The sequence below is a fragment of the Shewanella hafniensis genome, from assembly GCF_019655335.1.
GTDB lineage: Bacteria > Pseudomonadota > Gammaproteobacteria > Enterobacterales > Shewanellaceae > Shewanella > Shewanella hafniensis.
In genome coordinates, this window is record NZ_BPFD01000002.1 from 115,343 (window position 1) to 160,298 (window position 44,956).

The following is a 44,956-nucleotide window of genomic DNA, read 5'->3' on the forward strand; positions in this document are numbered from 1 at the left end:
AGCCATTGTTCAGGCATCTGCGCCAGCGGTTCTTCCACATACTGCACTTTATCCAAACCAAGTGCTTTATCCAAACCATGCAAAAGTGCCTGAGTACACGCCGCCAACGCCGCTAAGCAAGCCTTGCATTTGGGATTATGCGGATTTAGTCGAGTACGCCGAAGGTGATATTGCTAAGGTTTTTGGCCCAGATTACGCCATTATTGACAGCTACTCGCGCCGTGTACGCCTGCCAACCACGGACTATTTGCTGGTGTCTCGGGTAACGAAATTAAACGCCCAGATGAACCGATATGAGCCTTGCACTATGACCACGGAATACGACATTCCTGTGGACGCGCCGTATTTGGTCGATGGCCAAATTCCTTGGGCCGTAGCGGTTGAATCGGGTCAATGCGACTTAATGCTGATCAGCTACTTAGGTATCGATTTTGAAAACAAGGGCGAGCGCGTTTATCGCCTGCTCGATTGCACTCTGACCTTCCTTGGCGACTTACCGCGCGGTGGCGACACCCTGCGCTACGATATTTCCATCAACAACTTTGCCCGTAATGGCGATACCTTGTTGTTCTTCTTCTCCTACGAATGTTTTGTGGGCGATAAGCTGATCCTGAAAATGGATGGCGGCTGCGCCGGCTTCTTCACCGACAAGGAACTCGCCGACGGCAAGGGCGTTATTAGCACCGAAGCCGAAATCAAAGCCCGTAACCTTGCGCTCAATAATCCCAATAAGCCGCGCTTTACTCCGCTACTTAACTGCGCACAAAACCAATTTGATTACAGTCAAATCCATAAACTGCTCAGCGCCGATATCGGTGGCTGTTTTGGCGGTGCCCATGCGGCGCATCAAGCCCAATATGGGCTGCAGCCCTCTTTATGTTTTGCTTCTGAAAAATTCCTGATGATTGAACAGGTCAGCAATCTTGAGGTGCATGGCGGTGCGTGGGGCTTAGGTTCAGTTGAAGGCCATAAGCAGCTCGAAGCCGACCATTGGTATTTCCCGTGTCATTTCAAGGGCGACCAAGTGATGGCGGGATCATTAATGGCCGAAGGTTGTGGCCAATTACTGCAATTCTTTATGCTGCATATTGGTATGCACGCCAGCACAGAAGAAGGAGGAGTAAAAAACGGTCGTTTCCAACCGCTCGAAAACGCCTCTCAAAAAGTGCGCTGTCGCGGTCAAGTGTTGCCGCAATCTGGCCTGCTCACCTATCGCATGGAAATCACCGAAATAGGCATGAGCCCGCGCCCCTATGCTAAAGCGAATATCGATATTCTGCTCAATGGCAAAGTGGTGGTGGATTTCCAAAACCTTGGGGTGATGATCAAAGAAGAAGCCGAATGTACCCGCTACCTTGCGGATAACGATGCCAACACAGCTAATAAGAATGCGCAGCTTACCTCGACAACACCAACATCCTTAGCTGCGCCGCTAATGGCCCAGCAGCCCGATTTAACTGCGCCAACCAACAAAGGCGTAGTGCCGCTTAAGCATGTGAGCGCGCCGATTGCGCCAGCGGATTCTAAGTATGCTAACCGCGTGCCCGACACCCTGCCGTTCACGCCGTATCATATGTTCGAATTTGCCACGGGCGACATCGAAAACTGCTTCGGCCCTGATTTCAGTATCTATCGCGGCCTAATTCCACCGCGCACGCCCTGCGGTGATTTACAGCTCACCACCCGCGTGGTTGCCATTGATGGCAAACGCGGCGAGCTGAAAAAGCCGTCATCATGCATCGCCGAATATGAAGTGCCAGCAAACGCTTGGTATTACGCTAAAAACAGCCATCAAGCTGTGATGCCCTATTCTGTGCTGATGGAAATATCACTGCAGCCAAATGGCTTTATCTCAGGCTATATGGGCACCACCTTGGGTTTCCCCGGCCAAGAGCTGTTTTTCCGTAACTTAGACGGTAGTGGTAAGTTGCTGCGTCACGTGGATTTACGCGGCAAAACCATAGTAAACGACTCACGTCTGTTATCGACTGTGATTGCCGGCAGCAACATCATTCAGAATTTCAGTTTTGAATTAAGCTGCGATGGCGAGCCTTTCTACCAAGGTAAAGCGGTATTTGGTTACTTCAAGGGCGATGCGCTGAAAAACCAACTTGGGATAGACAACGGCAAGACAACTCAACCTTGGCATGTGCAAAATGGTATAGCCGCCGATAGCCAAATCAATCTGTTAGATAAACAGCATCGCAGCTTTAACGCCCCACAAGGTCAGCCACATTACCGTTTAGCGGGCGGTCAGCTTAACTTTATCGACAAGGCTGAAATCGTGAAAGCCGGCGGTAAAGCGGGCCTTGGCTATTTATACGCCGAGCGCACGATTGACCCGAGTGATTGGTTCTTCCAATTCCATTTCCATCAAGATCCGGTAATGCCAGGCTCATTAGGGGTTGAAGCCATTATCGAGCTGATGCAAACCTATGCGATTGACCAAGACCTTGGTGCGGGCTTTAAAAATCCAAAATTTGGCCAGATATTGTCGGATATCAAATGGAAGTATCGTGGCCAAATTAACCCATTAAACAAGCAGATGTCGCTGGATGTTCACATTACCAGCGTGACAGACGACAATGGTAAACGCATCATTATGGGCGATGCCAACTTGAGTAAAGACGGCCTGCGGATTTATGAAGTTAAAGATATCGCCATCTGTATTGAAGAAGCTTAATCACCTTGCTCATTTAGAAAGACGCTAATTACAAATAATGTGTCGCCTTGGCCAGAGTGCCTAAGGCGGCAATAAAAAGAGAATACCTATGACAAGCCATACTCTCGATCAATTTAATAGTAATAACGAAAAACTCAGCCCTTGGCCGTGGCAAGTCAACGATGCAGCGCTGAGCTTTGATATCGACTCATTAGGCAAAAAACTCAAAGATTTAAGCCAAGCCTGTTACTTAGTCAATCACAGTGAAAAAGGCTTAGGCATAGCGCAAACGGCCGAAGTGACCACAAGTGACAGCCAAGCGCCATTGGGCTCACACCCTGTCAGCGCCTTTGCCCCTGCCCTTGGCACCCAAAGTTTAGGCGACAGTAATTTCCGCCGCGTCCACGGCGTCAAATACGCTTACTACGCCGGCGCTATGGCTAACGGTATTGCCTCGGAAGAACTGGTTATCGCCCTTGGCCAAGCGGGTATTTTATGCTCATTTGGCGCGGCGGGGTTAATTCCATCCCGTGTTGAAGCGGCCATTACTCGCATTCAAGCGGCGCTGCCCAATGGTCCCTACGCCTTTAACTTAATTCACAGCCCAAGCGAGCCCGCATTAGAGCGCGGCAGCGTTGAACTGTTTTTAAAACATAGAGTGCGCACGGTCGAAGCCTCGGCATTTTTAGGTTTAACGCCACAAATCGTCTATTACCGCGCAGCAGGTTTGAGCCGCGACGCACATGGCGACATAGTCATTGGCAACAAAGTCATCGCAAAAATCAGCCGCACCGAAGTCGCAACTAAGTTTATGGAGCCGGCGCCGGCCAAAATCCTGCAGCAATTAGTGAGTGATGGTCTTATCAGCCAAGACCAAATGGCAATGGCGCAACTTGTGCCCATGGCGGATGACATCACGGCCGAAGCCGACTCAGGTGGCCATACCGACAATCGTCCATTGGTCACGCTATTGCCGACGATTTTGGCGCTCAAAGATGAAATCCAAGCTAAGTATCAATACAAGACACCCATCCGTGTGGGTGCAGGCGGCGGCGTCGGCACTCCCGATGCAGCATTAGCCACCTTCAACATGGGCGCGGCCTTTATCGTCACAGGTTCAATCAACCAAGCGTGTGTGGAGGCGGGCGCGAGCGAACACACCCGTAAGTTACTCGCCACCACAGAAATGGCCGATGTGACTATGGCACCCGCCGCCGATATGTTCGAAATGGGCGTGAAATTACAAGTGGTTAAGCGCGGTACTTTGTTCCCTATGCGCGCCAATAAGCTATATGAAATCTATACTCGTTACGATTCGATTGATGCCATCCCTGCGGACGAGCGTAAAAAGCTCGAAGAGCAGATATTCCGCGCATCACTCGATGATATTTGGGCGGGCACTGTCGCCCACTTTAACGAGCGCGACCCTAAGCAAATCGAGCGCGCACTGGATAACCCCAAACGTAAGATGGCGTTGATTTTCCGCTGGTATTTGGGTCTGTCTAGCCGCTGGTCGAACACAGGTGAAGTCGGCCGCGAAATGGATTACCAAATTTGGGCAGGCCCAGCGCTCGGCGCATTTAATGCTTGGGCAAAAGGCAGTTATTTAGATGACTATAAAGCCCGTAATGCGGTCGATTTAGCCAAACATTTAATGGTGGGCGCGGCCTATCAATCCCGGATTAACTTGCTGTTATCCCAAGGGGTTAGCATTCCAGTTAGCCTGCAACGCTGGAAACCGCTAAATCGTTTTTAACCCCTAACGGACTATCGAGACATCAAGTAGGGACTCAACTCCCTACTTGATGCAATCTTCTTCACTACCTCGTTAAATCGAAGCCGCCGACCTTATTACCAATCTAATCCCTTGAGTTATTGACTCTGTTTGTGCCAATGCCGCTAAGCACTGGCACTCCAGTGGCACGCCGTAAACCCATCTTTGGGGGCTCAACGGAAAAGTCCCTTTTCCGATGGCCACTGCCGCGACAATGCACGCCAGCAACCAATCGAATACATGCTGCCTAATTTAAGAATGGGCTGCGAGGCAAACTTTGATAGGACATATCCCTTCCCCAAAACTCTACATATACCACATGATTTGTGAATAAAGTTTTTTGTCATTCAAAAGTATCGTTTTTTTGCTGTGCTCCTCTATTTTCTGACTGCAACTCTTACCGAAGCTTAGGTAAAAATTGCCTATTCCACGCTTCGCACATTCGTATCCGCTTAAAACTAATTCTTTAAATTTTATTTAAAATCAAGGTTTTAGTTAAAATAAACAAAGTTGGCATTATGTTCGCAAGTTAGAAATAACCATTAGCCGTTACCTTACAAATGACACAAACGGTCATGCGAAGGATTAAGACAAGGGCAGGAGGTTATTATGTTAGGTTGGACATTAGTATTTCTAGTTGTCGCTGTTATTGCCGGACTGTTTGGATTTACGGGTATCGCTGGCGCGGCAGCGGGAATCGCAAAAATTATTTTCTTCTTATTTATTGTGTTACTCGTAATTTCACTGCTGATTAATGCCCTCAAGGGCAAGTCACCGCGACTTTAATTTTTTTAGAAAAGGAGATGTATATGAAACCATTTACTCTGATGACAAGCGCTTCACTGGCATTACTGCTCGCTTTAGGTTTAACCGCCTGTAGTGATAACAAAGCCGAAGATGCCGGCGAAAAAATTGATGAAGTGATGACTGATGCAGGTAATGCCATTGAAGATGCCTGTGAAGAAGTGAAAGAAGGCGTTAAGGCTAAAGATACTAAGTGCTAATCTGACACTTTAACCTAACTTGAGGGTGGCAATAGACATATCTACTGCCACCCTTTTGATCTAATGTTAACAACGCGATTCACCGATTCAGTCAGCCGTTCAACATGCAGCGGTTAAATCAAAAAACAGCATTGGAGGGCGCGTATGCTAAGCAAAATCCACATCAAATATTTCTACTTTATGGGTGCCGTGTTACTCGCCTATTTTGCAGTAACGGGCACGTCTCCCCTGCTCACCTTTATTTGGGCTTGGACAAGCCTGTCGCTATTTTTAGTCGGTTCAGCCTACTGGTTTAATCTCGCCAGCATTTTTAGAAAGCGCCAAGATGGCACTATCCCTTGGTATATTCGCTGGGGCTTTATTCCGTTTTTATTGGGCAGTCGGCTGTATAATCATTGGGCCAGAAAACGCGACTCTGTGCCGTCGATGCAAAAGATAGATGAGCAGTTGTATCTCGGCTGCCGATTATTTTCTGCGGATCTGCAGAAAATCAAAGCCAATAAGATTACCGCCATTCTTGATGTGACCGCCGAGTTTGATGGCTTAGATTGGTCGCAGTTTGAAGATCATATCGAGTATTTGAACATTCCCATCCTCGACCATAGCGTGCCGACCAGTGCCCAGCTCAATCAAGCCGTTAACTGGTTGCATCGCCAAGTGCGCGCCAATAAACAGGTGCTGATCCACTGTGCTATGGGGCGCGGCCGCTCAGTACTGGTGCTCGCCGCCTATTTAGTCTGTAAAGATAAACAGCGCAACTTCGCCGAAGTACTGCAACAAATAAAGCAAGTTCGCAAAACTGCGGGCTTAAACAAATGGCAATTACGCGCCCTTGAACACATGCTTAAGCAAGGCAAAATCAACATCCACAAAGTGGCGTGGATTATCGCCAACCCAGTCTCCGGCGGCGGCAAATGGCAAGAATATGGCGAGCAAATCCAAGACGAACTAAAAGCCTATTTTGACCTAACGATAAAACTCACCAGCGAAAATGTCAGCGCAAACACCTTCGCCAAAAAAGCCCGCAGTAGCGGTGCAGATATCATCATCGCCTGCGGCGGCGATGGCACAGTGACAGAGGTGGCATCGGAAATAGTGAACACCGACATCGCCTTAGGGATCATTCCCTTAGGCACCACTAACGCCCTCAGCCACGCGCTATTTGGTTTAGGCAGTAAGCTTATTCCTGTCTCTCAGGCTTTAGATAATATTATCCAAGGACATTATCAAGCTATCGATACTGCCCGCTGTAATCAACATTTAGTCTTGCTACTTGTGGGGATTGGCTTTGAACAGCAGATGATCGAATCTGCGAGCCGTGAACGTAAAAATGCCCTCGGCCAGTTTGCCTACCTCGATGGCTTATGGCGCGCCGTGAATGCCGATATCACTTTAACCATACAGCTCAGCTTAGATGATGCCGAGCCCACAACATTGACCACCCATAGCCTTATTGTTGCCAATGCCGCGCCGTTTACCAGCGTATTAGCGCAGGGCGATGGCGAGCCTAATATGACAGATGGCCTGCTCGATATTACCTGGCTAGATGCCGGCAGTGAGCCGACAGACAAGCTCCTTAGCCTAGCCGAATTAGCCATTGCAGGATGGGTAAAAGAAGGCAATAAAGACACACAGTCAAAGCCACCTAACGTGCCATCTAGCACAACCAAGGTTCACCACGCCCACGCAAAAAAAGTGCGTATTAGCAGTGAGCCCAAGTGTAAATATGTGATTGATGGCGAAATTTTTGAGCCCGCGGATCTCACCATTGAAGTTCAACCCGCATCTCTCAAGGTATTTGTGCCTTATCAAGAATCGACTGAAAATGCTATCGACCCAAAAATCACGTAAATGACACTATCGCGATGTTTATTAAGATAAAAACAGCAAGCGCAATAAGCACTCGCATAAAATTAAATTCACTCACTTTGGGGTGGGATTTTTGAGGACTATTGCTAAAATCCTGAAACTTACAGCCTATCGCTTGCGCGCATTGCTGCAAAACTTGCTGTAATTCCTGCTTGTCAGTGCTGTTAGCCAATTTCAGTTGACTCCCTTTAGGCTGCTGCACTTGTAAATAGGCGAGATAGTGATCGACCGTATCTTCCGCTTGGCGGTTACGGTCAAGCTGGTGCCAATGGGTTGTTTGTAGCAGATAGAGTTGCACAGCATTAATATCTGAAAAGGCATAGGCGCGCCAACGCCACAATCCAGGCAACTTCCCATTCAATACACCTTTACCGAGCCACAATTGCTGTCGCTCGGTATCTAACCAAGATTGTTGCCGAACTAACGCTAGCGGCAGTACAGGGAACAACAGAAAAAATGCCACCCAACCAAGCACAAGCCGTAACACGGGCTCGGGTTGTAACCAGGCCGCCCTCGCACAAAGCAATCCAAGCACTAACAAGGCAATGGCAAAAAACCACAGTAGAGGTCGGTACTGGGTACTCAACACCTTGAGATAAAGCGCACTCTTAGGAGGTTGATTAAGTATCACTGAACTTGTTCCTTGTTCCTTGTTCCTTGTTCCTTGTTCCAAAAATTATCTCACCATCCCAAATTGACCTGTACTAGTAACAATATGAGGCATTGATAGTTTACACAATCAACACCTAACTTATTTTTAGATCCTTTCGAGTTAAACCAACGACTGACATCCATGGAAATAACCGTTGCGATATCGCTCATATTGCAACGAAAAGCTGCAACTTTGCAGTTGCAGCTAAGGTGTTATTGACCCGCAGCGGTATCCTCACCGGTCCAGAGTCGCATGATGCGATAAGGTGGTTTGGCTGTTTCAGCTTCGCCATTAAAGGCTTTTGCTTTATGCAATTGATTCACTGAAATATATAACCAGCCCGTTTCACCAAATTGCACACTATCGGGAAAATCCAGCAATGGAGAACTGACCACTGTTGATAGCGTACCTTTGTTATCTAGCATAGATATGGCATTGTGGTTCAAATTGGTGAAGTAATGATTACCTTGTTTGGACGTTGCAGCGCCATCTGACACTGGCTTAGCTCCGACTAATTTTACAGTCGCGATAATTTTATCATTATTGCCTGTTTGTAAAGCCGCAGTCGATAACTGATACCAGTGAGTGCCATTCATTGCACCATAATAGAGTGTACTTCCATCGGCAGATAAACTGATGGGATTGACCGCGACACTAGCAACCTTGCCATTAAACAATGTTGTTTTGTTATCTATGTTCATTACTGCATCCGCTTCGGCCTGCAGCGAACTATGACCTGAAAAACGTACGGTATGACCATCGTCGATACGCACTGCTAAGAGGCCTGGGTTGGCGATATCGGCTAAATAAATCCAGCCTTTTTGTGAATCGACAACCAGATCCTGCATAAAGCTGCCTTTGGGCGCGAGTGCTTGGGGTAGGACAATTTGTTTATATAGACTGCCATCCTTAATGTTGAATCCCCAAATCCTCGTCTGACCTAATTCTAACCCCATATCTGCGGTCCAGAGGTGTCCAGCCTTGTCCTGAGCAATACCTAATAAGGTATCAAATTGAGCAGTATTGGCAGTCGAAGCTTTTTGCAAATCCATTGAAGGCCAAGCTTTATAAGCGTTGGTCTCACGATTAACTTCAATCAATTGCAAACCTGATGGTGTATCAAATGGATGTACTGTGGCAAAAATCCGACCTTGTGCAGTGACGCTGACATTGCCAGGTCGTATTGGCAATTCAGCGACTGTTTCAAGACTTCCTACTGCTGGGGTGGCGTTTACAAAACTACTGGCAGTCAAAGAAAGCCATAGTGCTGTAGTAAATAAGTGTTTCATATTCTATCTCCGCTTTTCTGTTTAAGGGCTGTAGAATAGGAGTTATTATTTACAAAAAAAATAGTGTAAAAATCGGTTCTGTTTCAATATTAATTTGATAATCAGCACTATTCCGCCGTCGGCTCACCCGCTTCGACTTGTTGCTCGTACTTGCTGAGCTTGTTGTAGAGGGTTTTTACACTGATCCCCAGTTGCTCGGCAGTGTCAGTTTTATTGCCTTGAGTGGTTTCTAATGCTTGATAAATGGCGATTTTTTCTAAGTCTTCTAAACGCATGCCCTGCGGAATAACCACTTGGTCATCGGCAGATGCCCCCATTTCACTCGCCTGTGGCAGTTGTAAGTGACTGGGTAAAATCTCTTGATCTGCCAAAATATAGGCTCGCTCAATGGCATGTTTTAATTCACGCACATTCCCTGGCCAAGGATATGCCGCAATCATCTGCGCACTGTCTTCAGCGAGGCTTTTATTCTGCTTTTCGGCCACATTACGATAGGCAAGAAAATGCTGCGCTAGCCCGAGAATATCATCGCCACGTTCCCTTAATGGCGGAACGCGGATAGGGAACTGGGCCAAACGGAAATACAAATCTTCGCGAAATTGCCCAGCCTCAATCGCCACTATGGGATCACGATTAGTTGCCGCCACAATCCGCACATTGGCATGCTGCACTTTGGCACCGCCAACGGGACGATATTCGCTATTTTCAAGCACTCTGAGTAACTTCACTTGATGCTCAATCGGCATTTCGGTGACTTCATCAAGAAATAAGGTTCCACCTTCTGCCTGCTCAAATACGCCTTTGTGATCGCGATTCGCACCAGTGAAAGCGCCTTTGACATGACCAAACAGCTCACTATCGACCAACTCAGGGCTTAATGCACCGCAGTTAATTGCAATAAAAGGCTCGTTCAATCTAGGGCTGGCAAGATGTATGGTATTGGCAACAAGCTCTTTCCCTGCGCCACTCTCTCCAATAATCAGCACATTACTGTCGGTCGCAGAAACGCGACGTATCGTACGATACAGCTTGTGCATAGCTGCAGAGGAACCGACAAGCAAACCATATTGGTCTAGCTCGCTGGAAAAAGGCCGAGGCCGGATTGGTGATGAGACTAAATACTGGGCAAAATCGGCGAAGATGTCACTGATCAACGTCATATCGTAGGGTTTACGAAAATGATAACAGGCAAAATTCGACATTAACTGATCAAGATTGGGGTTCGGCTGACCGTCGGAGAGAAATATAAACTCGATATTAGACAAGGCCGTATTGTCCAGCAGCCCAAGATAATCCTCGTGGCTAAGGCTAGACAGCTCAATGATGGCAACATCAACGTGGTTCGCCTCAAGCTGCTCTATCCAAGGTAAATCATCGACACTGCGTAGCTTATTAAAGTCGGCTGCGCCGGCGAGTTCAATGATAGCTTGCTCGGCGTTTACATCCTGCAGGTGATAAAAAAGTGTCAATCGAGCCATGCTATCCCACTCCCTGTGTATGAAGGGCTACTGTATGTCAATCGTGAAATTTTAACAACAGCAACGGTAATAGTTGCCGATATTCTAAGAGGATGGCGCAAGGAACCGAGAATATCAGCCTAAAAATCAGCCTGTTAACATACCATTAAAAATGAGAACAAAATATGCATGGTAGCTGAACGAAACGCAATTAGTTAATCCAAACCGTTAAACAGGACTGTGCCGAACACTGGCATTTGGAGGCATTCATGAAGTCTAATGTTGTGCAACATCAGACTGATATCCGCGCCGATATCAGTTTGATTGATGAAATAATAAAGCTCAATCAAGAAGGGCTAACATTCTACAATCAGGCAATGACGTACGTCGAAGACTATAACCTTAAGCGTATTTTTTCGACCAAAGCGAATATCCACCAACGAATGTTGACGCGTTTTGAACAGCTGCGCCCTCTAACTGGTGAGCCTATTCATGGTCTAAGTCATGCAATACCAGTGACTTACACTCAAGTGACCAAATTGCTGCAACAATGCCATATGGCACAAGCGATGGCCGCACTTGTCGCCATTGAACAACAAGTGTTAATCCAGATGAAACAAGCGGTAAGGCAAGCACATCAGCCACAGCTTGCCAATCAGCTCGCAGAAGGTGCCGCTTGGTTGCAAATCAGTTGCGATGGTATGAGTTCACTCAACCCCAGTTAATCCTTGTAGCTGTTAGCATCAGTGCACATCAATATGATGTCTCTGTACTAATACGGCTTGCTACTGCATACGCGAAACCTTAAACACTCAACCGCACTTATTGGTGCGGTTTTTTTATGCTCTAAAGATGGCTTTGCTTACCAGCAAAAATTACATTTTGTCGGTAAAAAAGACCGACTTAGGGGAAATCGCTGAGACATGAAAATATCAAAATCATCAACTAAAATCATTTAAGTCAATAACTTAATAAAACTGGCACGATTCACGCATTATCTAACATCGAGAAAACAACGGAGGATATGATTATGAAAACCACAACAGCATCAGTACTAGCGACCTTACTTGTCGGTTCAATCAGTTTAAATGTCGCCGCAGCTCAAGATTGGAAGGACGGGGCAAAGGATGCGTGGATCGATGGTAAAGCTGAAACCACTTTACTGCTCAACACTAACCTCAATTCCTTTGACATTATCACCGATGTGAAAGACGGAAACGTCACATTAACAGGTAAAGTGGAAAGCAGTGTCGACAAAGCCCTCGCCTCTGAACTGATCAAAAGTTTAGACGGGGTAAAAGATGTCGATAACCAACTCACTGTAATGAATGAGAAAGAAGGCACCAGTGACGTTGTCGCGTCGTTGACCGATTCTAAGGTTGCCACAGTCGTCAAAACCCGTTTACTGTTTTCAACCGATGTTTCTGGCACCCAGATTAATGTGGATGTCGCCAATGGTATCGTCACCTTAAAAGGTGAAGTTGCTAGCGATGCCGAACGTCAGTTAGCGCTGAAAATTGCTGAGAATACCGACGACGTAAAAAAGGTTGTCGATAAAATCAAAGTCGTAAAAAACATGTCTTAATGCAAGCAGTTAGTCTTGACTCAACGATTTGATCTAATTGGTTATAAAAGTGAGTCATAACAAAGCGTCACAAAAAACCAGCCTAGGCTGGTTTTTTTATGTCTATTATCAGATTTAATCAAGCTAGGTTTTCTATCTCGACTAAGGAAGACTAAATTGCGAGAACAAAAATCGAAGTGGGAAAATAAAAGCTGCGCTAAAATGCGGGCTCAGCGCTGGCTTCAAAGCCAAACTGGAACTCATAAAAATGCTGACCATTTTCGATACTGATGGCCATAGTGCCCGTTAAGCCCTGCAACTCGCCCGCGCCAGAATGGGGAACCACTTCTAAGATCAAACGGTTTTGCCCATCGGTCATAATGCCAAAATGTTGCAGCACGAAACTGCCCTGCTTACCGCATACATTGCCAACCACTTGTTCAATCGCCACATAGCCAGCCGAGCCTTTGACTGACGTCATCGCACTGAGCATTTCACCTTGACTGCGGCCCTCAAGCTCACCATAAAAGGTTTTATCTAAGCCCATACGCCCTAACGTCACGCCGCCAACCCCTGTAGCATAGGGGCTATCTGGGGTGAGCTTAACATCAAATTTCCCCGTAATTTTGCTAACTTGCATGACACTCTCCTTGTCAAAACCTTATGCCAAGTCTATCTACCCGAGATTGCTTGCCGCTGCGGCAAGCATGATTCACGGAACGAAAAATAACTTAGCACAAGCCTGCGCAGATCCATAATCGCATTTACACACTTACCTTACACACGCCCCTTGCACACGCCAACTGACTACTGAGTTAAGTGACTGATGCCAGTTTCACTCACTGCCACTTCTGTGGTTTTGACGATTTCAGGGCTCTCAGACATAGGTTGGTCAGGCGCTCTATCACGATAAGTCACAGCAATTTTAAATGGGGCTTCAAAAGGATAAACAGGTTCAATACTATCCACCTCGATTCGATCGCCAAGCATGACACTGCCTAAGTGTTTCAAGCTATTGTGTTTAAAATCCAGATTAAACAATCCAAGATACCAAAATACGCCCGAACCTTGAGTCGTCACAATAAAGGGCGCCACAAAGGGCATAGTTTGCATTTTAGGATCATCTTGAATCGGTGCGTCACTTTGGGTGTCCGGCTCTAGAGCGGGATCGAAATTTAACGGGGTAATGCGTAAATAATCCAGTAATGCTCGGCCTTTTACGTCACCGTCTTGATAATCCCCCATTGCAAATTCCGTTTGCTTGATCTTAATGAAATGGGTTAAGGCAACGGACTTGCCGCCCTCAGGCAGCGTTATTTCAACAGGATTGGCGGTATTTAAGCTAAAGAGTTTAAGCATCACTTCCGATGCATTCGCCACAGGCTTTACCTCAAAAGGTGTCACAGTTTCGATCTCATTCGCCTGAGCCTGAGTTTTTTCATGCGCCATGGCTTCATCGTATTGCATGACCTTACCATCTTCCATCACCATATAAATATCATCATTGGTCATGTTGAAACGGTAAATACCCGCGGCAAGTATGGCGAATATCACTAAGGTGCCCGCTAGGGTTAACTTTACAAACGTACTCATTTTCTCTCCCCAATCGCGCGCTTTGTGCGCTGCTTTTCTAACACTGATCAACTTCAAATCAATGTCGGAGCAGTATTACAGATACTGAGTTAAAGCGGAGTGGGTAAAGTGCAAAAAAGTGACGCTATTTTGAAATTTGTCAGGCTAAGTTCAGCAACATGTCCTTTACTCAGTGAATATTATGGGCCGAGTAAATACTCAGCCCAACACTTAGCTACTTCTCGTTTTTCCACAAGGCTGGGGTTTGACTCGGTTGCCAATTACTTTGGGAGAAATGGGCTTGCACTAAGGAATAGATTTTATCTTGATACGAGACAAAATCAGGCTGCTGATAATCATGCTGATCCTGCCAAGCAGGAGCATAGTTATCTAGCGTGTCGAAACGGTATCCTTGGCGCTGCGCTTCTTCAACAAAACGCTTAATTTTAGGCAAATTGATGGTCGCACCTTGACCACGGTGCGCATTCTCAAACAGGAAGTCGTGGGTCAAGATCACCACTTTACCGTCGTGCAAACCATCGCTGCAGTCTAAGTTCTGCGTGCGACTGTTGAGAGGGTTCATTGTGGTGCCCGCACAGGTGTTGATCACTTGATTGATTTTATCCACCAGCTCAACCCCATCGGCCATGGATTCAGCGGGAAAAGCCACGCCCCAATCCTCTGGCCCCCAATCAAAGTCCCAACCAAATATTTTATAGTCACTCTCGGCGAGCATGTTTTGAATTTGCACCGCAACTTGCGAACTGTTGGTAGAGGTTTCGGCGGTACAAGCAAAAGCTGGGTCCCAAGGCGGCACAGTATCTGAGGTTGCACACAAGCCGTCACCTTTAAGTTTACTGGTCACGCGCCAGCCATTGGTATAGGGCAAACGAGCCAACTTTGTCATCTTGTTGTTAGGATAACTGGCGGCATTAGGGATAAACTCAACCACTTTGGCGGTGTTCGTCACAAAGTAGGTAAAGTCGGTGGCCGCATCTTGATAGGATTTCACCGGCCATAGACCCACTTGATTGCAATAAACCGCCCCCGATTGAACACCATCGGTGCAGTTATGCAGCATATGATCGTAACTGTGGTTTGCCAGAATATGACCATCGTCTAATAAACGTTGCAGGGCGACAGCCGCTAACGCTTCGTTTTCATCCCCTTCGCCATACATATGAAATGCATTGATAAAGAAGGTCGCCTTGATATTGGCATCCTTTAGCGCATCCAATACCCCTAAAGTCGCGTCAATTGGACCATCATCAAAGGTGAGGTAAATGGTTTTATCGCTGGCGTGGGCAAGACTTACGCTCGCTATACAGAGTCCAACTGCGGCGGCTATCGATTTCAGTTTCATGATCTCATCCTATAGATAATGTTTGAGGCTAATGATTAAAAAGCAATGAGTTAACGCCAATGCATCTCTATTCGCACACAGTCTCGCACTCATTCGCTCGGCTTATCTATAGTGAGTAATCTAGCCAGCGTTAGTTATACCATCCTAGCAACAAGCCATACTTTTCTACGCTAAGTCGTTAAATCGTCCATCAGCATTCAAGTTGAAATCACCGCCGCCCTCGCGTTAAACACAATAGAAAAATACCAATCCTAGTGTGAAAAGTACCGCATCAACAATTCGATAACAGGTAAGTTAACTGGAGAAAAAAACAACACTAAAGCACTACAGGGACGCTATAACATGTCAGAAGGTCAACTATTTAAGAGCTCTTTGCTCGCATTGTGTATCGCTAACGTCTTATTCGGGATGAGCTCAACCGCAGTCGCGGCGGAGCAACAAGAGGCAACGGCAGAAAATATGGAGGTGATCCAAGTCCGCGGCATACGTCGCTCGATTGAAGCCTCGATGAATACCAAACGCTTCGCCGACTCCACGGTCGATGCCATCACCTCGGAAGACATAGGTAAGTTTCCCGATAAAAACATCGGTGATGCGCTGCAGCGAATTTCAGGAGTCACAGTCGATAGGCAATACGGCGAAGTAAGCGGTGTCACTATTCGCGGCACAGCGCCAGAGCAGAGCCGTATTTTGCTGAACGGTCAAACCGTTGCCAGTACTTCTTGGTATGACCTTGGTCCTGCCACGCGGACCTTCAATATGGAATTGTTGTCGGCAGAGCAAGTGAGTGCGGTTGAAGTGCACAAAACCCCGACCGCGAGACTTGAAGAAGGTGCGCTGGGCGGTACTGTTGATCTCAAAACCCGCAAGCCCTTAGATCTTGATGCCCACACTTATCAAGTGGCTGGCGAGCTGAGCCAAAGCAGTCTTTACGATGAAACGGACCCGAGCGGCTCTTTCCTCGGGAGCTGGAAAAATGACGACGAAAAGTTCGGTATTTTAGGCGCCTATTCAGTAGAAAAAATTACCAGTGGCCGCCAAGTGCTGGAATCACTCAGCGGTTATTATGAATACTTCGCTGCCGATCCCGCGCAAAATCAAGAATCTACCGTAGGTGCATGGGGCATTGGCTCGCAGGCATTTAGGGCAGAACGTGAACGGACCAGTGCCCAAGTCACATTGCAATTTGCACCGACTGAAAAAACAGAGTTCACCTTAGATTACTTTAATTTTGAACTCGATATCCCCCACGTAAACCATAACTTCTTAACCGTTGGCGCCCGCGGTTCGGGCTCAACCAACGTAGTAAATAACGCCCAAGGCGGCACAGCATCGGCAACAATTCTGCCAGCGTATGCGTCGATTATTTATAACCCTGTGGTACGCCACGCGGTCAATATGAAATCTGACGTACTCAACTTAACCGGAAAATACGTCGGAGACAGTTTTACGGTAAGTGGCGTCATTGGCCAATCGACCTCAGATGGCGGCACCCAAGGCGGCTCATCTTCTTGGTGGATCCCTGCGACGGACCAAGGCGGCAAAATTGGCGATCCCGCCTTCCCTAACGGTCAAGGCAGTGTCGATGGCGGCTTTAGTTACGATGCCACCGGTCCCTACCAAGTGGTGCTGACGAGTTTAGATGCCAACGATGCCAGCCAGTTCAAGCATGCGCAGGAAGCCAACTACGAAACCACAGTGCAAGATCATAAAGTGACCTACGCGCAGTCTGACTTCGAATATCAACTCGATCATGATTTTATTAACAAAATTGCGGTCGGGATTAAGTACAACACCAGTGATTTCGAGCGTAATGCTTTCAACCGTAACCCCGCAGAAATCCTAGGTTTCGTGCCCAATGGCAACCTTGCCAACTGGAGCGATGGTGTACTGTCTGGGCTACATTCCCAGAGCGGTGGCAATGTGCTCGACTCCTATGCCAAGTTAGATGAAGACAAATGGTGGGCCTTTATCAGTGAGAAATACGCCAATGGCGAGTTAGTGGAAGTCGCCGATCTCGGTAACACCTTCACTGTCGAAGAGGATATGTTGGCCCTGTACGCCCAAGCGGATTTCAGCGGCGAATTCTACCGTGGTAACTTTGGCGTGCGTTACGTTAACACAGACCAAACCTCAACCGGTTTTGCCGATGGCAAGCCCTACAATGAATCCGTCAATTACGATAATTGGCTACCGAGTATCAACGTCGCCTTCGATCTGCAGGAAGATTTAATCCTACGTGCTTCGGCCTCTTCAGTAATGGCACGTAACAACTACAGCGATCTAAAACCTGGCCTAGCCATAGCAAAAAACTTTGGTACTGCGAGCGGCGGTAATCCCAATTTAAAACCCTATAAGGCGAACCAAGCCGACCTTGGCATCGAATGGTACTTCACTGAATCTTCTATGCTGTCGGCGGCCTTGTTCTACAAAGATATTGACAACGTAGTGTTTGTCACCGAGTCGACTCAGTACATTGAAGGTTGCGGCGCGTCAGAATCTGAGTGGGATAAATGCCGCGTCACAGCCCCAGCCAACGGCGGCAGCGGCTCAGTGACTGGGCTTGAAATCCAGCTGCAACATAACTTTGAAAGCGGTTTTGGCTTCTTGACCAACTACACCTATGTTGACAGTAAGAGCACGCGCCCCGATGGCACAGAGCAGATGATTGAAGGTGTGTCAGAAAACTCCTTCAACGGCTCACTCTTCTACGAAGATGATCTGTTCAGCGCCCGTATCGCCTATAACTGGCGTTCAGAATACTTAGGCGTGGGTAATATTCAAAACGTGTTAAACGACAGCTATCAACAAGTCGATGCCTCGATTATTTGGCATGCGATGGAGAACTTAGATGTTTCACTGGAAGGGGTAAACTTAACCAACGAAGTAGTGCAATCCTATGATGTTAAATACGGATTAACCCAAAACACCATCGAATTTGGTTCACGCTATTTCGTCGGTGCCAGCTACAAATTTTAAACTTAAGTCACACCATAGCCGACCTTAGGGTCGGCTTTTTGCGTTGATAATGCAGCGGGGATAAGCCATGAAAGTAAAGCAAGCAATCAGAAAAATCATTATCTTAGGTGGCGGCACCGCAGGTTGGATGGCAGCGGCCGCCCTCGCGAATAACCCCGTATTTGCCGCCATTGAACTCTGTCTAGTGGAATCTGACAACATAGGCACCATTGGCGTTGGCGAAGGCTCGACGCCACACCTAAAACGCTTTATGGACAACTTAGGCATCAGCGAAAAAGATTGGATGGAGCCATGCCACGCCAGCTATAAAACCGGCATCGACTTTATCAATTGGAATGGTGATGGGCAGCAATACTTCCACCCTTTCTATTTTCAAATGGATGTAAAACCCGCCGAAGTTTTCTTTATCAACGCCAATGCGAGGCGCCGCGGGCATGGCAATGCCGTTAGACCCGATGCGTTTTTCTCCAGCGGCGTACTGGCCAAACACAATCTCAGCCCAAAGCCGAATAAAGCACTGCCCTACACCAACGAATACGGCTATCACTTCGATGCGACTGAGCTAGCCAATTACTTAAAAGATTACGCCTGCCAACGCGGCGTACGGCAGATCATTGCTGATGTGGTTGAGGTGTCAACCTCCCCAAACCAGCAGATTGAGACGCTGATCCTGGCAAATGGTGAACGACTTAACGCCGATTTTTTTATCGATGCCAGCGGCTTTAGCGCTAAGTTAATTCATAAAGCCCTAGGTGTACCCTTTCAATCCTTCGCTGAGGAGTTACTCAACGACAGCGCCGTTACTGTACCCGTATTAATGGACTCCATTCAGACCCAAGCACAGCAGGTCAAGTATCATACCCGCGCCACGGCGCTCAGTGCGGGCTGGCTATGGCAAATCCCCCTCACCCACAGGCTTGGCAATGGTTATGTGTATAGCAGTCGCTACCTCAGTGCCAATGCCGCGGCCAAGGAATTGTTGCACAGTATTAATCTGCCTGAATCGACCCAAGTGCGGTTTCTCAAGCTGCGGGTTGGCGTCAGTGACAAGGCTTGGCACAACAATGTACTGGCGATAGGGCTTGCGCAAAGTTTTATCGAACCGCTCGAAGCCACGTCGATCATGATGACCCAATTCACCCTTGAAAGATTTATGTCGCTATTCGAGCGTTATCAGTTAAATAAGCAGGCAGAAACCTTAAGTCGACAAACACTCAATCAGGCAGTCATGCAGTTAGTGCTCGGCATAAAGGATTACATTCAGGCCCATTATGTCACCAGCCAGCGCAGCGAAGCCTATTGGGTCGCAGCGAGAAAAGTCGCCATTTCCCAAAGGCTGACGCAACTGTTGCAAGCTTGGTATCAAGGGGATGACTTTGATTTACTGCTTTACCAATACGATCAGCAGCTCGCCTACTTTCGCCCCTCTTGGTATGCACTGTTAGCGGGAATGGATTACCGCGACCCAAAACTCAAGCGCCCATTTGAGCCGATTTCAGCGGAGATCACGGCGCAAGCGATAAGCTACTGCCAGACCTTAGTGGAGCAGTATTTTCAGCCTAAGTATTCGTGATAGTAAGGGGTTAAATCGCCCTTTGTTTACTGCTAAAGCGCTGACGAAAACGACTCGGCGTGACGCCTTTAAATTGAATAAAACGCCGATTAAAATTAGATAAATTATTGAAACCACATTGATCGCTGATGGTTGAAATCGGGCTCTGGTTCGAGAGTAATAACTTGCACGCCTTAGCGATCCTGAGTTGATTGATAAACTCAGTTAAGGTTTTCTCGGTGCGTTTTTTAAAGAAGCGATGGAAATGATTGGTGCTCATGTGCGCCAACTTTGCCAAATCCTGTGCCGACAAGGCCTGAGTGTAATTGTCATAAATATGCTCAATCACTTTATCGAGTTTTTTCACGGTAAAGTCGAGCTTACTGCCGTGGGTGAACAAGGTGCTCGATAAGAGTTCTTGCTGACTATCCTGTTGTAATAACGCTAATAATTCCAATAACAAAATATAGCGTTTAAAGGGATTGGCCGTCTCCATCGCGATAAACACGCTATGGGCCTTGCGCGCCGTTTCCTCACTAAACAGTACGCCCCGTTTGGCATGGGTCAACAACGAATGCAAGGACGCTAACTCGCGTTGCTCATTCACAATTTGGTGCAGCCAGGCCGCAGGAATTTGCGCCACATAGACGACTTCCTGCACCCTCGTATTCGAAGTGCCGTCTTTTAGCGCGTTGCCATTTGATATCTCGTCAGTTGAAACACCAAGGTTCGCCTCGGATTGCCAGCCGTGGGGCATATCTGGGCCTATGATCACTAAATCATAATCGCCATAACGGGCAATATGATCGCCCACATAACGCATTCCATAACTGTTGAGGGTTAAGCAGATTTCATACTCGGGGTGATAATGCCAGTTGAGATCCATGTGCTCCCATTCATAACGAAAGTAACGCCAAGAGCTATTTTCATCGGGGATCACTTTTTCACACAGAGGTTTCATCCATTAAACTCCAATTGCTCATTCCTTTACCTAAGCTTCAATCAGCTCTTATAGTTCAACGCCATTCACTCAAGCTAGCCGTTATGCCAACCTGTTAAATTATTCAATTACTTAGACCTTATTTTTAATACCAGCTTTGACCTATCAGCGCGGCGAAATCGCTGTGCCTTCGCGCACTATTGTCTATAGCAAGCCAGCCTTGCAGTGATACTAAAATCTGCCACTTTGATACTATTCTATCCAATGTTAATTAAAGGTAACTATTTTACAAGTACACAGGTTATCAGCAGCAGCGATGTACTGCTTGCAACACACTATCTAGCGCCCGTATTAACTGCACCTGAAGTCAATCAGCACAAACACAATTTGACTATGTGAGAATAGTATCGACAGAGGCGCCATTCGTATCACCACCAAAGCGAGCGTCAAGCCACAATGAATTTCACTTAATTCAATTGGCTAAGCACATGAAACACAAACTCATCATTCTGTTTGTCCTCTGCACTTTCTTTGTGATTTCCTTGATGACCAACAGCATGGGGCCGATTTTCCCTGCGTTAATTGACAGTTATGCTATCGGCCTGACGTTGGCGGGGTTATTTCCCTTTGCGTTTTTTATCGCCTACGGCGTGACATCGATTCCTGCAGGGATTTTGGTGGACAAGTACGGTGAAAAGCGGGTGATCATCTTAGCCTTTAGCCTAGCGTTTATCGGCGCCGTCACTTTTGTGTGTCTGCCCACCTTTAGCATCGCCATGTTTAGCCTGTTTTGTATCGGCACTGGCATGAGTTTATTGCAAGTAGCAGTCAATCCCTTATTGCGCCAAGCCGCGGGGCCTGAGCATTTTGCCTTTTTCTCTGTACTAGCCCAACTCGCCTTTGGCGGCGCCGCGACCTTAGCGCCGCTGGTGTATCAGCATTTTGTCGCCTTAGATCAAGCCAGTGTTGCATCAGCCAACTATGTGCAACAGCTATTGCCCGAGAACATGAGTTGGCTCGCCATGTATTGGTTATTCGCCGTAGTCGCGCTCGCCATGGTGCTCTTTGCCAGCCTAGTGAATATGCCCAAAGTGAATAAACTGGCAGATGAGTCGGCGGGTGCCCTCGAGACCCATTTACGCCTTTTCAAAGATAAAACCGTTTTGAAATTCTTCTTCGCTATCGCCGCCTACGTTGCGCTTGAGCAAGGGCTTGCTAACAGTATCTCAGTCTTTTTGCTTCAATATCATGGTCTTGATACCTTAAGTGTCGGCGCCAATGTGGTTAGCGATTTTTGGTTTTACATGACGCTCGGCTGCCTACTCGGTTTGCTGCTACTTAAACTTATCGACAGTCAGATCTTGCTGCTCAGTTTTTCCCTTAGTTCACTGGTTTGTTTTCTGGTGGCGATTTGGGGACCGAGCCAACTAACATTAATTTGTTTCCCATTGGTTGGCTTTTTCATTTCTATCATGTGGTCGGTCATCTTCTCGCTAGCGCTCAATTCTCGCGTTCAAGATCATGGATCATTCGCCGGCATTCTCTGTACTGGCATTATCGGCGGCGCATTTATCTCACCGATCATTGGCGTTATCAGTGAACTGTCCGGCGAATTACGGCTCGGGATGCTAGTGCTGTTAGTCCCGATGACTTACATCGGCTATGTGGCTCTAACGGCTCGCCCCTTAATTAAAAACACCACATTATTTTCAACAAAAGCGGCCTCAAAGAATGACGAGCCGATGGCAACAAACAACACGAGAGGCAACAAGCTATTATGAGCGTCCTATGTTTAGATCTTGGGGGAACTAAACTGATGTTGGCACAGGTGGAAGGTAAAACCTTACTCGACACTTGGCGGTATCCCGTTCCCGCCGATGGCAATTTCGAACAGTTATTCGATTTCCTCGTGACCTGTATCCACAGCCACCTCACGCCTGAAACCTATGGTATTTCCATCGGGATACCCGGCATGGTGGATATGCACAGCGGCACCTTACTCGAAGTGCTCAACATCCCTGCATTAACGGCAACGCAGTTAGCTCAGCAGCTTAAAAATACCTTTGAAATGGATGTGGTTATAAATAACGATGCGAACCTCTTTGCCCTTGGCGAAGCTGTGCTCAATCACAATCAAGACATGCTCGGGATTACCTTAGGCACAGGCGTAGGCGCTGGGGTGATTTTTAATGGTCAGCTGTATTCGGGTAAACATTGCGCCGCAGGTGAAATCGGCAGTTTGAGCTATCGCGATGGCATTATTGAGCACTACTGCTCGGGGCAATACTTCACCGTTCACCATCACATGAGTGGCGAGCATTTGTACCAAAAAGCCTGTGAAGGTGACAGCCAAGCGCTGCAAGCCTTCGTCCATTTTGGTGAACACTTGGCGCACATGATCGCCCAAACCTTACTGGTATACGATCCTAAAGATATCGTCCTTGGCGGCTCAGTCAGCCAAAGCTTTCCCTTTTTTATTGAAGCGCTTAAACAAAAATTGCAGAGCTTAGTCTATGGCCCGCAACTGGCGGACTTGACGATTTCAGCCAGTCAACATCACAATGCGGCACTCATAGGTGCCGCGCAGTGGTTTTTACAACAACAGAAATCAAGCAAGTTCAACTAACATCACAATGCTCCAGCAATTCATTGGCGCGGCGCAATGGTTTTTACAACAAAAGGACTCAGTTAAGTGAAAGGACTAATTAAAGGGAAAAGGAAGATAAAGTGGCAGAGGATTAAGACGGCCTTAGTCAGCGGCGTCATGGCCGTGCTTCCCTTGACGCCAGTGCTTTCAGTACTTGCTATGCCATCGGTACAGGCCGCCAACGCCGTGCAGGAGGCAAATCATGTCGCGCTGAATCAATTGGCCGATAAACTTCAATTAAGTTATCAGTTAACAGCCAGTTACCTTGAAACCTGTCCCGCTAAAGAAGCCCAATGCTATCGCTCCGCCATTGAGTTAACCTTGCCCACTCAGCTATCCAACGACAAGCTATCCAGTGAAGAGCTAAATCATGGCGACTGGCAAATTTATTTCAGCCAGCTATCGCCCGTTTATTTTGTCGATGCGGGTGACTTTAACATTGAACATATCAATGGCGATTTACACAAAATCACTGCTAAAGCCAGCTTTAAGGGCTTCGTCGCCAATCAAGTTTATCGTATTGAGTTTTATAGCAAAGGCAGCCAAATCACCCGTTCCGAGTTTATGCCAAACTTCTTTGTCGCTATGGGCGATACGGCGCAGGTCATTAAGAGCACTCAAACAAGGCGCGATCCAGAAACAGGCTTAACCCAGCAAGACTACCTGGCGCCTTTTAATGCTGAAAAACAATTTTTACTGGCAAAAAACGATGCAACCCCCTTTGCCGATGGCCAGTATTTAGCCGAGCAATATCAAGCCTTAGCCGCAGACAAAGCACCCGACATTAGCGGCAAACTCATCCCCACGCCACTTCATAGCCAAAGCCTAAACTCGGCGCCTTTATCCCTTGCTAAAGGTTATCGACTCGCGGCTGCAACTGTCGATTTTAAGGGCCGGCAGACGGCGTTGGATTACCTCGATTCTTTAGGCTTTTCGGCCAAGGACAAAGGCACGCCGCTATTATTGCAACTCGATACTCAAGCTCCTAAAGTCGCCAGCACTGAAGCCCATGATAGTGAAATTAAAAACAGCGAAGCCTATCGGTTAACCATAACGGCCGAGCAAATCAGTATTCGAGCGGGCAGTGAAGCGGGACTCTTCTATGGCCTACAGAGCCTAGCTGGGCTGATCAGTTTAAGTGACGATCAACTGGTCGCCATCGAGATCCAAGACCAGCCTCGCTACGCTTTTCGCGGCCTACATATCGATTTAGCCCGTAACTTCCACTCGCTCGATTTTATCAAACGCATTATTCCACAGCTCGCCGCCTATAAAATCAATAAGCTGCATTTGCACTTAGCCGACGATGAAGGCTGGCGTTTAGCCATACCCGGCTTACCCGAACTGACCGATGTGGGTGCAAAACGTTGTTTCGATTTAACCGAGCAAAGCTGTTTATTGCCACAACTGGGCAGCGGCATAGCGGACGTAAACCCCGTCGATGGCTACTTAACCGTGGCGCAATACCAAGCAATATTACAACTGGCTGATGCTCACCATATCGAAGTGATCCCTTCACTGGACATGCCGGGGCATTCACGCGCCGCGATAAAATCCATGGAAGCGCGTTATCACAATTACCTCGCCAAGGGAGACAAAGCTAAGGCGGAGGAGTTTTTACTGACTGAATTTGCAGATAAAACCCAATATTCGTCGATTCAGTATTATCACGACAATACACTCAATGTGTGCTTGGCGAGCACCTACCACTTTATCGATACTGTGATTGATGAAGTTAAAAAGATGCACCAAGCCGTAGGCGTTCCCTTAGTGCATTACCACATAGGTGCCGATGAAACCGCGGGCGCTTGGGTCGACTCTCCAGCGTGTATCGCAATGAAGCAACAAAAAACCGATGAGTTAGCCGGACTGCATTCGCTCAATGGTTACTTTATCGAGCGCGTCGCTAACATGTTGGCAGAAAAAGGGATTATTGCCGCAGGTTGGAATGATGGCATGGGTGAAGTTCGCCCCGAAAACATGCCCGCCCAAGTGCAATCTAATGCTTGGTCGCTGATTTCGGATAACGGTCATCAAATCGCCCATAAGCAAGCCAATTTAGGCTGGAAGGTGGTGATCTCAACGCCGGAAGTCACCTATTTTGATTTCCCCTATGCTAGCCATCCAGATGAGCGCGGCAATCATTGGGCCTCGAGGGGGATTGACAGTTTTAAGGTGTTTAGCTTTATGCCAGACAACCTGCCCGCCCACGCCGAGCGCTGGCGCAACACGCTTAATCAGCCCTTTACCTCAGATGATACTCAAAGCCAATTGCATGCTGGCCACGGTTTTTATGGCCTACAGGGGCATCTTTGGAGCGAAATGGTGCAATCGGATGAGCAAGCAGAGTACATGTTATTCCCGCGTATGATAGCCCTCGCCGAACGGGCATGGCATAGGGCGCCATGGGAATTAGCCTATGATTATCAAGGTAAAATCTATAGTCAGCAAACTCAACATTTTGCCCGCCAACTCAATGGCCAAGCCGAGCAAGTGCTCAAACAGGATTGGCAAACCTTCGCCGCGGTTTACGCCAATAAAGTACAACCTAAGTTAGCAAAAGCGGGGATTTTCTACCGCATAGCACCGCCTGGAATACGTGTTGAACATCAGCAGTTAGTGCTCAATAGCTTGTATCCCAATGCCGAGCTGGAATACCAACTCGACTCAGGACCTTGGCTAAGCTACCGCCATGCTTTCAAGCTTAATGATGTCAAACACATCCGCGCCAGAGTCAAAGATGGCACGCGTTATTCTCGCTCATCGACTTGGCAAAATCCCCGCGAATGATTCATCGCAAAAAAGTCGGCCATCACAAGTGATGGCCGATACATTAATTAGCTATTTAATTAATGCCGCTGGTCGATAGGTTAAGTCTAAGCTTAACGCTCTTAAATTGAGGCTTTTCAATCACAACGCAACTCAGGCTATAATCTCAGTATTCGCGAGCACACTGTACCAGTGCAACACGCTGCCTGTGCAATGCGCTTTATCGGTGACTGTTCACCATAAAATTTTATCTAACCTAAGGATCCACCTGCCGATGACAACTGCTTCGACTAGCCCCTTTGCCGTGTTAAATCAAACCACTGCAACCTCGTTTAATGAGCAGAAAAATCTGATTAAACGGGTATTTAAAGGTAAGCCAGTGCAATGTCCCAGCTGTAAACAGACACTTAAAGTCATATTGCCAGAGCAGGCAAAAGCCGAACAAGCCGCAGGAATATACTGTGCCAAGGGCTGTACTGATATCGAGCTGGATATGGAAGCCGTCGCGGGACTCTAGCAAATTAGAATCAACACTTTTGACTTAAAACTTTGTAATTAACACTACGGCGGTATCAAAAATAACTCGCCGTAGCAGCACTAATTGCTTAGCTATTTATTGACATTGTTCGTACGAAATTCAATCTTTTCAAGACTCAATTCTTGATAATCAAGACACTTGCCATTGCCATTCAAGCAAAGGTTCAGCACTCGCTTGCAAACCCCGGCTCAGCGTCACGTTGAATACACTTTTAGCGGGAATACTTCCCACGCCCTTGGGCGTGCCTGTCATCACAATATCGCCGTCATCGAGACTGATAAAGGCTTGCAGCTCAGATAAAATAGTCTGAGGTTTGTAGATCATTAAATCGATATATCCCTCTTGCACCAAGTTGTCGTTGATACTCAAGGTAAAATGCAGCGGCGCCTCGGCATCATCAATCGCCACAAAGGGACTGAATAATGCCGCACCATCGAAGGCCTTTGCCCGTTCCCAAGGTAGTCCCTTGACTTTTAACTTGCTTTGTAAATCACGTTTAGTGAGATCTAAGCCAATGGCAACGCTGCTAAAACGGCCATCTTGAAACATAAAACACAGCTCGGTTTCATAGTGCAAGGTTTCACCTTGATGCTCAGCAAGCAGTACAGTCGAAATCGCCGAATTGGGCTTTAAAAACACCACCATGTCATCGGGTATGTCATTGCCTAACTCATGGATATGGTCGACATAATTACGTCCAATGCAGACAATTTTTGTCGGTACGATACGCTTTTCACCCAACACGACTGATTTCATTTTCAATCCTTTTAAGATACGGTCGAGATTATTTTTAAATAATCAAACCAAGAAGTTAACCTTAACTAGCGCTAAACTCTCAATAGAAAAATTCACTTTACTTGTGACGAACTCTGCTACACTTGAATTAATATTTCAATAAAAACAGCGATCTAATCATTATTAAACCCATTTTACAGGGACAGTCCTAGAAGAGGTTTTCGCACTATGTTGACGCTTACCATAAAACAAAAAATCATATTTAGCTTTAGTGCCATCGGCGCGCTGCTCATCGCTGGCAGTAGCTTCTTCTATTATTCACTCTCACAAGTACAAACCGCCTATCAAAATATCGAAACCTTAGCCGTACCCGTGCAAAAGCAGAGTAATAGCTTACAACTGGTGCTGTTAAAAATGTCACGCCTTGCCACCTTGGCCCACAGCCAGCAAGACACAGCCGCCTTAACCAAAAGCCAGCAAGCATTTACGGCGCTGCAGAAGAAATATCAAAGTATCGAAAATGAGTTAATTGAACGAGTCGCTGATCAGCCTAAAATGCAGACTTCTCTAGATGAAGCAAAAGCAAGATACCAAGCCTATTTGCAACAAAGCCAGGCCATGTTTAGCGCGAAACTCGCCAATGAACATGCAAAGCAGCAATACCAACAACTCTTTAAGCGCTTTAACGATGCCAAGACCAACGCCAGTAATGCGATGATCGATCTCGAAACCCTGTCCATCCCCGATAATCCCACTCTGCTCGAAGAGATTGTCGGTACAGGCACGCGTATCGACGACATGTTGTATACGCTAACCAACACTATGGGAGAGCTGATCCACACTCAAAGTTTGGAGGTGATCCAATCGCACCAGCAAGATGTCGGTATTTTACTGGGGAACCTCACCACTAACTTTACTTTTTTAAAACAACAAACTGATGGGCTTGATACCTTAGGCTTGCTGCAAACCTTCGAACAGCAATATGCGATTATCAATACCTTACTCGCGGCGCCTGCCGAGCTTTATAAAGCACAAGAAGCCGTGGTTGAAGCACTGCGACAATCAGAGCAGCATTACCTCGATGCCGATAAAGAATTTAACGCCAGTAACCTCGCTTTAGACAAGTTAATCACCTTAGCCGACCGCCGATTTAGCAGCCTGCAAAACATTGCCAGCGATGCCATTGAGCAAGGGCAAACCTTAGCGATAGTGCTCGCCATAATGTTTATCCTTATGGTGAGTTTTATTTCCTTCTTTACCTCCAAGGCCATGCTCAATCCATTAGCCTTAGTGAATGGCGCGCTGGCGAGCATCGCCCGTGGGGATTTATCTAAACGCATTCATAAACGCCATGACGATGAATTTGGCACCCTAATTGATAACATGAATACCTTGAGTGACGACCTTGCCAAGCTACTCACCAATATCAGCCAAAATGCCCATTCACTGGACAGCTCTGCCACCCAAACCAACGAGCAAGGCCAGCGTATCGCCAATGCAGCAACTGCGCAAATCAGCCGTGTCGATGAAACAAAAGCCTTAGCAGAACAGATGTTTACCAGTTCAAGTTTAGTGACCGAACAGGCCAGTGAATCGGCTAAACAAATCAGCCAAGCCTCTAAATACGGTAATCAAGTGAAGCAAATTGCCGATGATAATCGCACCAAAATTGCTGAGCTGAGTGCCCGTTTAAGTAGTTCGGTTGAGGTCATGTCTCGCTTAAGCATTCAAAGCGATAATATTGGCAGCATTTTAACCACCATTAGCAGCATTGCCGAGCAAACCAATTTGTTGGCTCTGAACGCCGCCATTGAAGCCGCCAGAGCAGGGGAACATGGGCGGGGTTTTGCCGTCGTGGCCGATGAAGTGCGATCCCTTGCCTCACGCACCCAAGCCGCCACCGCTGAAATTCAAACCATGATCACGGCCCTGCAAAAAGAAACCTCAATGGCAGCGAATGCGATTACCACAGGCCAAAATCAAGCAAACGAGTGTGTCGGACAAAGCCAAAATCTGCAGGATGCTATCGCCCACATAGAAAGCACTTTGCATACACTCAATGACATGAGTCTAGAAATCACCCACGCCGCCCACGAGCAGTTAGATTACAGTCAACGTATTGAATCGAGCATGAGCGAGGCGGCGCAAGCAGCGGATCAAAATGCCAATGAAGCCATGGACATGGCCAAACGCAGCAACGAAGTCACCACGCTTGCCCATTCACTCACCAGCTCAGTGGAACGGTTTAAACTCTAGTGAGTTTAGATATTTGGGCATGTCGAAAATGGCATTCGTAGGATGACTAGGCAGAAGTTAGCGAAGTAAAAATAAGCACTTAAAAAGGATCACTGAAGTCGCAAAACCATCTTAGCGACTTCTGTGGCTGTATATCCAATGCCAACAAGTTTGCGGTTAAGCATATTCCATCAAAAATTCATCGAGCTGTTCATTGGCCATTTCAATTTCGTCGCCTTCAAACTGGGCGATATGGAACATGCCCTCGCCTTCGTTAGTAACGGGAATATTGCTGATCCCTATGATGATGCCGTCGGTTGGTGCACGAATCGCCACACTATCACCGCCGTGGGGGCTGACGATATGGGCGATAATATAACCCTTAGTCACCCGCTGGCCGAGCTTAAGCTTCATATTCACTAAACCATCGGACTCACTGCGCACCCAGTAACTGCGAATAGCGCTGACACTCGACCCCTTATTAGTCACCCGCCCTTTTAACATGCCTAAACTGCGCATCACATTGAGCACGCCCTTAAGGCCAGATTTTATCGACAATTCACTGAAACGTAGCGCCTCGCCCGCCTCGTACAAAATACACGGAATGCCCTGCTGATTAGCATAACCCCGCATGGAAACACTGCGCGCTTTTGAATGCATAATCAGCGGTGCACCAAAGGCATTCGCCATAGCCAGCATAGTCTCATCGCTGGTATCACAGCGAATTTGCGGCAAGTTGTCTCTGTGAATCGCGCCCGTATGTAAATCAATCACATGGGTTGCATGGACTAATAACTGAGTGGCAAACAGGTTGGCTAACCGGCTTGCTAGTGCCCCTTTACTGGAACCTGGGAAGCAACGGTTGAGATCGCGTCTATCGGGTAAATAACGGGATTGTTGAATAAAACCAAACACATTCACAATCGGCACCACAATCAAGGTGCCCGTCAGATTCTTGGGATTGACTCTGGCTAATAGTCGCCGACAAATCTCGATACCATTGAGTTCATCCCCATGAATGGCGGCGCAAACCAGTAAAGTTGGGCCAGGTTTGGCCCCGTGAAACACTTCTACATGAATATCGAGTTGCGTATCGGTATACAACTTAGCGGCGGCCAGCTTGATCCCCAATTGAGTCCCTGCTGTGACTCGTTTACCTGCTAATTCAAATGCTTCACGTCTTTTTACCATGGCAACTCCCTTGTACTATCGAATGTTGTCCCGCGCGGCTGACTCATATTGGCTAATAGCGCTCGGCTATCGCTTATCGCCAGATGTCTAACACTAGAAACTAAAACTCACGTGAAGTTTAAACGATTTATTGCGGCTCAAATTGGTTCAACCAAGATTTTAAAATCTGCAACAACATAGGCCTATCTTCTACGCTCACGCCCGCTAACAGCGCACTCTGACATTGAATATGCTGCGGCAATGCCTTATCAATGAGCGCCTTACCCTCAGCAGTTAACGAGACATGGACGGCGCGGCGATCTTCCTTACTGTGCTCCCGCTCAATCAGCCCCTTATTTTCGAGTCTGTCTAAACGACTGGTCATAGCGCCAGAACTTAGCATCATGCTCTGATAAAGTTGCGAAGGCGAGAGGGTAAACGGCTCTCCCGATCGCCTTAACGTCGCGAGCACATCGAACTCGCCCTGACCTAAGCCAAATTCGCCATGGCATTGCAGCAACACCACTTCGATATATTTCGTTAAACGCGCGATTCGCCCAAGCACAGCCATAGGGATCAAATCCTCAGTCACCCCTTGTTGCTGCCATTGGCCAACAATATTATCCAAACCATCTTGTCTATCCAGGCCATCTGCTTTGGTGTTCGAAGCCGCTTGGTCTTTATTCGAAGGACTCGCGTTTTTATCCGCTGAACTCGCGTTAGTACCCGAAGGACTCGCATTAGTAACCGCAGGATTCGTGTGAGTGAGTGTCATTTTCGCTGTCATAGCTTTATCTCAATATAAAGATTCTTTACATCATTCTTTACATCTTAGTCATTTTCTCGCAGAATTAAAATATCTTTATATCGAGATACATCTGAAAGAGATTCTTTTTAAATTGTAGTGGTGTAGTTTCAACCTACTGTTGTTGAAAGGAAATCATCATAAGTATGCTAAATGCTGCTACAAATCACTTTTTCAGCAAATCAAACTCAGCTTATTTTTGGAGACAATCCATGCGATCCCCCCTGACAGAGAAAGCGAATTTATTGCTGCTCGGACTCGCGTTCATCCTTATTGGTCTAAATCTACGACCCATTCTCGCCTCCGTTGGGCCTTTACTACCCAGCATACAAAAGGATATCAGTTTAAGTTTTACCTTAGCGTCTATGCTGACATTGCTGCCCGTGCTTGCTATGGGACTGGGTTGTTTTGCAGGCTTTAGTATCGCCAAACGCTTAGGATTCAATACCGTAATGACAGGATCATTGCTACTGCTGATCGCCGCTACTGCAATGCGCTTCTGGGCGATAGATGCCAATTGGCTTATCTGCTCGGCATTACTGGCAGGGGTCGCAATCGCCCTCATTCAAACCATAATGCCCGCCATGATTAAGCTTAATTTCGGTGAACGGGTCCCCTTAATGATGGGGCTTTACGTCACCGCCATTATGGGCGGCGCCGCATTAGCGGCGAGCAGTGCGCCTTTTATCGGGATGAACTTAGGTTGGCGAGCGGGTCTAGGTCATTGGACTTGGTTAGGCATATTCGCACTCGTGCTGTGGCTCCTGATTAAACATAAAGCCGCATTACCGAGCCAAGCAAAAGAGCAAGCTTTGCAACTTAACTTTTGGCGTTTTCGTCGCAGTTGGTTATTGGCGATATTTTTTGCTTTAGGTACAAGCTGTTATGTCTGCGTGCTTGCATGGTTAGCCCCCTACGCGGTCGAGCTAGGTTATAGCCAGACTCAATCTGGATTAGTGTTAGGTTTCTTAACCAGCATGGAAGTGATCGCGGGCTTAGTATTTCCTTGGCTTGCCAGCAAGTCGACGGACAGACGCGCTATAATAGCCCTACTGTGCTTGCTGCAACTCATCGGTTTTATGGGACTGGCACTCGCCCCTCAAGTGTCGCTATTTTTATGGGCGGGACTGGCAGGATTAGGCATAAGCGGGATTTTTCCACTCGGATTAATTGTGACTATGGATCATCAACAAAATCCGATGTTAGCGGGTAAATTAACCGCCTTTGTACAAGGTGTGGGATATACGATTGCCGCCATTTCGCCTTGGATTGCCGGATTAATTCGCGATAATTTCAACAGCTTTAACAGTGCTTGGTTATTACTCGGTGGCATCAGCCTGATGGCGTGGATACTATCTTGGCAATTTAATCCGCAGGGTTATGCACGCCAATATCAAGTCGCGCGCTGCGTATCTTAAGTACCTAATCGGGTGGAATGGCGCAGCAGTTTACGGGAATAATGTCGGCATAAAAAAACCGCCATGTCGATTAACGAGCATGGCGGCTTTTTATGGTGTGCGGCTCGATAAATCGAGCCCACACTAGGTTGAACTTAAGACTTTTTAACGAAGCACGTCAGGATCACAATACGAGTCCCGTTAACACGGCCTTCGATATGCTCTGGGTTGTTAGTCAAAGCAATGTTACGCACCGCTGTGCCGCGCTTAGCCACAAAGCTCGTGCCTTTCACGTTTAAGTCCTTGATGATGACCACAGTATCGCCAGCGTTAAGCACGGCACCATTGCTGTCTAGCGTTGGAGTCGTGTCGTCACCTGCTGCGGCAACTTCGGCATCACCCCACGCTTTTAAATCGTCTTCAAGGTAAAGCATATCCAGTAAATCTTGCGCCCAGCTTTCGCCATTTAAGCGCTTAAGCATACGATATGACATCACTTGAACTGCCGGAACCGGGCTCCACATGCTGTCGTTCAGACAACGCCAGTGGTTCATGTCCATGGTATCCGGTGCCGCAATTTGGCCACTGCAGGTTTCACAAATCATGATCTCATTGTCACGGCCATCGGAGGCTGGCAGATCATAAATAGAGAGTTCAAGCTCGCTGCCACACAGTTCACACTTGCCGCCACAGCGACTTAGCAATTCATTTTCAGTCATTTTTCTGTTCTATATGCCTAGTAAAAAGCGGATTATGCCATAAACTGGCTTTTTTCGGCAGGGGGCTTAAGCAATATAACCCTATTTTTTATAAGTTTTATAAACCGCGCCCACACTGACTTGGTGATTAATCTTTAAAATTCATAGGCTAAACTCAAGCGAACATCGCGCCCCGCAGCGGGTATCCCATCGGAGAGAAACGGCACCACTTGCAGATTGGTGAGGTTTTTCACCATCAAACGCACGCTTAAGCCCTTTAAACTGGCTTGAGGTTCATAGGCGAGATACACATTCTGCAGGAAGTAATTCTCGCTCGGCGATTCGGCATTAAAGATATCGCCGTGGGGAACATTGGTTTGCGCATCATACCAAGCGCCCTGCCAAGCGATAGAAATGTCATCTGTGATATACATGCCCAAACGCAGACGAATATCGAGCGGGGCTATGTTAGCTAAATATTCATCGTCATCTTGGCTATCTCTGAGTGACCCATTGTGTTGCCCTTGCAGCCATGAAACCGCCAGATCACTGAACACATCTTGATAGCGATATTGGGCTTCAAAATCGGCACCATAAATATTATAACCATCAAGATTGGTGTAACCACTTTGAATTAACTGGGTTTTATCAGACTTAGCTCCGCGGCGCTGGGCAATATCATCGCGACCTAGGTTAGCAAACAGGGTGATTTGGGTCGACAGCGCATCCTCATTGGCAAACAGATGCTGGTGCTGTGTCATCAAGCCTAACTTGAAGGCATGTAAGCGTTCGACATCAATGTCACGACTCGTGCCGGTAATGCTAGCTTTGGCGTATTGCACGGCATAAATCTCATCCACCACAGGGGCTTGCAGACTATAGGTGTAATCAAAGTTTAACCGAGCATAGTTTGTCAGTTGGTAATCTATGCCTAATCTTGGTGAGAATCCCGAGTGGTGAGTCGCGCTATAGTCGTGGCCCGCAGCGATATCGTTGTAATCTGGTGCAATATTTGGCCGACCTATGCTGTAGATAAAATCATATCGCAGCGAGGGAGTGACGGTTAAGTCGTTGGTGAGATGAATCGCATCGCGAACATACACGGCATAGGTGTCTTGGCGACCTTCGGGTTGATAATAAGGTGTGTACCAGCCAAAGTTTTTCTCAGGATTCTTCTCATAGCTCTTGTTAAACACCAGCGAAGTGCGATCGAGACTGCGGTACTGTAATCCTGTGGTGATTTCATGATCGCCAATCAAACTCAAGTTGTTGATATCAATGTAATCACGTTTGTAGTCTAGCCAAGATTCGTGACCGAAGTTGCCAACGGAAACCGTCATTTTCTCCCACGCGATATCGGGTCTTATCCAGTGGCGCGCGTTCGCCGAATGGGAGATCACCACTTGAGTATCGATCAACGGATTGCTCGGCGAGTAACGATAATTGGCTGACCAAGTGTTGTCTTCATAGGTGTTGTAGGCGGTGGTGGCATACAGCGCCTGCTCGTAGGAGCCGTACTTTTTGATGTTGTAGTCTGAGATGGCAGGCATGGGGCCACGGCGATTGGCCCAAGGTTTGCGGCCCTCATCGAGATAATGGGTCACGCTCAAGGCAAGTTGGTGATCGCCCTGCTCATAATCCATCTTGCCTAGATAGTTATCTTGCTCATAGCCCGAATATTCAAACTCATCGCCATTGGCTAAAGTGACATCCCCCGCATCACGGCGTGTAAGATGCAGCAAGCCAGATAAGTGTGAATTCACTCGGCCATAAACTGTCCCCGTATAACCCATAGCGTCATTATTACTGGCGTAGCTGGTTTTGACTCGCGCGCCAAGGGATTGATCATATTTAAGAAAATCATCGGCCGATTTAGTGACCACATACATGGCCCCACCAAAACCGCCATTACCCGAGCGCACATCATGGGCGCCTTTAATCACTTCCACTCGTTTGATGAGATCAGGATCGAGGAAAAATGAACCATAGCGATACTGCTCAAATCCCACCGGAGCATTATCCACATAAACGTTAAAATCTTCGGTCTCGCCAAAGCCCCAAATATTAATCCGCTCACCGCCGCTGCGAGTACCGCCATCGATATGCGCCCCTGCCATATCATCAATCACTTCGGCGAAGGTCGTTGCCTGCATCTCCTCGATTTGTTCCATGGAAATAATCGCTTCACCGGGTTTAGCGACTGTGATGGCCCTACGATATTGCTGCCCATGAACCTGTAGGATTTCAATTGGCTCAACCTTAGGCTCGCCCAATACCTCAGCGGCGTACAACGGCATTGAGGGCAATATACATAATCCCATAAGCGACAGATTTCTATTCGCTTTCCACTTCTCAAACTTAGGCAAGCAACCCATTTAACGTCTTCCTATTAACAAACCAATCTAAAAATAGGGCGGCATTATAGGCACTAACGAAGAAGATAAGAATAGTTCTCACTTGGCTTTACGTGTAAATAACGGTCTGGTTGAAAAACAAGATAGAAACGGTACGCTTCAAAAAATTTAAGTGAAGATCTTGCCTAAGGATGGCAGTATGACTGCCATATTTGATAGCCTTTCATCCTCTATAGAGTGTACGACCTTGAAATAGTTGAATATACGGCAGCTCGCCTGACGTTCGCCCTGCTTGTATCTCTAGGCTGTTGGCACTCGTTTCACATGCATTAATAAGGTTCACCGATAATGGCCACGCTCACGACTAAAATGCCTATTGCGACTGGTGCAACGTTCAGCGCTGCAAGTTTGCAATTTTTAAATCAACTGGCGCAAAACAACTCCCGCGACTGGTTTAAAGCCCATCAGGCGGAATACGAAGAAACAGTGAGAACCCCAGCGCTACAGTTTATCGAGCAAATGCAGCCCAGTATCCTCGCCCTCTCGCCTCGGCTCACTGCCGTACCGAAAAAAGTCGGTGGCAGTCTTATGCGCCCCCAGCGAGACAGCCGTTTTAGCAAAGATAAAACGCCCTATAAAACCAATGTTGGTATTCAATTTCGCCATTTTCAGGGCAAAGACGTGCATGCGCCGGGACTGTACTTACACATTGCCGGGGATGGCTGTTTTATTGCCGCAGGGATTTGGCACCCAGAATCGAAGGCCTTAAATGCCATTCGCACTTGCATCGATGAGAATCCCAACGGCTATAAAAAAGCGCTACAAACCTTACAAAGTCATGGATTTAACATGGACGGTGATAGCTTAACTCGACCACCAAAGGGATTTGATAAAAACCACCCTATGCTGGCCGAGCTAAAACGCAAAGATTTTATCGCCATAAAAAATATTGCTTTTGAAGAACTCTGTCGCCCAGATACCGCTAACTTCTGCTCAGAGCAATTTTCCCACTGCTCTCAGTTGATGGCCTACCTGTGTTTCGCGCTGGATTTGGACTTCAGACAATTGATTTTTAACCAATTGATTCGTAAAAATAGACCGTTAAAAAATAGATTACTAAAAGCAACATGGCCTAGGCGAAAAACCTAGGCCATTCAAACTACAACTTGCACCTTAAATGGCTTAATTTGCACTTAAACTTTTGTATTTAAAGTGCCCAAGTAACTCTGTAAAACTGCAAAGGCATTGTCTAGCAGCTCATATTCACCCGCTTTACCTAACACCCTAATTCCTTGTAATTGCAATACTAAAAATGCAGCGACCTGATGTGGTTGTACATGGGGGAGTAACTCGCCTCGCGCTTGGCAATCCCGTAACACTTGGGTAAATGAAGCCTGTAATCGGCAAAATAATCGCTGACATTCCTGCAGTACACTCTCATCGTCAAGGCTCTTTTCAAGCACGGCATTTTGCATAAAACAGCCGTATTTTTGTTCCCTCTGCAGGGCAACAAAGCGCGCTAGATAAGCTTCTATTTCGGCCAAGCCCGCTTTTTCATGCAACAGGGTATCTGAGGCGCCAAAGGAGTAGTTATCGAGGTAAAAACGGAGGCACTCGTGGTAAAGATTCTGCTTATCCCCGAAACTGTTATAAAGACTAAATCGATTAATACCTAAATGGCCGACGAGATCGGAAATCGAGGTTTCGGCAAAGCCCTTTTGCCAAAAAAGCTCCATCGCCAATATGAGTTTTTCCTGCCGATCAAAATTACAACTTCGTGCCATAAGCCTGTGACCTAATCTCTTGAATACGTGCTAACGATCAGCTTTAGCACTCCTCAATCACCGCATTTCTGTTTACTAAAGAAAGTTGAGGAGTAAATCATTCTTGACTGATCGTTTAGATATGGCGTAAATTCTATCCTAACCGATCGTTCCGTTAAAGTATTATATGCTTAAATCGAGCATAAAGCATTGATAAAAACTACAGGACATTAAATGAAACTCTATGAACTAGCCCCTACGCCTAGCGCGCGCCGTGTCAGTATTTTCCTAGCGGAAAAAGGTATTGATATCCCGAGGGTGAACGTCGATATCCGCGGCGGTGAAAATTTAAGTGCCGAGTTTAAAAGCAAAAGTTTAAATGGCCGCATTCCACTGCTCGAACTCGATGATGGCAGCTACCTATGTGAATCCATCGCCATTTGCCGTTATTTAGAAGAAATCCACCCAAGTGTTAATTCGCTATTTGGTAATACGCCACTTGAGCGCGCCAAAATAGAAATGTGGCAACGTATCATAGAGTTACAAGGCTTAATGGTCGGCTTTCAAGCCTTTCGTAATTTAAGTGGTGTCTATAAAGACAGGGAAAATTGTGTCGAATCTTGGGGTGCAGAATCACGCCAAAGGGTCATTGACTTCCTACCGACATTAGACCAACAATTGAGCACATCACCCTTTGTGGCAGGCGATGAATTCAGCATCGCCGATATTTCGGCTTACGTTTTTATCAGCTTTATTAAAAATTTAGATATTGAAGTCACTGACAGCTTGCCGCATCTTAAGGCTTGGTTCATCACTACGGCGCAGCGTCCTGCCATAGTATCGTTAACCCCTACAAAATAGCGGCACGAAAACCTTAAAGGGCCAAAAAGTGAGTAGCTATAAGCGTTATAACCTAAAGGAATCATCATGATAGATTTATACACAGCCGCGACCCCTAACGGTTTTAAAATCTCCATCGCACTGGAAGAAATGGGGCTAGAGTATCGCGTCCACAAGCTAGATTTCAGCATCAACGAGCAAAAACAGCCTGAGTTTATTGCCATTAATCCAAATGGTCGCATTCCCGCCATTATCGACCGCGATAACGAGGATTTTGTGGTATTCGAATCGGGTGCGATTCTGCTATACCTCGCCGAAAAAACAGGTAAATTCCTGCCTGCTGATCCTAAAAAGCGCTCACAGGTGATCCAATGGTTAATGTTCCAAATGAGCGGCGTCGGCCCTATGATGGGACAAGCCAACGTATTCTTTAGGTACTTCCCTGAAAAAATCCCTGCAGCAATAGAACGTTACCAAAAAGAAGGTCGACGTTTATTTGAAGTCATGAATACTCAACTCGCAACAAATCAATACCTTGCAGGTGACGAATACACGATTGCCGACATCGCCACTTGGCCTTGGGTCCGTATCCACGAGTGGAGCGGCATCAACATGGAAGGTTTGACCCATTTGCAACGTTGGTTAGATGAGCTTGCGCTCAGACCTGCGTGCCAAAAAGGCATAATCACGCCGCCACCAGTAGAAATGAGTGATGAAGAACGGGCTAAGCAAATCCAAAAGATGGTGACGAAATAATCACCTTCCAAGCGGTAATTGAGCGTTAGCCTGCAAAACTGCCGTTAGGTACTGAATACACTATAAGATAAGTTTCAGTAACAGAACCACAAAAAGCCCCGCAAGTTGATGCGACTTTGGGGCTTTTTTACTGCCTGTTATCGGGCAAAACTGCTACACTCTGCGCCACTTATTTTTCCCCTCTGTTACGGCTATGTTCCTTACATAAGGCGCCGTCACAGAAGCATGATCTAGGCTAAATTTATGGGTAATCCAAGCAGCTTCTCTTCCGGTATGGCATCCAAATCAGATACATCTTCGGCGTTAAATGTCCAAGCGAACACCCTAGCGCAAAAACGTGCGCTCAGTTACGCCAGTACAATTAAGCAGTTATTCGATGAAATTCAAAGCAGTAAAATGCCCGCCGACCGTATTTTGGCGAACTACTTTAGAGAACATAAAAAACACGGCTCAAAGGATCGAAAAGTTATTCGTGAATCCTTGTTTAGCCTGTTTCGCTGGTGGGGTTGGTTTCAGCGAGTAGGCGATCAACAAACCTCTGCCGTTTATTTTGCCTGCCTAAGCGCCAGTGCTCTATTGGAAGCCCATGCTTGGCAAGATATCGCCAACGCTTGGCATGAGTTATCGCAGTCGCCTATCGATTATCAGCAAGCTCAAGCGCTTGCCGTTGAAAGTCTCGACGACAAACTCATGCTAATACAGCATTTATTCCCAACGACTGAGTTTAAGGCACAGGATTTATTACCCGACTGGTTCTGGCAAGTGTGCCCAATTGATGCGGCGCAGCAAACACAATTAATTGCCGCTATGTCGAGTCGCCCACCGATTTGGGGACGCGCACAAGGGCTCACAAGTCAAGATGCGGCGGCACAACTGCAAGCGCTCGGTATAGAAGCGAGTGATGGTCATTACTTTAGCGACGCCATCAATCTTGGCAGCAAAAGCATGAATCTTAATGAAATTTCTCTATATAAAGACGGAAAAATTGAGATCCAAGATTTGGCTTCACAGGTGATAGGGCAAATTTGCGCGCCTGAACCCGATGCCCATTGGTGGGATGCCTGCAGTGGTGCTGGCGGCAAAACCCTGCAACTGCGCTCGTTGATGTTAGCTAAAGCTGCTGATAACCAAACGTCATCTGCGGGCAGCATCATATCGTCGGATATTCGCTCCAATGCCCTAGAAGAACTGACTAAACGTGCCCAAAGAGCCCACTTTAACGACATTAGCGTTGCCCGTTGGAAGAGCGATGCCCTGCCGGTACCAGCGGATCATTTCGACGGTGTGTTAGTCGATGCCCCGTGCAGTTGCACTGGCACTTGGCGACGTAATCCCGATATGCGTTGGTTGGATGGTGTTGAAGCCGTGGCCGATAAAGCCGCCTTACAGCTCGATATTTTAAGCCGCAGTAGCCGCGCAGTTAAGGCCGGCGGTATCCTCGTTTACGCCACTTGCTCCTTATCGCCCATCGAGAACCAAGATGTAGTGACGGCGTTTTTACAGCAACATCCAGAGTTCACGCTCACGCCAATACGCCATCCTTTTAGCGGTGAACAAACAGAAATGTTGACCGTGTGGCCCTTTGAGGCCAACAGTGATGGCATGTTCGTCGCACGTATGCTGCGCAGCAAGTAACACTAACTCATTATTTTGTATCAAAACTTGGCGCCTTTCATTCTGGGCGCCAGTTTCAATCATATAATATAATTTCCGATGATAATTACACTTACCCTTTAATTATCATAAAGATAACCCACGCATCCCCCATTAAAATCTCAGATACTGCCATTTCAGTGGCAAGATATAGCCTTTGGACAAAACTTTTCACCATCAGTGATGAAATATTTCGCTTTAGCTTCATCTCTCCTTTGGGTAAAAAGATCGGGTGCTGCGAATGGCACAGGTATTTTTGGAATTTTGACCATGTCACACTCCTATGAATTTGACGACGATGATGCGCCATGGGGCGATAACGTCAAAGGTAAGCAAAAGAATAAACGCGTGAAACAGCGCCGCAGAGATACTAAGCGACGTTACTCGGACGATAATACAGAGGTGGATTTCTACCAAAATAAATCGAAGTAACTAAATCTAAGTACCCTTGCTCTCACTGGTTTGTTTTACAAATTCGTTCTGTGCTAAACCTGCCAAATCTGAGCAAGTTGGATAATATCCAACTTGCTACTCAACCCCCTTATCCCCTCTCAAATACTTAATCATTCCAGTGTAAAATCAATGGGCTTAATTGCTTATTGGCCCTATGCTTTTTGGGCTATAACTCCCAAATCATTGGACTTACACTGAAATTTAAGGATGAACGCCATGGAAAAACAGCGCCCCGACTTTATTTATCCCCAAGGCAGTATGTTGATGCACTCGCCCTTAGTGCTAAATAAAGCCGATATGTACGGTTTTTTTCTTAAGGGGAAACAGGAAAACCTGCAACGCTCTATCGATAAAACCCTGAATCAAGTTGCCGGTAGTGCAATGTATTTTAAGGTGTTATCTCCCTACGTACTGACAACCTTCACTCAAATTGAAAAAGCCTATTCCGCTTATCCAGAAGACAGAGCCAAGGGTTGGATCCAAGAAACAGACATCATCACTTGGGTCATGGTCGGGCGCCAAGATAGTAGCGACAGCACACAAATCAGCCAAGTGTATTTTCAGCCGCTACACATTTGGGTTAACGATGCTATGGCCTTAATTAATGGCCGTGAACTCTTTGGTTATCCTAAATATTTATGTGAATACACTATGCCTGCTGTGGGTGAACCTCTGACGCGATTATCCCTTGCTACCAAAAGCTTTTTACACTTTTCGCCCGAAACCGAACTTGCCCTGCATCCATTAATTGAGGTGAATTGCGATGCAAAACCCGAGGCGCAGCTTTCCACCCTTGAAGCGATAACTCAAACCTGGCAACTCTTTAAAGAACAAACCGATTTTATTCCAGAACTCGACCAGCTTGGCGAAGAGCAGCTGTTTCATCTGTTATTTAAACCCGCTATCGATCAAGTATTTCTAAAACAGTTCCCCGACTCTTCGGGACAAAAAGCCGTTTATCAAGCCATCGTCGCCGCGCCAGCCCAAGTGAATAAAGTGCACAGTGTTGCCCTGCTCAAAAATGATTTTGTCGCGACCATTTTTGATAATGCCAGCTTCCCGTTACAGGACACGCTCGGGGTCGAGATTGGCGAGCAGCATGTCTTACTGCCTTACCATGTGAACTTTGATTTTGAAGTCCCACCCGGTGAAGTATTAGTCGATAACTCCGAAATCAAAAAACAGAAAATAGCCATTCTCGGTGGCGGTGTCGCGGCAATGACCGCAGCCTGTTATCTGACCGACAAACCTGGCTGGCAGAATCAATATGAGATAGATGTCTACCAACTCGGCTGGCGTATCGGCGGCAAAGGGGCAAGTGGCCGCAATGCTGCTATGGGACAACGCATTGAAGAACATGGCTTACATATTTGGTTTGGTTTCTATCAAAACGCGTTTGCCCTGATGCGTAAAGCGTATGAAGAATTGGATAGGCCAGCACATGCGCCGCTCGCGACCTTTCTTGATGCCTTTAAACCCCATAACTTCATCGTATTACAAGAAGAGGTCGATGGCCGTTCTGTGAGTTGGCCGATCACTTTCCCGACGCTACCTGGCATCACAGGTGATGGCACCGAAACCCTCACCTTCTGGAAAGTTGTTAAAGTCGCCTTTGCGTGGATCAAAGAATGGCTCAAGGACATGGATGACTTGCTTGATGCCGATGAAAAAGCCACGGGAACACCTAAAAACTGGCTCGATAGCAGCTGGTTTGAACGCTTAAAAGATAAGTTAGAGGATTCAGTCGAAGATGCCAAAGAATCACTCGACGCGCTCGGCGATAAGCTCGAATGCCATTTCAATCAAATGATTGGCCGCGAGTGTGATGAGCATGTTCACAGTGAAAGTGACGATGGCTTGGTCGAATCGGCCGTCGATGCCCTGCATCAACGACTCGTGAAACGTTTTAGCGGCCATTTAGATAACAATGACGAACTGCGTCACTTGTATATTGCTGCCGATCTCGGACTCACGATACTCAAGGGCATGTTTGCCGACGATGTATTTGAAAAAGGCTTTGACGCCATCAATGGTTATGATTATCGCGAATGGTTAACCAAACACGGCGCCAGCCTTAAGTACACAGTCGACAGCGCACCCGTGCGCGGTTTTTACGACTTAGTGTTTGCCTATGAGAAAGGTAACTTCGATAAACCCAATGTCGAAGCGGGCACAATTATCCGCGCAATGCTGCGTATCGCCCTCTGCTATCAAGGTGGCGTAATGTGGAAAATGCAGGCGGGAATGGGTGATGTTGTGTTTACCCCTTTCTACGAAGTGCTCAAACGCCGTGGCGTCAACTTCCACTACTTCAATCGCGTCGATAACCTCGAATGCCGTAATCAAAGTATTCAAGCGATTGAGATCACCGAGCAAGTTGCCTTGGCGCCGACAGTCACAAGCTACGCTCCCTTGGTCGATGTGAAAGGTCTCGCTTGCTGGCCGAGTACGCCCAATTATGAGCAGCTTGAGCCTGAGCAATCGGCACTGCTTAAAGCCCATAATATCAATCTTGAACACTTCTGGAGCGATTGGGACAGCGTGTATGAAACTCACTTTGGCAAAGCCCTGCCGAAAAAGCGCTTAGTCAAAGGCGTAGATTTCGACAAAGTGATCTTCGGTCTATCCATAGGTTCTGTGCCCCATGTGGCGAGTGAAGTCATGGCACAAAGCCCAGCCCTCACACTTTGCGTTGATAAAGTGCAAACCGTTTCGACTCAAGCCTATCAACTGTGGATGAATCAAGATCTGAATGGGATAGGCTGGCCTAATTACTCTGAAGATGGAGAGGAACCCGTATTATCGGGCTTCACCGAACCCTTCGATACTTGGGCATCGATGAACCAACTACTAGACAAAGAAGATTGGCGCGGCTTAGAACCTAAAAATGCCAGTTACTTTTGCTCGGCATTACCTGTCGAGGCCTATCCACCAAGCTCGGATGTAGATTTCCAACAACGGAAAACCTTAGAAGCAAAAGCGGGTGCTATCCATCAACTCAATACCGAAATCCATAAACTTTGGCAAAATGTCGGTAATAGCTTCCCTTGGGAATGGTTACACGATGAACAAGACCGTCAAGGTGTTGCCAGCTTCGATAGCCAATATTGGCGCGCAAATGTAGACCCATCCGAGCGTTATGTCTTATCGGTAAAAGACAGCTCGCAGTATCGCATCACGACAGATGGCACAGGGATAGATAACCTGTATATAACGGGCGATTGGATAAAGACAGGCCTTAATGCGGGCTGCGTCGAAGCGGCGACGATGGCGGGTATGCACACCTCAAAAGCCATATCGGGTCATCCAGCCTTAATAAAAGGCGAGAAAGACTTCTAAGTTCCTGTTGAGCAGCTACATGCTAAACAAAAGAGCACGACCGATACAGACAGTTGTCTAAAATATTCGAGATATTAAGTTAGGTATGTTGCTGGTTTAATCTGCTAGCCATATTTAATCTAATTAT

General features: G+C 47.0%; 33 protein-coding genes and 1 pseudogene (1 of these 34 only partly in view). 21 read left to right on the forward strand and 13 right to left on the reverse strand.

Annotated features, from left to right (window positions below):
- The 5 genes from K5Q99_RS01340 to K5Q99_RS01360 all read left to right on the forward strand — a co-directional run.
- Positions 1-2,683: the final stretch of a hotdog fold thioesterase gene (locus tag K5Q99_RS01340; RefSeq protein WP_281422413.1), read on the forward strand. The gene continues 3,329 nt to the left of window position 1, outside the view; only the last 2,683 of its 6,012 coding nucleotides appear in the window; its start codon lies off the left edge, out of view; its stop codon occupies positions 2,681-2,683.
- Positions 2,684-2,771: 88 nt separating this feature from the next.
- Positions 2,772-4,418: an eicosapentaenoate synthase subunit PfaD gene (gene pfaD / locus K5Q99_RS01345; protein ID WP_220775800.1), complete on the forward strand. Its 1,647-nt coding sequence runs from the start codon at positions 2,772-2,774 to the stop codon at positions 4,416-4,418.
- Positions 4,419-5,045: 627 nt separating this feature from the next.
- Positions 5,046-5,222: a DUF1328 domain-containing protein gene (locus K5Q99_RS01350; RefSeq protein WP_006080947.1), complete on the forward strand. Its 177-nt coding sequence runs from the start codon at positions 5,046-5,048 to the stop codon at positions 5,220-5,222.
- Between the two features lie 23 nt (positions 5,223-5,245).
- Positions 5,246-5,440, forward strand: a complete 195-nt coding sequence (locus tag K5Q99_RS01355; RefSeq protein ID WP_006080946.1) for a hypothetical protein — start codon at positions 5,246-5,248, stop codon at positions 5,438-5,440.
- Between the two features lie 144 nt (positions 5,441-5,584).
- Complete coding sequence (locus K5Q99_RS01360) at positions 5,585-7,291, forward strand: diacylglycerol kinase family protein (protein ID WP_106649991.1); 1,707 nt, start codon at positions 5,585-5,587, stop codon at positions 7,289-7,291.
- Here K5Q99_RS01360 and K5Q99_RS01365 read toward each other — a convergent pair.
- The 3 genes from K5Q99_RS01365 to K5Q99_RS01375 form a co-directional block, all read right to left on the reverse strand.
- Entirely contained in the window at positions 7,284-7,940 is a 657-nt protein-coding gene (locus K5Q99_RS01365; RefSeq protein WP_220775801.1) for a hypothetical protein, read from the reverse strand. The two genes, K5Q99_RS01360 and K5Q99_RS01365, sit on opposite strands and share 8 nt — an antisense overlap.
- Before the next feature lie 233 nt (positions 7,941-8,173).
- A complete protein-coding gene (locus tag K5Q99_RS01370) occupies positions 8,174-9,250 on the reverse strand; it encodes an L-dopachrome tautomerase-related protein (RefSeq protein WP_220775802.1) in 1,077 nt (358 codons plus the stop codon).
- Positions 9,251-9,357: 107 nt separating this feature from the next.
- Positions 9,358-10,728, reverse strand: a complete 1,371-nt coding sequence (locus K5Q99_RS01375) for a sigma-54 interaction domain-containing protein (RefSeq protein WP_220775803.1) — start codon at positions 10,726-10,728, stop codon at positions 9,358-9,360.
- Between the two features lie 248 nt (positions 10,729-10,976).
- Between K5Q99_RS01375 and K5Q99_RS01380 the strand changes: the two genes are divergently transcribed.
- Both K5Q99_RS01380 and K5Q99_RS01385 read left to right on the forward strand, forming a co-directional pair.
- On the forward strand, positions 10,977-11,432 hold the full coding sequence (locus K5Q99_RS01380) for a hypothetical protein (protein WP_012088704.1): 456 nt from the start codon (positions 10,977-10,979) through the stop codon (positions 11,430-11,432).
- 305 nt (positions 11,433-11,737) lie between these two features.
- Positions 11,738-12,292: a BON domain-containing protein gene (locus tag K5Q99_RS01385; protein ID WP_006080940.1), complete on the forward strand. Its 555-nt coding sequence runs from the start codon at positions 11,738-11,740 to the stop codon at positions 12,290-12,292.
- 196 nt (positions 12,293-12,488) lie between these two features.
- Here the strand turns inward: K5Q99_RS01385 and K5Q99_RS01390 are convergent, their stop codons facing one another.
- The 3 genes from K5Q99_RS01390 to K5Q99_RS01400 all read right to left on the reverse strand — a co-directional run bounded on the left by K5Q99_RS01390 (position 12,489) and on the right by K5Q99_RS01400 (position 15,206).
- Complete coding sequence (locus K5Q99_RS01390) at positions 12,489-12,911, reverse strand: DUF3224 domain-containing protein (protein WP_220592445.1); 423 nt, start codon at positions 12,909-12,911, stop codon at positions 12,489-12,491.
- A gap of 167 nt (positions 12,912-13,078) precedes the next feature.
- Positions 13,079-13,864: a hypothetical protein gene (locus K5Q99_RS01395; protein ID WP_220775804.1), complete on the reverse strand. Its 786-nt coding sequence runs from the start codon at positions 13,862-13,864 to the stop codon at positions 13,079-13,081.
- Positions 13,865-14,078: 214 nt separating this feature from the next.
- Positions 14,079-15,206, reverse strand: a complete 1,128-nt coding sequence (locus K5Q99_RS01400) for a polysaccharide deacetylase family protein (RefSeq protein ID WP_220775805.1) — start codon at positions 15,204-15,206, stop codon at positions 14,079-14,081.
- A gap of 342 nt (positions 15,207-15,548) precedes the next feature.
- Between K5Q99_RS01400 and K5Q99_RS01405 the strand changes: the two genes are divergently transcribed.
- Both K5Q99_RS01405 and K5Q99_RS01410 read left to right on the forward strand, forming a co-directional pair.
- Positions 15,549-18,185, forward strand: coding sequence for a TonB-dependent receptor (locus K5Q99_RS01405; protein WP_220775806.1), 2,637 nt, complete (start codon positions 15,549-15,551; stop codon positions 18,183-18,185).
- A gap of 67 nt (positions 18,186-18,252) precedes the next feature.
- The gene (locus K5Q99_RS01410) at positions 18,253-19,758 is read left to right on the forward strand and encodes a tryptophan halogenase family protein (RefSeq protein ID WP_220775807.1); all 1,506 of its coding nucleotides are present in this window, start codon (positions 18,253-18,255) and stop codon (positions 19,756-19,758) included.
- Between the two features lie 10 nt (positions 19,759-19,768).
- Here K5Q99_RS01410 and K5Q99_RS01415 read toward each other — a convergent pair whose 3' ends face one another.
- On the reverse strand, positions 19,769-20,698 hold the full coding sequence (locus tag K5Q99_RS01415) for a helix-turn-helix domain-containing protein (protein WP_220775808.1): 930 nt from the start codon (positions 20,696-20,698) through the stop codon (positions 19,769-19,771).
- Between the two features lie 467 nt (positions 20,699-21,165).
- Here K5Q99_RS01415 and K5Q99_RS01420 point away from each other — a divergent pair, with 467 nt between their 5' ends.
- The 4 genes from K5Q99_RS01420 to K5Q99_RS01435 all read left to right on the forward strand — a co-directional run bounded on the left by K5Q99_RS01420 (position 21,166) and on the right by K5Q99_RS01435 (position 26,610).
- The gene (locus K5Q99_RS01420; RefSeq protein WP_220775809.1) at positions 21,166-22,458 is read left to right on the forward strand and encodes an MFS transporter; all 1,293 of its coding nucleotides are present in this window, start codon (positions 21,166-21,168) and stop codon (positions 22,456-22,458) included.
- Positions 22,455-23,303 (forward strand): ROK family protein, encoded by an 849-nt coding sequence (locus K5Q99_RS01425; protein ID WP_220775810.1) that lies wholly within the window; start codon positions 22,455-22,457, stop codon positions 23,301-23,303. Before K5Q99_RS01420 ends, K5Q99_RS01425 begins: the two co-directional genes overlap by 4 nt.
- A 66-nt stretch (positions 23,304-23,369) precedes the next feature.
- Complete coding sequence (locus tag K5Q99_RS01430; protein WP_220775811.1) at positions 23,370-26,114, forward strand: family 20 glycosylhydrolase; 2,745 nt, start codon at positions 23,370-23,372, stop codon at positions 26,112-26,114.
- A gap of 253 nt (positions 26,115-26,367) precedes the next feature.
- Positions 26,368-26,610 (forward strand): hypothetical protein, encoded by a 243-nt coding sequence (locus K5Q99_RS01435; protein WP_006080930.1) that lies wholly within the window; start codon positions 26,368-26,370, stop codon positions 26,608-26,610.
- A 150-nt stretch (positions 26,611-26,760) separates the two neighbouring features.
- Here the strand turns inward: K5Q99_RS01435 and K5Q99_RS01440 are convergent, their stop codons facing one another.
- On the reverse strand, positions 26,761-27,387 hold the full coding sequence (locus tag K5Q99_RS01440; protein WP_220775812.1) for a fumarylacetoacetate hydrolase family protein: 627 nt from the start codon (positions 27,385-27,387) through the stop codon (positions 26,761-26,763).
- A 207-nt stretch (positions 27,388-27,594) separates the two neighbouring features.
- On the opposite strand from K5Q99_RS01440, the gene K5Q99_RS01445 reads away from it, so the two are divergent.
- A complete protein-coding gene (locus K5Q99_RS01445; RefSeq protein WP_220775813.1) occupies positions 27,595-29,622 on the forward strand; it encodes a methyl-accepting chemotaxis protein in 2,028 nt (675 codons plus the stop codon).
- Between the two features lie 156 nt (positions 29,623-29,778).
- Here the strand turns inward: K5Q99_RS01445 and K5Q99_RS01450 are convergent, their stop codons facing one another.
- Both K5Q99_RS01450 and K5Q99_RS01455 read right to left on the reverse strand, forming a co-directional pair.
- Positions 29,779-30,792, reverse strand: coding sequence for a succinylglutamate desuccinylase/aspartoacylase family protein (locus tag K5Q99_RS01450; protein WP_106649974.1), 1,014 nt, complete (start codon positions 30,790-30,792; stop codon positions 29,779-29,781).
- Positions 30,793-30,919: 127 nt separating this feature from the next.
- Positions 30,920-31,558: a MarR family winged helix-turn-helix transcriptional regulator gene (locus tag K5Q99_RS01455; RefSeq protein ID WP_220775814.1), complete on the reverse strand. Its 639-nt coding sequence runs from the start codon at positions 31,556-31,558 to the stop codon at positions 30,920-30,922.
- Positions 31,559-31,788: 230 nt separating this feature from the next.
- Here K5Q99_RS01455 and K5Q99_RS01460 point away from each other — a divergent pair, with 230 nt between their 5' ends.
- Positions 31,789-32,994, forward strand: a complete 1,206-nt coding sequence (locus tag K5Q99_RS01460; RefSeq protein ID WP_220775815.1) for an MFS transporter — start codon at positions 31,789-31,791, stop codon at positions 32,992-32,994.
- Positions 32,995-33,128: 134 nt separating this feature from the next.
- On the opposite strand, the gene K5Q99_RS01465 is transcribed toward K5Q99_RS01460, so the two are convergent.
- Together K5Q99_RS01465 and K5Q99_RS01470 are read right to left on the reverse strand one after the other, a co-directional pair.
- The gene (locus K5Q99_RS01465) at positions 33,129-33,692 is read right to left on the reverse strand and encodes a PhnA domain-containing protein (RefSeq protein WP_106649971.1); all 564 of its coding nucleotides are present in this window, start codon (positions 33,690-33,692) and stop codon (positions 33,129-33,131) included.
- A 134-nt stretch (positions 33,693-33,826) separates the two neighbouring features.
- The gene (locus K5Q99_RS01470) at positions 33,827-36,046 is read right to left on the reverse strand and encodes a TonB-dependent receptor domain-containing protein (protein WP_220775816.1); all 2,220 of its coding nucleotides are present in this window, start codon (positions 36,044-36,046) and stop codon (positions 33,827-33,829) included.
- Between the two features lie 327 nt (positions 36,047-36,373).
- Here K5Q99_RS01470 and K5Q99_RS01475 point away from each other — a divergent pair.
- Positions 36,374-37,084 (forward strand): annotated as a pseudogene (locus tag K5Q99_RS01475) (DUF2461 domain-containing protein); the annotation flags it as partial.
- Positions 37,085-37,218: 134 nt separating this feature from the next.
- Here K5Q99_RS01475 and K5Q99_RS01480 read toward each other — a convergent pair.
- Positions 37,219-37,809: a TetR/AcrR family transcriptional regulator gene (locus tag K5Q99_RS01480; RefSeq protein WP_220775818.1), complete on the reverse strand. Its 591-nt coding sequence runs from the start codon at positions 37,807-37,809 to the stop codon at positions 37,219-37,221.
- 213 nt (positions 37,810-38,022) lie between these two features.
- On the opposite strand from K5Q99_RS01480, the gene K5Q99_RS01485 reads away from it, so the two are divergent.
- The 5 genes from K5Q99_RS01485 to K5Q99_RS01505 all read left to right on the forward strand — a co-directional run bounded on the left by K5Q99_RS01485 (position 38,023) and on the right by K5Q99_RS01505 (position 44,829).
- The gene (locus K5Q99_RS01485) at positions 38,023-38,649 is read left to right on the forward strand and encodes a glutathione S-transferase (protein WP_220775819.1); all 627 of its coding nucleotides are present in this window, start codon (positions 38,023-38,025) and stop codon (positions 38,647-38,649) included.
- A gap of 66 nt (positions 38,650-38,715) precedes the next feature.
- Positions 38,716-39,384, forward strand: coding sequence for a glutathione S-transferase family protein (locus K5Q99_RS01490; protein WP_220775820.1), 669 nt, complete (start codon positions 38,716-38,718; stop codon positions 39,382-39,384).
- A gap of 243 nt (positions 39,385-39,627) precedes the next feature.
- The gene (locus tag K5Q99_RS01495; protein WP_220775821.1) at positions 39,628-41,019 is read left to right on the forward strand and encodes an RsmB/NOP family class I SAM-dependent RNA methyltransferase; all 1,392 of its coding nucleotides are present in this window, start codon (positions 39,628-39,630) and stop codon (positions 41,017-41,019) included.
- A 288-nt stretch (positions 41,020-41,307) separates the two neighbouring features.
- Positions 41,308-41,469, forward strand: a complete 162-nt coding sequence (locus K5Q99_RS01500; protein WP_006080915.1) for a hypothetical protein — start codon at positions 41,308-41,310, stop codon at positions 41,467-41,469.
- A 237-nt stretch (positions 41,470-41,706) separates the two neighbouring features.
- Positions 41,707-44,829 carry an NAD(P)-binding protein gene (locus tag K5Q99_RS01505; protein ID WP_220775822.1) on the forward strand — a complete coding sequence of 1,041 codons (3,123 nt, stop codon included), beginning with the start codon at positions 41,707-41,709 and terminating at the stop codon, positions 44,827-44,829.
- Positions 44,830-44,956 lie beyond the last annotated feature (127 nt).

What these genes read in the sequence shown, in the direction of transcription:
- pfaD (WP_220775800.1), top strand. Translation starts at nt 2,772, where the DNA reads ATGACAAGCCATACTCTCGATCAATTTAATAGTAATAACGAAAAACTC.
- K5Q99_RS01350 (WP_006080947.1), top strand. Translation starts at nt 5,046, where the DNA reads ATGTTAGGTTGGACATTAGTATTTCTAGTTGTCGCTGTTATTGCCGGA.
- K5Q99_RS01355 (WP_006080946.1), top strand. Translation starts at nt 5,246, where the DNA reads ATGAAACCATTTACTCTGATGACAAGCGCTTCACTGGCATTACTGCTC.
- K5Q99_RS01360 (WP_106649991.1), top strand. Translation starts at nt 5,585, where the DNA reads ATGCTAAGCAAAATCCACATCAAATATTTCTACTTTATGGGTGCCGTG.
- K5Q99_RS01370 (WP_220775802.1), bottom strand. Translation starts at nt 9,250, where the DNA reads ATGAAACACTTATTTACTACAGCACTATGGCTTTCTTTGACTGCCAGT.
- K5Q99_RS01375 (WP_220775803.1), bottom strand. Translation starts at nt 10,728, where the DNA reads ATGGCTCGATTGACACTTTTTTATCACCTGCAGGATGTAAACGCCGAG.
- K5Q99_RS01380 (WP_012088704.1), top strand. Translation starts at nt 10,977, where the DNA reads ATGAAGTCTAATGTTGTGCAACATCAGACTGATATCCGCGCCGATATC.
- K5Q99_RS01385 (WP_006080940.1), top strand. Translation starts at nt 11,738, where the DNA reads ATGAAAACCACAACAGCATCAGTACTAGCGACCTTACTTGTCGGTTCA.
- K5Q99_RS01390 (WP_220592445.1), bottom strand. Translation starts at nt 12,911, where the DNA reads ATGCAAGTTAGCAAAATTACGGGGAAATTTGATGTTAAGCTCACCCCA.
- K5Q99_RS01395 (WP_220775804.1), bottom strand. Translation starts at nt 13,864, where the DNA reads ATGAGTACGTTTGTAAAGTTAACCCTAGCGGGCACCTTAGTGATATTC.
- K5Q99_RS01400 (WP_220775805.1), bottom strand. Translation starts at nt 15,206, where the DNA reads ATGAAACTGAAATCGATAGCCGCCGCAGTTGGACTCTGTATAGCGAGC.
- K5Q99_RS01405 (WP_220775806.1), top strand. Translation starts at nt 15,549, where the DNA reads ATGTCAGAAGGTCAACTATTTAAGAGCTCTTTGCTCGCATTGTGTATC.
- K5Q99_RS01410 (WP_220775807.1), top strand. Translation starts at nt 18,253, where the DNA reads ATGAAAGTAAAGCAAGCAATCAGAAAAATCATTATCTTAGGTGGCGGC.
- K5Q99_RS01415 (WP_220775808.1), bottom strand. Translation starts at nt 20,698, where the DNA reads ATGAAACCTCTGTGTGAAAAAGTGATCCCCGATGAAAATAGCTCTTGG.
- K5Q99_RS01420 (WP_220775809.1), top strand. Translation starts at nt 21,166, where the DNA reads ATGAAACACAAACTCATCATTCTGTTTGTCCTCTGCACTTTCTTTGTG.
- K5Q99_RS01425 (WP_220775810.1), top strand. Translation starts at nt 22,455, where the DNA reads ATGAGCGTCCTATGTTTAGATCTTGGGGGAACTAAACTGATGTTGGCA.
- K5Q99_RS01435 (WP_006080930.1), top strand. Translation starts at nt 26,368, where the DNA reads ATGACAACTGCTTCGACTAGCCCCTTTGCCGTGTTAAATCAAACCACT.
- K5Q99_RS01440 (WP_220775812.1), bottom strand. Translation starts at nt 27,387, where the DNA reads ATGAAATCAGTCGTGTTGGGTGAAAAGCGTATCGTACCGACAAAAATT.
- K5Q99_RS01445 (WP_220775813.1), top strand. Translation starts at nt 27,595, where the DNA reads ATGTTGACGCTTACCATAAAACAAAAAATCATATTTAGCTTTAGTGCC.
- K5Q99_RS01450 (WP_106649974.1), bottom strand. Translation starts at nt 30,792, where the DNA reads ATGGTAAAAAGACGTGAAGCATTTGAATTAGCAGGTAAACGAGTCACA.
- K5Q99_RS01455 (WP_220775814.1), bottom strand. Translation starts at nt 31,558, where the DNA reads ATGACAGCGAAAATGACACTCACTCACACGAATCCTGCGGTTACTAAT.
- K5Q99_RS01460 (WP_220775815.1), top strand. Translation starts at nt 31,789, where the DNA reads ATGCGATCCCCCCTGACAGAGAAAGCGAATTTATTGCTGCTCGGACTC.
- K5Q99_RS01465 (WP_106649971.1), bottom strand. Translation starts at nt 33,692, where the DNA reads ATGACTGAAAATGAATTGCTAAGTCGCTGTGGCGGCAAGTGTGAACTG.
- K5Q99_RS01470 (WP_220775816.1), bottom strand. Translation starts at nt 36,046, where the DNA reads ATGGGTTGCTTGCCTAAGTTTGAGAAGTGGAAAGCGAATAGAAATCTG.
- K5Q99_RS01480 (WP_220775818.1), bottom strand. Translation starts at nt 37,809, where the DNA reads ATGGCACGAAGTTGTAATTTTGATCGGCAGGAAAAACTCATATTGGCG.
- K5Q99_RS01485 (WP_220775819.1), top strand. Translation starts at nt 38,023, where the DNA reads ATGAAACTCTATGAACTAGCCCCTACGCCTAGCGCGCGCCGTGTCAGT.
- K5Q99_RS01490 (WP_220775820.1), top strand. Translation starts at nt 38,716, where the DNA reads ATGATAGATTTATACACAGCCGCGACCCCTAACGGTTTTAAAATCTCC.
- K5Q99_RS01495 (WP_220775821.1), top strand. Translation starts at nt 39,628, where the DNA reads ATGGGTAATCCAAGCAGCTTCTCTTCCGGTATGGCATCCAAATCAGAT.
- K5Q99_RS01500 (WP_006080915.1), top strand. Translation starts at nt 41,308, where the DNA reads ATGTCACACTCCTATGAATTTGACGACGATGATGCGCCATGGGGCGAT.
- K5Q99_RS01505 (WP_220775822.1), top strand. Translation starts at nt 41,707, where the DNA reads ATGGAAAAACAGCGCCCCGACTTTATTTATCCCCAAGGCAGTATGTTG.